The sequence below is a fragment of the Limosilactobacillus oris DSM 4864 genome (genome assembly GCF_001434465.1).
In the GTDB taxonomy this organism is placed as follows: Bacteria; Bacillota; Bacilli; order Lactobacillales; family Lactobacillaceae; genus Limosilactobacillus; species Limosilactobacillus oris.
The window spans coordinates 1-41,944 of record NZ_AZGE01000015.1 but is presented as its reverse complement, the minus strand read 5'-3'; the positions used below and the strand labels follow the sequence as shown (position 1 = coordinate 41,944).

At 49.2% G+C, this 41,944-nt stretch carries 31 protein-coding genes; 8 read left to right on the top strand and 23 right to left on the bottom strand.

Annotation, left to right across the window (positions count from 1 at the left end; all coding sequences use genetic code 11):
- Window positions 1-56: 56 nt before the first annotated feature.
- On the bottom strand, window positions 57-365 hold the full coding sequence (locus FC49_RS06320; RefSeq protein WP_056984572.1) for a winged helix-turn-helix transcriptional regulator: 309 nt from the start codon (window positions 363-365) through the stop codon (window positions 57-59).
- Between the two features lie 126 nt (window positions 366-491).
- Between FC49_RS06320 and FC49_RS06315 the strand changes: the two genes are divergently transcribed.
- The gene (locus FC49_RS06315; protein WP_003712762.1) at window positions 492-1,094 is read left to right on the top strand and encodes a nitroreductase family protein; all 603 of its coding nucleotides are present in this window, start codon (window positions 492-494) and stop codon (window positions 1,092-1,094) included.
- Window positions 1,095-1,217: 123 nt separating this feature from the next.
- Here the strand turns inward: FC49_RS06315 and FC49_RS09935 are convergent, their stop codons facing one another.
- The gene (locus tag FC49_RS09935; RefSeq protein ID WP_156402472.1) at window positions 1,218-2,138 is read right to left on the bottom strand and encodes a helix-turn-helix domain-containing protein; all 921 of its coding nucleotides are present in this window, start codon (window positions 2,136-2,138) and stop codon (window positions 1,218-1,220) included.
- 212 nt (window positions 2,139-2,350) lie between these two features.
- Here FC49_RS09935 and FC49_RS06305 point away from each other — a divergent pair, with 212 nt between their 5' ends.
- Window positions 2,351-4,405, top strand: a complete 2,055-nt coding sequence (locus FC49_RS06305) for a glycoside hydrolase family 31 protein (protein WP_056984571.1) — start codon at window positions 2,351-2,353, stop codon at window positions 4,403-4,405.
- A 12-nt stretch (window positions 4,406-4,417) separates the two neighbouring features.
- On the top strand, window positions 4,418-5,776 hold the full coding sequence (locus FC49_RS06300; protein WP_056984570.1) for an SLC45 family MFS transporter: 1,359 nt from the start codon (window positions 4,418-4,420) through the stop codon (window positions 5,774-5,776).
- A gap of 148 nt (window positions 5,777-5,924) precedes the next feature.
- On the opposite strand, the gene FC49_RS06295 is transcribed toward FC49_RS06300, so the two are convergent.
- The 4 genes from FC49_RS06295 to FC49_RS06280 are packed head-to-tail and all read right to left on the bottom strand — an operon-like array spanning window position 5,925 to window position 12,647.
- The gene (locus tag FC49_RS06295) at window positions 5,925-8,132 is read right to left on the bottom strand and encodes a glycoside hydrolase family 3 C-terminal domain-containing protein (RefSeq protein WP_056984569.1); all 2,208 of its coding nucleotides are present in this window, start codon (window positions 8,130-8,132) and stop codon (window positions 5,925-5,927) included.
- 31 nt (window positions 8,133-8,163) lie between these two features.
- On the bottom strand, window positions 8,164-9,330 hold the full coding sequence (locus tag FC49_RS06290) for a glycoside hydrolase family 5 protein (protein ID WP_056984568.1): 1,167 nt from the start codon (window positions 9,328-9,330) through the stop codon (window positions 8,164-8,166).
- 16 nt (window positions 9,331-9,346) lie between these two features.
- Window positions 9,347-10,600, bottom strand: a complete 1,254-nt coding sequence (locus FC49_RS06285) for an MFS transporter (RefSeq protein ID WP_003716061.1) — start codon at window positions 10,598-10,600, stop codon at window positions 9,347-9,349.
- 43 nt (window positions 10,601-10,643) lie between these two features.
- On the bottom strand, window positions 10,644-12,647 hold the full coding sequence (locus FC49_RS06280; RefSeq protein WP_056984567.1) for a beta-galactosidase: 2,004 nt from the start codon (window positions 12,645-12,647) through the stop codon (window positions 10,644-10,646).
- Window positions 12,648-12,777: 130 nt separating this feature from the next.
- Between FC49_RS06280 and FC49_RS06275 the strand changes: the two genes are divergently transcribed.
- On the top strand, window positions 12,778-13,671 hold the full coding sequence (locus FC49_RS06275) for a helix-turn-helix domain-containing protein (protein ID WP_056984566.1): 894 nt from the start codon (window positions 12,778-12,780) through the stop codon (window positions 13,669-13,671).
- On the opposite strand, the gene FC49_RS06270 is transcribed toward FC49_RS06275, so the two are convergent.
- On the bottom strand, window positions 13,668-15,317 hold the full coding sequence (locus FC49_RS06270; RefSeq protein ID WP_056984565.1) for a glycoside hydrolase family 43 protein: 1,650 nt from the start codon (window positions 15,315-15,317) through the stop codon (window positions 13,668-13,670). The two genes, FC49_RS06275 and FC49_RS06270, sit on opposite strands and share 4 nt — an antisense overlap.
- Window positions 15,318-15,492: 175 nt before the next feature.
- Between FC49_RS06270 and FC49_RS06265 the strand changes: the two genes are divergently transcribed.
- On the top strand, window positions 15,493-16,329 hold the full coding sequence (locus FC49_RS06265) for an AraC family transcriptional regulator (protein WP_056984564.1): 837 nt from the start codon (window positions 15,493-15,495) through the stop codon (window positions 16,327-16,329).
- Between the two features lie 174 nt (window positions 16,330-16,503).
- Window positions 16,504-17,001: a DUF1440 domain-containing protein gene (locus FC49_RS06260; protein WP_056984563.1), complete on the top strand. Its 498-nt coding sequence runs from the start codon at window positions 16,504-16,506 to the stop codon at window positions 16,999-17,001.
- 76 nt (window positions 17,002-17,077) lie between these two features.
- On the opposite strand, the gene xylB is transcribed toward FC49_RS06260, so the two are convergent.
- The 11 genes from xylB to FC49_RS06200 form a co-directional block, all read right to left on the bottom strand.
- Window positions 17,078-18,586, bottom strand: coding sequence for a xylulokinase (xylB, locus tag FC49_RS06255; RefSeq protein ID WP_056984562.1), 1,509 nt, complete (start codon window positions 18,584-18,586; stop codon window positions 17,078-17,080).
- A gap of 159 nt (window positions 18,587-18,745) precedes the next feature.
- Window positions 18,746-20,095 carry a xylose isomerase gene (xylA, locus tag FC49_RS06250; protein WP_056984561.1) on the bottom strand — a complete coding sequence of 450 codons (1,350 nt, stop codon included), beginning with the start codon at window positions 20,093-20,095 and terminating at the stop codon, window positions 18,746-18,748.
- A gap of 459 nt (window positions 20,096-20,554) precedes the next feature.
- Window positions 20,555-20,698 (bottom strand): hypothetical protein, encoded by a 144-nt coding sequence (locus tag FC49_RS09930; RefSeq protein WP_156402471.1) that lies wholly within the window; start codon window positions 20,696-20,698, stop codon window positions 20,555-20,557.
- A gap of 153 nt (window positions 20,699-20,851) precedes the next feature.
- On the bottom strand, window positions 20,852-21,262 hold the full coding sequence (locus tag FC49_RS06240) for a hypothetical protein (RefSeq protein WP_056984559.1): 411 nt from the start codon (window positions 21,260-21,262) through the stop codon (window positions 20,852-20,854).
- 435 nt (window positions 21,263-21,697) lie between these two features.
- A complete protein-coding gene (locus tag FC49_RS06230) occupies window positions 21,698-22,150 on the bottom strand; it encodes a hypothetical protein (RefSeq protein WP_056984557.1) in 453 nt (150 codons plus the stop codon).
- Between the two features lie 10 nt (window positions 22,151-22,160).
- A complete protein-coding gene (locus FC49_RS06225; RefSeq protein WP_056984556.1) occupies window positions 22,161-22,850 on the bottom strand; it encodes a hypothetical protein in 690 nt (229 codons plus the stop codon).
- A 47-nt stretch (window positions 22,851-22,897) separates the two neighbouring features.
- The gene (locus FC49_RS06220) at window positions 22,898-23,386 is read right to left on the bottom strand and encodes a tetratricopeptide repeat protein (protein WP_056984555.1); all 489 of its coding nucleotides are present in this window, start codon (window positions 23,384-23,386) and stop codon (window positions 22,898-22,900) included.
- 226 nt (window positions 23,387-23,612) lie between these two features.
- The gene (locus FC49_RS06215; RefSeq protein WP_056984554.1) at window positions 23,613-24,326 is read right to left on the bottom strand and encodes an N-6 DNA methylase; all 714 of its coding nucleotides are present in this window, start codon (window positions 24,324-24,326) and stop codon (window positions 23,613-23,615) included.
- Window positions 24,327-24,338: 12 nt separating this feature from the next.
- The gene (locus FC49_RS06210; protein ID WP_056984553.1) at window positions 24,339-28,760 is read right to left on the bottom strand and encodes an Eco57I restriction-modification methylase domain-containing protein; all 4,422 of its coding nucleotides are present in this window, start codon (window positions 28,758-28,760) and stop codon (window positions 24,339-24,341) included.
- Window positions 28,761-28,967: 207 nt separating this feature from the next.
- A complete protein-coding gene (gene yicI, locus FC49_RS06205; RefSeq protein WP_056984552.1) occupies window positions 28,968-31,259 on the bottom strand; it encodes an alpha-xylosidase in 2,292 nt (763 codons plus the stop codon).
- Between the two features lie 15 nt (window positions 31,260-31,274).
- Entirely contained in the window at window positions 31,275-32,666 is a 1,392-nt protein-coding gene (locus tag FC49_RS06200; RefSeq protein ID WP_235804885.1) for a glycoside-pentoside-hexuronide (GPH):cation symporter, read from the bottom strand.
- A gap of 217 nt (window positions 32,667-32,883) precedes the next feature.
- Between FC49_RS06200 and FC49_RS06195 the strand changes: the two genes are divergently transcribed.
- Entirely contained in the window at window positions 32,884-34,047 is a 1,164-nt protein-coding gene (locus tag FC49_RS06195; protein ID WP_056984551.1) for an ROK family transcriptional regulator, read from the top strand.
- Window positions 34,048-34,156: 109 nt separating this feature from the next.
- On the opposite strand, the gene FC49_RS06190 is transcribed toward FC49_RS06195, so the two are convergent.
- From FC49_RS06190 to FC49_RS06180, 3 genes are all read right to left on the bottom strand, one after another.
- Window positions 34,157-36,199, bottom strand: a complete 2,043-nt coding sequence (locus tag FC49_RS06190) for a right-handed parallel beta-helix repeat-containing protein (protein WP_056984550.1) — start codon at window positions 36,197-36,199, stop codon at window positions 34,157-34,159.
- Window positions 36,200-36,218: 19 nt separating this feature from the next.
- On the bottom strand, window positions 36,219-37,685 hold the full coding sequence (locus FC49_RS06185) for an MFS transporter (protein ID WP_056984549.1): 1,467 nt from the start codon (window positions 37,683-37,685) through the stop codon (window positions 36,219-36,221).
- Between the two features lie 165 nt (window positions 37,686-37,850).
- Complete coding sequence (locus FC49_RS06180) at window positions 37,851-38,762, bottom strand: AraC family transcriptional regulator (protein ID WP_056984548.1); 912 nt, start codon at window positions 38,760-38,762, stop codon at window positions 37,851-37,853.
- 230 nt (window positions 38,763-38,992) lie between these two features.
- Here FC49_RS06180 and FC49_RS06175 point away from each other — a divergent pair, with 230 nt between their 5' ends.
- On the top strand, window positions 38,993-40,363 hold the full coding sequence (locus FC49_RS06175) for a sugar porter family MFS transporter (protein WP_003712779.1): 1,371 nt from the start codon (window positions 38,993-38,995) through the stop codon (window positions 40,361-40,363).
- An 84-nt stretch (window positions 40,364-40,447) separates the two neighbouring features.
- Here the strand turns inward: FC49_RS06175 and FC49_RS06170 are convergent, their stop codons facing one another.
- The gene (locus FC49_RS06170; RefSeq protein ID WP_056984547.1) at window positions 40,448-41,629 is read right to left on the bottom strand and encodes an ROK family transcriptional regulator; all 1,182 of its coding nucleotides are present in this window, start codon (window positions 41,627-41,629) and stop codon (window positions 40,448-40,450) included.
- Window positions 41,630-41,681: 52 nt separating this feature from the next.
- On the bottom strand, window positions 41,682-41,944 hold a 263-nt coding region (locus FC49_RS06165; RefSeq protein WP_235804884.1), incomplete at its 5' end, for a hypothetical protein.

Genomic DNA, 41,944 nt, shown 5'->3' with positions numbered 1-41,944 from the left:
ATTGAGCTATAAAATAGTTAAGAGGTTGAGTTAATTCCCAGTTAAAACTAGTGCGGCTAACCTTGCTGTCCCCACTCCTGCATTCCCTCAATAACGGGACGCAACTGTTGACCCCGGGGCGTCAGCGAGTAGCTGGTTTGGACCGGCACGGTAGCCGTTACCTTCTTTGCAATAATCCCCGCTGTAACGAGCTCCCTCAGTTGCAAGGCCAGCATCCGCCGGGAACAAGCTGGCAACAATTTTTCTAATTCGTTAAAACGACAATTCGGGTGTTCCAGCAGCATCATGATGATTGGTCCCTTCCACTTGCCAGCAATCTGCTGCAGAGTATGATCAATCGGGCAGTTATCAATTGCTTTGGCCACTTGTTTTTCCCCCTTTTGACATTAATTTTAGCACACACTAGCTAGTGAAAAATAATTCACGCCTTGTCTATCTATGATTTTAGGTTACTATTAGTAAGTAATAACCCTAAAGGAGGATGACTACTCATGAAATCAGAATTCAATCAACTGGCTGCCCAGCGGCGATCAATTTACGCTTTAGGAAAGAACGTCACAGCAACACCTGAGGAAATCTACGAACTGGTAACTACGGCAGTCCGCAATTCCCCAAGTGCCTTTAATAGCCAGACCGTGCGCGCCGTGGTCTTATTTAACCAGGCTAGTGATCAGGTTTGGGATATCGTCGAGGAAACATTGGCAAAAATCGTCACTGACCCAGCAGCTTTTGAAAAGACCAAGCAAAAAATTGCCAGCTTCCGGGCTGGTATTGGTACCGTACTCTACCTAACAGACACCAGCAGCGTGCACAAACTTGAAGAGCAGTTTCCCGCCTACGCTGCCAACTTTGCTCCATGGGCAGAGCAGGCAATTGGCGGGAGCCAGCAGGCGGTGTGGACAGCACTTGCTGAGCAGGGAATCGGCGCTAGTTTGCAGCACTATAACCCCCTGATTGACGACGCAATTCACCACGCCTTTGACCTCCCTGCCGAGTGGCAGCTCAGAGCGGAAATGCCGTTCGGTTCAATCGAAGCTCCCGCTGGTAATAAAGATTATTTAGATGAACAACAGGTATTTAAGCTCATTAAATAGGCACCGTGCAGTGAAGCTAGCCTGCTAGTAGCATTATCCAGCCGAATTACTCCCCTTGCCTCAAAGGCCCCCGCAAGTGACAGTTCAGTCCTTGCGGGGGCCTTTTTTATAGTAGGTTTGTGCCTACCGCCTTGCCTCACGGGTCCTAGTATCATTCAGGAGAAAGTCGTCCATGTACTGCTGCCGATACTGGGTCGGCGTTTGACCCAGCTGCTTTTTAAAACAACGCAAAAAATACTTTTCATCATTGAAGTACGCCTGATCCGCAATTAGCTTGAGGGGCAGGTTTGACTTCAAAAGGAGCCCGCAGGCAATGTCCAGCTTTTTCTGCAAAATCAGACGGGAAGCCGTCATCCCGGTCTCCTTTTTAATCAGACGGCTGACGTACCGATAGTTCATTTCAAAATGGTCGGCCAATCCCCGAACCGTCAAATCGGCATCCAGGTGACTGCTCAGCCAGTCAATAATCTCTGTCGCCTTAGGGTTGGCCCGTGTTAAATGGTGCAGCCCCGTAATAAAGTCATTGGTAATTTCAAGCATCAGCTCAGTAATCGCATACGACGGCAGCGCTTCCGTATAGTAGTTCCCGCGAATCAGCAGGAGGGTCTGCAAACACATCGTATTGATCCGGTTAAATTCCCGAATTTGATAGTACTGGGGCAAAATCACGTTATTTGCCAACCGTCCCAAATCGTAACGGTCACGGATTGCATCCGCAACGTGCTGGTAGGCAACCCGTTCTTCACTATCCTTAGGGAAAAACTGAATCCAATAACAGGTAACTGGGGACTCACCCCCCGCTAGCTCCAGCCGGGTATGGGGCGCCACTAGCAGACAGCTGCCCCGCTTGAGCACCTGCCTTTGCTGCCCCCAGCTCACCCGGCATTGACCACCAGCACAGATTAGCAATTCATAGGCGTCACCCAGTTCAAAGAGTTTGGACGCCTCTTCCCTGGCGAGGACTAGTTGGCCCGAAGCATAATGATGGAATGGCCGGTCACTATTAAAGAGGTATACGTCATGGTTACTTTTGTCCACTTTCACGGATATCCACCCTCACATTCATCTACTTTTTGGCGCTATTGGTTAGCTAAATCGACACTTATGTCCAAATTATAATTCATTTTACCACCTTTTCGTCCATTAAAACGGTTACATTTTCAGCTGTAAAAAGGTTTAATTATTCTTGTAAGTTGATTTAACCAATTAACTTGTCAGCGATTATTATAGCAGATTGACCGAAAGGAAGTTTTTTTATGGCAGTAATGAAAAAAATGGCGAACGGCCTGTATTGGGAGCACGCTGCCGAACAGGTTCTCATCCAGCCGTGGGGTAAGGACAGCCTACGTTTCCGGGTAACTAAAAACAGTCACTTTACACCCGACCAAGACTGGGCACTAGCCTACTCTAAGGAACACACTGGCAGCTACGACCAAATCAAACTCGACGAAGAAGCCAACAGCTGTGCGATCAGCAACGGCAGCATCACCGCCAGCATCAACCGCTTTGGCTGGTTAACCATCACCAACCAGGATGGCAAAGTCCTCTTGGAAGAACGCTGGCAGGTCAAACCGGGTGGTAAGAAAACCAGCCCCCTCGGCATCCCCGGCCGGGAACTTAAACCGATTATCGGTGGGGACTACCAGGCGACCCTGCGCTTTGAGGCCTTTGACGACGAAAAGATCTACGGGATGGGGCAGCGGCAGGAAAAGCAGCTCAACTACAAGGGCTGCATCCTCGAACTTGCCCAGCGGAATACCCAGGCAACCGTTCCCTTTGTCCTCTCTAACCGGGGTTACGGCTTTCTGTGGAACAATCCCGCAATCGGTCAAGTCACCTTTGCCAATAACGAAACTAAGTGGGAAGCCCGGGACACCGACCAACTCGACTTCTGGGTAACGGCCGCGGACTCGCCAGCCCAAATTGTCGAAAACTACACGGCCGCCACCGGGAAGGTCCCGATGATGCCAAAATTTGCCAGCGGCTTTTGGCAATGCAAGCTCCGTTACAAGACCCAGGAAGAGTTGCTGAAGGTGGCCCACGAGTACAAGGACAAGGGCCTGCCCATCAACGTGATCGTCATTGACTTCTTCCACTGGCCAAATCAGGGTGAATGGAAGTTTGACCCCAAGTACTGGCCGGATCCAAAGGGGATGGTCGACGAGCTAAAGCAGATGGGGATCAAGCTGATGGTTTCCATCTGGCCGACCGTCGACGTCAACAGTGAAAACTATGACGAGATGAACGACAAGGGCTACCTCGTCCGGTCCGAACGGATGTACCAGGATTCTTACCACTTCATGGGCAACGAAACCTTCTTCGACGCCACTAATCCGGGTGCCCGGAAGTACGTCTGGGACAAGGCTAAGCAAAACTACTACGACAATGGCGTGCGGATGTTCTGGCTCGACGAAGCGGAACCGGAGTACGGCTTCATGTACGACTTCGACCACTTCCGCTACTACCTGGGTCCCGCCCTCAAGCTCAGCAATGTCTACCCGCTTGACTATGCCAAGGCCTTTTACGAAGGTCAGAAGGCCGCCGGGCAAAAGGACATCGTTAACCTCGTCCGCTGTGTCTGGGCCGGCAGCCAAAAGTACGGGGTCGTCCTCTGGTCTGGTGACGTCCACTCAACCTTTGAGTCGCTGCAAAAGCAGGTGGTCGCTGGACTAAACGCAGGCCTCTCTGGTATTTCCTGGTGGACCACCGATATCGGTGGCTTTACCGGTGGCAACGTCCATGACCCGCAATTCCATGAACTGCTGACCCGCTGGTTCCAATTCGGGACCTTCTGCCCGGTCATGCGCTTGCATGGTTTCCGGGAGCCCGCAGAACAGACGATTGAACACGCCGACCGGATGTTCAACCAGCCATTTGGTAGCGGGGCCTTTAACGAAATCTATAAATACCCGCGGCCAACTTACGAAATCCTGCGCAAGTACCTCTTCATGCGGGAGGCCATTCGCCCGTACGTCATGGAGCAGATGAAGAAGGCCCACACAGACGGCACACCGGTCATGCGGCCCCTCTTCTATGACTTCGCTAAGGACGGCCAGACCTGGGATATTTCGGACGAGTACATGTTCGGCCCGGACGTTTTGGTTTCCCCAATTCTTCACGCTGGTCAGACCAAGCGGGACGTTTACCTGCCAGCGGGTGAGGACTGGATTGATGTCAACACTAAGCAGACCTACCAGGGCGGCCAGACCGTCACCGTTGATTGCCCAATTGACACCCTGCCCCTCTTTACCCGTGCTAGTCATCCCCTCGACAGTTTGCTCAACTTCACCGTTCCTGCTGAAAAGGACTAGGGGGTGGCAGTCATGAATAAGCAAAAGACAAAACAAGTCAACCTCGACGCCGGCCTGCCCGACCTCTCAAAATGGGTTATCTTTTCCATTACCTTTGGCTTTCTCGGGATCAACATGGGTTTCTCACTCCAAAGCTCTCAAATGAGCCGGATTTTCCAGTCAATCGGGGCCAACCCGAATAGCCTCGGCTTCTTCTTCATCTTTCCCGGCCTAATGGGAATGATCGTCCAGCCATTAATTGGGAAGTACTCTGACCGGACTTGGAACCGCTTTGGCCGGCGGATGCCCTACCTCCTATTTGGGGCACCTATCGCGGCCCTGGTCCTGCTAATGCTGCCGTTCTCTGGCTCCCTCGGCTTCGGCTACGGTTCGATGGCCGCAATGGTCTTTGCTGCCTTTGCCGTCTGCTTCATGGACCTCTTCAACAACATTTGTATGCAGCCCTTCCGGATGATCGTCGGTGACATGGTGAACAACAAGCAGAAGAACTTCGCCTGGTCCCTCCAGCAAATCTTCTTCAACGGTGGGGGCATCCTGGCCTCCCTGCTGCCCTTTATCTTCACTGCTTGTGGAATGCATAATACGGCGAAGCGGGGAGTAGTGCCGAATACCGTCATCTACGCTTACGTGGTCGCGGCGGCCGTCCTGCTGATTACCAGTATGTGGACCGTCTTCAACGTTAAGGAATACGATCCCCAGACCTACGCTAAGTACCACGGGATCAATCCTCAGGACAACCAAAAGTCCGTCAGCCTCTGGCACCTCACGAAGGTTGCTCCCCGGGCCTTTTGGGAACTCTGTCTGATACAGTTTTTCAGCTGGGTCGGCATCATGTATGTTTGGACTTACGCAACCGGCACCCTCGCGAAAAACGTCTGGCACACGACTGACCCCACCAGTGCCGGCTTTCAAGCGGCAGGCAACTGGTACGGAGTCCTCACCGCCATCCTTAGTATCGCCGGAATCTGCTGGGGCTTCCTCTACTCCCACGCCAAGACGACGACACGGAAAAAGTGGTACGCCACCGGCCTCGTACTCGGTGGAATTGGCCTGGTAATGGTCTCCCTGGTTCACAGCCAGTGGCTGACCGTGCTTGCCTTCATTCTCTTTGGAATCTGCTACTTTACGATCCACACCCTGCCGTTTACCCTCCTGACCTCTTCGCTCAACGGTGAGAACGAGGGCGCCTACATTGGGCTCTTTAACATCGGCATTTGCCTCCCGCAAATCGTGGCGTCCCTGCTCAGTTTCGTCATCTTCCCGTTAGTTGGTCACAGCCAGCCGATGATGATGCTGATTGCCGGCCTCTCGCTCTTTTGTGCCGCCATCGCGGTCCGGGGAGTTCACGAGGGGGTCGCTGTCAAAGGTTAAATCGAAAAAATCAAATCGATTGAAATAACAAAATCGCCTACTGCGGTCAAAGCCACAGCAGACGATTTTAATTTTTAAAGTTGGAAAGTCAATATTCGGAAGACAGCCCGGCTGCTATTAATCGTGCTATCCTGCTACCGAGCCGTTTTTACCGCAATGCCTGGAAGAACTTTTCGCGGACCTCTTCGGAAATCCCCGTCGCGGCTAATGACCGTAACGGCATATTCGCGGAAATCGCGACCCAATCCTTATCCGCCATCATCGGCTTCAAGACCTCATACAAGCCGGAGGACTTTAACGCGGCCTGTACCTTTGGATCCGTGTCATTCCAAAGGTCGCCGAGGTAGGTATCTTCCGTCACCGTCCCCAGCGGGTTAACACCAATCGTCAGCTTAAACTGGGCAGTGAGGCGGATGTCACGGGAAGAGCTGCCGACCATGATCTCGTACTCGCCATTGTCGGCTTCCCACTGCTCTTGAGCAACGTTGTAGTAACTAAAGGCCCGGCGCGGCAAGGTCAACGTAACCGTCTGGCTCTCACCCGGCGCCAGTGCTAGCTTCGTGAAGTCCCGCAACTCCTTAACCGGCATTTCAACCCGGCTGACGTGGTTGGCAACATAAACCTGGGCGACTTCCTTGCCGGCTACTTGGCCGCTATTGGTAACCGTAAACCGCACCTTCACATCATTGCTCTCTTCACTCACCGTCAGGTCACTGTAAGTAAAGTTCGTATAGCTTAGGCCGTGCCCAAATGGGAAGCGAACCGGCATCTCATGCAGGTCATAGTAACGGTAGCCGACAAAGATACCCTCATGGTAATCCTCTTCATCATGATCCTTGGCAAAGGTTCCATAGGTCGGGTTATCCTGCACGCGGAGCGGAAAGCTCTCGGAAAGTTTTCCTGACGGGTTGACCTTCCCCGTCAGGATGTCCCAGGTGGCCTCCCCGACCGCTTCTCCGGCCAGGTAGGTTTCCACGATTGCTGGTACCCGGTCCGCCCACGGCATTTCCACTACGGACCCGTTTTGCAAAACTACGGTGATGTTGGGGTTGGCCTCAATGATTTGCGTCAGGAGCTCATTTTGGTTGGCTGGCAGGGCGATGGAATCCTTGTCAAAGCCTTCCGTTTCCATGCTCTCTGGGAAGCCGGCAAAGAAGATTACCCGGTCACTCTGCTTAGCCAGTTGGACAGCCTCCGTGGTCAGTTCCTGGTCCGGCGCCGTCTCGGCAAGGCGGTAGCCAGCAGCATACTTTGCACCAGCAGGAGCCGCAGCCAGCGGAGTAACTACGTGATGGGCATTAACGTGAGAACTCCCACCGCCCTCAAAACGTGGTTTAACGGCTAGCTCCCCAATTACCGCCAGCGACTCGCCAGTCTGCAGCGGTAATTGCTGGTCAGTATTCTTCAACAGGACAATACTATCGTCAGCCACCTGCCGGGCAAACTCGTGCTGTTCTTCCTTATCGTACTCAGCTGGATGGGCAACATCCTTGCCCCAGCGTTCAACCATCTTGAGGACCCGGAGAACGGACCGATTCAGCGTTGATTCCTGCAAGCGGCCCTCCTTGACTGCTTGCACGATCTCGTCGACCGATGCCTGGCCCTTGCCCGGCATCTCCAGGTCCAGGCCGGCCTTGATTGCCGCCACGTGGTCCGCCACGGCTCCCCAGTCAGACATGACTAGCCCCTGGAATCCCCACTCGTTCCGGAGAATTTCCGTCAGGAGCCGCTGGTTCTGTGAATTGAGAGTCCCGTTGAGCCGGTTGTAAGAACACATCAAAGTTGCCGGCTGGGCCTCCTTGACGATCCGCTCAAACTGGGCAAGGTAGATTTCCCGCAACGCCCGTTCATCAATGTTGGACGAGGAGGTAAAGCGCTGGTTTTCCCGGTTATTCGCCGCAAAGTGCTTGACGCTGACACCGACGTCCTCCTCTTGAACGCCCTTGACGTAAGCAACGCCCATCCGCCCCGCCAGCAGCGGGTCTTCAGAGAAGTATTCGAAGTTGCGACCTGCCAGTGGACTCCGCTTGATATTAACACCGGGGCCCAACAAAACTCCTAAACGTTCCGCATTGGCTGCAATTCCCAACTGGTGACCTAAGCGGTAAAGCAGCTGGTCATCGAAGGAACTGGCCGTCAGGGCTGACGACGGGAAACAGACCGCGTCAACGGAGTTATTAATATCTGTCGGGTCCACATCAATGTCCTGTTTCCGCAAGCCAGACGGCCCGTCCGACATCATCATTCGGTTAATCCCCGGCACCTTGGCGGTAAACCAGAAGTCCTTACCGGAAACCAGGGCCGCCCGTTCCTCTAAAGTCAGTCCCTGGACAAACTGCAAATCAACTTTTACCATTCCTGTCACCGATCCTTTCTGTTTCCTCTACCTAAATATCTTGCGGAGCTAACCACTTTTTGTCAACTACCCGCTGGAGAGCCCAGCAGTCCCACCCGTACCAGGCCGGTTCGTTGATGGTGTCGATATTTAGCTTATAGGTCCAGTAGATGTAGCCAATCCCCTGGTTCCAGGCGTCCACCTGGGTCTTCCAAAGGGTTTGGTAGGCATGTTGCAATTCTTCCTTGCTCAAGTGCGTGGCCCCGGCAAATTCCTGTTGGGTCGGGTTAATCCCGCCATTCGTGTCGACCCCAGCGGTATAGGAATTAAATAGTGACCATTCACCGGTCACAACTGGCACAACCTTATTCACCGCGGCAATCTTCTTGCCAAAGTCCGTCATCGTTTTTTCGTAAGCCGTCAGCGAAAGATCGTGGTTTTTCATTTCCGCCATCATCAGGTACTGGTGGGTGTCCAAAACGACGTTCTCAAAATCATTTTGCTTGAAAAAGTCTTCCCACTTGTCAATGTCAAAGCCGTCGTGAAACATAATCACCTTGTCAGCCGGCAGGAGTGGCCGCAATAAGTCATAGCAGTCCCGGTAGTACTGGTACAGGAAGTCAAAGGTAATTGGTGCACTGCCAGCTGCCTTTGCCGGGTCCCGCGGTGGAAAGCGCCGTTGCATATCATTAAACATCGCCGCCGTTGCAGGTTCATTAAGGACTTCAATCCCGTATAAGCCCGGCCGCTTGCCATAGCGTTCCGCGAACCGCTTGACGACGCTTTTTTCAAACTCAACCTCGGTCGGCTCACTCGCCCACTTGCAGACCCCGGAAATTCCACCGTTGTCAAAGCCATTTTGGCTATCCGGCGCGGTATGCAAATCCAGCAGGATCTTAATTCCGTACGCTTCTGCCCAGTTAAAGGCGCGGTCGACCTCGGCAATTGCCCCGATAAACGGTGCCCGGTCGCCAAAAACAAAGTACGGAACTGGCAGACGAACCAGGTTAAAGCCAAGACTGGCAATCCGTAAAAAGTCTTCTTCCGTAATAAAGTTCGCCCGGTGCTGGCTGATTCGGGCCTGGTAGACAGCGGCCGGCAGGTCTTGGGCCAGGTAATACTCGTCGTCGGCTGCCGTTCCATCAAACAGGTGCGGTGACATCCACTTTTCTAGGACAAGCCAGCCGCCTAAGTTAACTCCTTTAATCTTTTCGTTCATTTTCTGTTCACCCCGATTACTTAGTGCAACGAATCATCTGAATAAATACACAGGCAATAATGGCAAAGGCGATCGCTACTGGGAAGACCAGTTGGTAACCAGCCGCAGCCACCAGCGCGCTGGTTACGATTGGCCCCGCTGTCTGGCCCAAAGTCGTCGCCATGTTGATAATCCCGAGGTCTTTTCCGGCTTCCTTCTTTGATGGCAGGACGTCCACGTTGAGCGCCTGGTCGACGGCACCGTAAACGGCGTAACCTAACCCGGCAAATCCGGCGAACAGCATCATCGAACTTGGCGACTTCATGACCCATGGCAAGAAGTAACCGAGGGCCAGCAGGAAGGACGCAACGATTACCGGCACTTTCCGCCGACCAATCTTATCGGAAATGGCACCGGAAGCCAATGAACCAACCAGACCCACGATCATTGTAATCACTGACATTACCGAAATTGTTGCCGCGGCGGCTTTCTTTCCTTGGCCAATGTACATTTCCAAAATATAGAGCTGGTAGTTCAAAATCATGTAGTAGCTAAAGATCAACAGGGTCCGGCCAACGAAAGCTAGCCAGAAGTCCCGGGCACCCTTCATCGGCGGCCGGAACGAGAGCATGAATTCCTTCAAACCACCCTTGACCGGCGCCATGTCCTTAGATGACTGTTCACTCGGCCAAACGATTACCGTAGCAAGGCCGGCAATTCCCATCAGAACTCCCGCCGAAATAAAGCCGGGGATCTGAATAGTGATAAAGTAGGCACCGACCAGCGTACCGATGGACGTCCCCACGGTCGTTCCCGCGGAGTAAAAGGCCGACATCGTTGCCCGCAGGTCATCTGGAACCCGGTCAGACAGGGTTGCAATCACCGGTGCGATAATCGCGTTCAGGCCGAACATACAAATGCAGTACATCAGCCCCATCAGCCAAACATTGTCAAATACCCCCGTCAAGAACAGGGTTACACCACCAACGATTCCCCCGCCAACAATCCAGGGTGTCCGGCGACCATACCGGGACCGGGTCCGGTCGGAAAGGTTACCGAAAAGCAGGTTTGAAACCAGCGACGCAATCGCGGTAACCGCATTAATAATTCCAAAGATAGTCGTAGCCTGAGCACCACCGACAACATCCTTCAGGTGCTGTGGCAGCAGGACTGCCGAAACAATCCCCAAACCACTCATCCACAGTAATGAACAAACAAAGAATGATAGTGAGAAGCGGACTCGCTCAGCTTTAGAAATGTCCGCTTGTGCTTTTTGATGTGCGTTTTGCATAATTTTCCTCCTATTAAGCGTTTTCAATTCCATTCAAAAAAATTTATTGTTCTTCAATGATTTTGACCGCCCACGGCTGGAGCGTCATTTGTTCACCCGCTGCCACGGTCTTCCCGCCGAGCAGTTCCGTTCCCTTTACCGGTACGGTCACCTGCTCCTCATCAGCGGAATAGTTAAAGATAAAGTCAATTTGCCGTTGTTCTTCGTTGATGCCAGATTTAACAATTACCGGGAAATGAGCATCGTAGTTCGGTACGAGTCCTACCTGCTGGCAAACGTGTTCGACCAGCTTAGCAATGACAGCCGGGTTGGCCCAGCAGCCGAGGTACCAGGTCATCCCCTGACCATACTGGTTTTCCGTAATGGCGGCATATTCCTTCCAATGGTTGTCATAGCCAGCGAGGACCTTCGCCCCATCAGAAATCAGCAGTTCAGCCCACTGGTCAATCGTCGGGTCAACGTCTTGAAAGATTCCAGAACGGTCTGCAAGCTGCTCGCCATTCGGGTCAACAAACATTTCGTAGTGGGCACCGACAGCCTCACTGATAATCCCCGGCTGCTGGCAGGTGCGGACCTTGACGTGCTCATCCGTCACCCCGTCCTTGAAGGTGTACAGCACGTGTCCCCCCTGGCGAACGTAATCGTTCAGCCGTTCTAAGAACTGGTCATCAGTGACGTACAGCATTGGCACAACGACCAGGTCATACTTCGACAGGTCAATAGTCGCCGGATTCAGGATATCCGTCCGAATGTTTTGCCGGTAAAAGGCGTCGTACAATCGCCGGAAGACGTCATTGTACTTGTCCTTGCCAATTCCAAACTCCATCCAGTTGCCGCTCGTTGCTGTCAGGCTCTCGTTGTCGACCACAAAGGCCACCCGGGAGTTGATCTTGAGGTTCACCAGCTTAGGTGACAGGCGTTGGAAGTCGCGACCAACCTTCTTGGCCTCGTTGTAAACCGGGTTCGGTGCAAAATCATGGCTCAGCAAGCCCTTCCAGTAAGTTTCAAAGGAGTTATGAATGGAGTGCCAGTGCCAATATTCAACCATGTTAGCCCCGCTCGCCACGTGACTAAAGGCGAGTTGGTAGAGCTGGCCCGGGTAGGGCGTCCAGGTCTTAAAAGCCTGGGCCTGGGTTTCCAATACCAGGTAGTTTTGCATTTTAATGCTCCGGGCCTCATCCCCAGCAAACGATAATTCTGCCCCAGTCAGCTGTCGTTGGGACGGGTGGTAAACATCAATCCCAATCACGTCCAAGCAGTTTGCTGCCGCGAAGTGGTTGACGTCCGGCTGGATACCAAAGGAGTAGCCCCGCCATTCAAAGTCAAAGTTATGGGTAATGAATTGTCCCTCATGCTTATACTCATTGACGATCCGGGCCTGCCAGGCGAGGTAGTCCGTGACCAGCTGCCGTTGGTACTTAGCAAACTCACCGGCCAGACTGCCATTGATTGCCCCGTTCACCGACGGAAAGTCCTCCCAGGCGTTAATCCGGTTCGACCAATAGTCAAGTCCAAAGTCGTGGTTAAACCGGTCTAAGTCGCCGTCATACTTTTTCTTGATAGCCTCCACAAAGCCCCGCTGAACATTCTTGCTAGAAGTTCCGTAATGCTTCGTTTCGTTATCGATCTGGTAACCAATCACGTTGTCATACTTAGCCGTCACCGCCAGCATGTGCCGAATCACCCGCTCGGCATAGTAGCGGTACACCGGACTGGTGATGTCCATGATCTGGCGGGCGCCGTAGGGTTTCCGCTGGCCGTTATTTTCCACCAGGACCTCGGGGTACTTTTTAGCTAGCCAGGTTGGAAAGGCATAGGTGGGGGTTCCCACAATCACGTTCATCCCCGCCGCCTTCATTTTGTCCAAAACATAGGTGAGCTTAGTAAAATCAAACAAACCGTCCTGGGGCTCATAAGTACTCCAGGTACTTTCACCGATCCGAACGACATTGATCCCCGCATCCTGCATCATTGAAATATCCTTGTCGATCCGGTCATAGGGCAGGTACTCAAAGTAGTAAGCCACCCCATACAAAAGCTGTTTCATCTCAAGTAGTCCTTTCTGTCTGTCCATTTTGAAATCGATTTCATTTGCGACGCTTTTATTATCGTGTTAATGTAAGCATATTCACAGCGTCTTATTTGGGCAAAATTGTCCCTTTTCGAGGTAATTACTAATGGAACCATATCATTCGCAAACATTGAAAAACGCTCTGCGCCTTCCCGCCCTCAGCTGGCGGCTAACCTTCTTTGGCGGCCACTCCCAGCAGGTAAAGGCGGGGTGGCATATCGGAACCGAGCGTCACCTGGCCTTTGAACTGATACAGATTCTCGCCGGGTCCGAACGAGTTCACCTGGCCCAGGACGCCTTTGTCCTAACTACCGGGGATATCCTAATCATTCCCCCGAACCTTGACCATGACATCACCTGTCTTCAAGACATGTCCTACTTTAATTTTCACTTCGGCCTCGACGACCAGGAACTCAGTACCCGGCTGATTGAGCGCGGGTTGATTTACTATCCCCGCTCGACCCAGCAAAATAAGGAGCTGGTGCCCAGTTTGACGGAACTCTGGCGGCTGATCCGCCCCGATATGCAGTACGACTTTGACACGAAGCTCAAGGTGCAAAAGTTTTTCACCGACTTTTTAATCACCCTCAACCGGCAAACCACGATTCGGGAACAGGCAACGAGTCTGACCAAGCTCAAATACGCCGGAATGATTGCCAGCGGTCTCCAGCAACAGCTGAAAAAGCAAATCTTTGACTTCAACCACCACGGCATTGACCCCCGGCTGACTGCCGCTTTAACCGTTAAAAAGGTTATTTCAGAAGCGCAGATCAGCCTCAGTTATGGTTCGGAGGTTTTTAAAGACGTTTACGGCGTCTCACCCCGTGCCTACCTTTCCGAACTAAAGCTCGTGGAAGCTAAACACCTCCTGCTGATTCCTGATTACAGCATTCTGGCAATCAGTACCGCGCTCGGCTACAACGAACAGTCACACTTTGCCAGGCAGTTTAAACGCTGGACTGGGATGACGCCCAACCAGTACCGCAACCGCAATCGTTAGTCCCGGTTGTGAACGCTGTAATAGGCGAATTTCCCGACAGACTGGTGCTGGTACGCGTCGACCGCTCCAATAAAGTTAAACAGCCCCGTAAAGCCGCCAATTTCTCCGGGCTCGCCGTTGACCCCCTCATCGGAGAGGTAGGCCAAATCGTAGCGACCGCCTAACTGCTGCCATTCATCCTGGGAAGTAAAGCGGTAAGCGACTACCACTTGGCCCTCGTTATAACGGAGCCGCACCTCCACGCTCTCGTCAGGGACCGGAACCTCGTCAAGGTAATAATCAATCCGCTGGCCCTGTTTAGCCTGGAGGACACGCAAGACCGTTTCCCGTTCATTATCTGCTTGCACTAGACGGACATAGAACCAGTTATTAGCGTCATAGTACAGACCAACGCCCGCTGTTTCTGAGTAATGATCGGGGTGAAAGGTCACCTTTGTCTGCAGGTTATAGTGCAATGAAGTTGCCCGGGTTCCCATAATCGAAGGCGCCACCTGGGAGAAGAGGGAATTCCGACCGCTGATCAGCAGGTGCCCGTTTTGAACCGTCACCCAGTCACTGCTTTGCCCGTGGTAAGGGGTCATAAAGCGGTGGTCATAGTGGTCGGTAGCAAAGTGGTCCTCGACGTCAAAGGCTTGCCGATCCTGCTTGACCGTTCCCGGAACCGTCACCGTTTCTTTCGCCAGGTTGCTGCCATCGGCCAGTTCCAGCCAGCCCTCCTGGGTCCAACGCATCTCTTGCAAGGCGGTTTCCCGTCCCAGAGGGTTAAGTTTTTGGCCTGGTAACGGTCGTGAAGTTAAGTGGGCCATGTACCAACGACCATCAGGAGTTTCTACCAGCGAACCGTGACCGGATTTTTGCAGCTTAGAGTGTGGGTTATACATCTCAAAATGCCCCGCATCTGGATCACCCAGCGAGAAAAGGTGGTGGGGTGACGAAGTGATGATTGGTTCACCAGTCGGACCTGGTTCGTATGGTCCAAAGATCTCCTTTGACCGGCCGATTTCCACCCCGTGAGCGTAGCCGGTCCCGCCGGAAGCCAACAGCAAATAATAATAGCCATCGTGGCGGTAAATCTGCGGTGCTTCGACACATCCCCGGGTAGTAAAGCCCGTGGCCACGCGGTGCCATTCATGAACCCGGCCGCTCGGCAAATCAACTTCCGCGATCACGATGTGGCCTGGGGCCTGGTAGCCTTCCCGTGTTTCCCATTCCAACACGGCCGCATAGTGCTTGCCATCTTCGTCATGGAAGAGCGAGGGGTCAAAGCCAATCGAGGTCAGGTATGCCGGCTTGGTCCAGGGCCCCGTGATCTGGTCCGCGGACATGATGTAGCTCTCGGCATTAAACTCGCGATCAGCCATGTTTTGAATGTGGCAGAAAGCCAGCCAGTATTTTCCGGTCTGCTTGTCGTATGACAGGTGTGGCGCCCAGATTCCCGCCGGGGTATTAGTCCCTTGGAGGTCGACCTCCTCATCGTCTAAAGCGTAGGTAAGCAGCTGCCAGTTAGCGAGGTCGCGCGAATGAAAAATTTGAATCGCCGGCTTCCAGTGAAAAGTCGAGGTGGCAATGTAATAATCTTCACCTACTCTTAAAATTGACGGATCCGGGGCCATCCCGGGAATAATTGGATTTTTAATTACGCTCATTGTTTACTTCCTTCCTTTTAGCAAATAAACACTGCTATAATAGTCTTTGTAAGTTAGTGTGTTCAATAAATTAACTGTAACGATAGTATATTGTATCCGCTTTCAGGTCAATATAATTAGGCGCTTTAGTTCACTTGTGAATCCTCTTAGGTAAGAATTGTAAGGTTGGTGATTGATGATGGATAACCTGCACCACGAAAACGTGGTCGTTAACACCAGTATCGGGATCCGCTTTTGGCGGTCGGAGGTCAGTACCCGGGGATACGTCCCCTTCCACTGGCACAGCAGCATTGAGCTTAATTATGTTCCAAAAGGGCGGCTCGATTATACGATCAATGGTCAGACCGTTACCGTTACTAAAAACCAATTCATTGTAATCCCCTCGGGCGTGGTTCATGCCGTAGCCAACCAGCCCAACATCGGCTATGTCTTTCAGATTCCGTTACGGGTCATTGAGCCCTACATTGATCACCCCGAGCGGGTTAGCTTCATCAATAACCAGGTTGCCAGTCCGGCCTATGCAACGGCCTTAACCCTCATCAAACGTCTCGGCACCCTATTGATTAAGCAGCCGCCCGCCTTTCGTTTCGACAGCCAGGTCGCCTTCGTATCGCTTTTAAAGGTGCTTTTTACCGAGCTTCGTGATCCCGATAGGCAGGTCGCCAATAGTGACAGCGTTAAACAGCTGCTGATTTTCATCAATGATCACAGCACCGAACCGCTTTCCGTCGCCGCACTTGCCCGTGAATTCGGTTATAATCCTAACTACCTCTCCCGCCGCTTTAAGCAGCAAGTCGGCATTTCCCTGATCCACTATATTTACCTGGTCAAGCTCAACCACCTTTACAACGACCTCGTCAACACGGATACTGACATCAGACAGTTATTCCAAAAGAACGGTCTGACCAATCCCCGGACCGCCCGTAAATTTTTCCGGGAAATGTTTGGCAGGCTCCCCAGTGAAGTTCGCCAGCAGAAAAACAGCACGCGGCCGACCGAAAAGCAACCCTAGTACCGACTGCCGGGGCTGACACTTCCGCCGTAATTTACAACCTTATCCAGAATAAATAAGCGCCCTCCCAAGCTCGGTTCTACCGTACTCGGGAAGGCACTCCTTGATTTTGGTTTCAATAATAGGACTTATAGCACAGCCCCTGCTATAATTAACCTTAAAGGATGTGATCTAATGGCAAAGTTGAATTATAAACACGTTTTACTCGCAGGCGTGAGCGCGGGGGTTATTTCCGGCCTAGTCAAGTTGGGCTGGGAAAATATTCTCCCGCCCCGGACACCAGAGCGCAATAAAGTTAACCCGCCGCAAAAGCTCTTGCAGCAGCTCGGCGTTCCCGCGGCGCTTACCCAGGCAACTTACTGCTATTCAGGTGAAGACCTGCCATGGGTCAGCTACCTGGTGCACTTTGGCTTTTCAATTAGTTTTGCGACTGCCTACGCCGCCCTGCTGGATGAAAAGGTTCGGAGTTTAACCCTTGGAGAGGGGATTCCCTTTGGCCTCGCGGTTTGGGTCGCCTTCCACCTGGTGATTATGCCCGCCATGAAGACCGTTCCCAGCGTCCACGACCAGCCGTGGGAAGAACACCTTTCCGAAGCGCTGGGCCATGCCGTTTGGATGTGGACCAACCATGAGATTGCCGACGAAGTTCTTCGCCAGTTAAAGCAAAAGTAATCAAATTCCCACAAAAACAGCAACAGGCCGTCAACGCCCGGTTTTACCGAGCATTGACAGCCTGTTTATTTTTATCCTAATCCCAGCTATTCCGCAGGGTCATCAACTGGTGGCTGAGGCCCTTGGTCTGGTCATATACCTGGTGGTAAACCTTGTACAGGTCATTGTACTTGGCGACCTGATCGGCTTGTGGCTGGTAGGTCTTGCCGAAGTGAACGAACTTCTTCGCGCAATCTTGCAAGGAATCATACCAGCCAAGTCCTACAGCAACCAGCATGGCGGCCCCCAAGCCAGGGCCTTGTTCGTTGGTCAGGGCCACCACCTTCTTGTTGAAGATGTTCGCCTGGAGCTGGAGCCAGAAGTCACTCTTGGCACCTCCACCGATGGCGACCACGGTATCGAAGTCCTGCCCATGCTGGTCGTAGATATTCAAAATATCCCGGAAGCTAAAGGTAATCCCCTCAATTACGGCCCGGACAAAGTCATACTTATTCTGCATACTGTCCACGCCGATGAAACTCCCCCGGATATCGGCATCGGCGTACGGGGTCCGCTCACCAACCACGTACGGGGTAAAGAGCAATCCGTTGGCCCCCAATGGTCGTTGGGAAGCCCGGTTGACCATTTCCGTAAAGTCCTCGTCCGCCGCGAAGGTGTGCTTAAACCAGTTCAGCGAGTGACCAGCCGCCAGGGTAACCCCCATTGAGTAGTAAGTGTCGGGAATAGCGTGACACTCGTACTGGAGGGCCCCGTGGTAGTTGACGTTAGCGTCCGGCTCGTATTTGAGTACCACCCCAGAGGTCCCGATACTGGACATCACCATGTTGGGCTGGAGGATGCCGGCACCAACCGCCCCGCAGGCGTTGTCACCGCCACCGCCAAAGACCTTGGTTGATGTTTTCAGGCCGGAGAACATGGAATAGTTGTCCGTTACTGTCCCCGCCTCGTCAATCGACCGGATCAGTGGTGGGCACATCGACATTGGAATATCAAAGGCGTCGCAAATTTCCTTGCTCCAGGTCCCCTTCTTGATGTCGTAGAGAACCGTTCCCGTGGCATCAGAGTAGTCAATGGCCTGTTTGCCGGTCATCATGAAGCGAACGTAGTCTTTTGGCAAGAGGAAGCTCTTTGCCTTCGCCCAGATGTCGGGCTGATTTTCCTTGACCCACAGCAGCTTTGGCAGGGTAAAGCCTTCCAAGGCCCGGTTACCGGTAATGTCGATAAACTTGTCGCCGAGTTTTTCCCGAATCTCTTCACACTGTTTCGTCGTCCGGGTATCGTTCCAGAGCATTGCTGGCCGCAGAACCTGGCCGTTTTCGTCAAGCAGGACGAGGCCGTGCATCTGACCGGAGAAGGAAATCCCCTTAATTTCCTCCGCCTTGAGGCCGTCCCGGAGGATGAGCCGGTCAATGGCGATGGTAGTTCCGTATAGCCAGTCACGGGGGTCCTGTTCACTGTATCCCGGGTGGGGCTGGTGGAGGTCATAGCCGTAACTTTGCTGGGCAGCAATCTGACCTTCCCTGTCCATGGCGGAAACCTTGACGGCACTGGTCCCGAGGTCAACGCCGATTACGTATTCATTCATCACATTCATTCCTTTCTGCAAAAAGGGCCGGGGCAAAGTTGATTGCCTCGGCCCTTATATTAGCTGACACTACTCATGCTGTTAATATTTTTAGTGAACATTTCTTGGATTGATAGTTAGTAATTGTTATTACATGTAATTTCGCGGTTTTGAGGTGAATTACTTAGCAAGAGTTTCAATCATGTAGTGGTTGATCGTGTCCTTGATTTCTTCCAGGTGGTCAGACTGAGTTGCGGCCCGCAGTTGTGCTTGTGGAGTATCAATAACCTTAGCTTCAAGGCTCTTGAAGTCTTCCTTGCTGTCTTCGATTTCCTTGCCCAGACCTTCGTCCCAGCTAGCGTAACGAGTCTTGAGAACGTCGTCGATGAAGCCGTCTTCCTTCATGGCAGCAGCAACCCGCAGACCTGCGGCAAAGCTGTCCATGCCGACAATGTAACCGTAGAAGAGGTCTTCTGGCTTGAAGGAAGTCCGCCGTGGCTTAGCATCGAAGTTCAGACCACCACGAGGGCCGATGCTACCGTTTTCGATAACTTCCCACATAGCAGCGGTAGTTTCGTACAGGTTGGATGGGTATTCATCAATATCCCAGCCAATCAGCTTGTCACCCTGGTTAGCATCCAGAGAACCAAGCAGGCCAGCTTCACGGGCAACCCGGATTTCGTGCTGGTAAGTGTGGCCGGCCAGGTTAGCGTGGTTACCTTCAAGGTTGAGCTTGAAGTCCTTGTCCAGGCCGTATTCACGCATGAAGTTGATAGTTGTTGCGGCATCAAAGTCGTATTGGTGCGTGGTTGGTTCCTTTGGCTTTGGTTCCAGCAGCATTTGAGCGTCGAAACCAATTTCGTTAGCGTAGTCCTTTGCCATGTGGAACATCTTGGCAATGTGTGATTGTTCACGCTTCATTTCGGTGTTCCAAAGTGATTCGTAACCTTCACGGCCGCCCCAGAAGACGTAGTTCTCTGAGCCAACCCGCTTACCAATTTCCAGACTGTGCTTCAATTGGGCACAAGCGTAAGCGTAGATTTCGGATGATGGTGCAGTACCAGCACCGGACAGGAAGCGAGGGTTCGTGAACAGGTTGGAAGTGTTCCACAGAACCTTCATGCCGGTGTCCTTTTGGTATTCCACAATCTTGTCAACAACCTTGTCCAGGTTCTTGTTGGTTTCACGCAGAGTGTCACCTTCTGGAGCCAAGTCCCGGTCGTGGAAGCAAAGGAAGTCAACGCCTAACTTCTTGTAAAATTCAAATGCGTAGTCCACCTTGGCAAGTGCTTGGTCCATCGGGTCACTGTACTTGTCATATGGACGAGTAGCAGTTCCGTCACCGAATGGGTCAACCAGCCGTTGGTCAAAGGTGTGCCAGTAAGCAACTGAGAACCGTAACCAGTCCTTCATCTTCTTACCTAAGATTACTTCGTCTGGGTTGTAGTATTGATAGAACAAGCCGGACTTCAGACTCTTGTGTGGGCCTTCATATTTAATGTCACCAATGTTTTCCCATAAATCAGCCATAATTAATAGCCTCCTGAAATGATTTAGTTTGTATAAACAACTAACTTACAAGTCTTAATATACTCCCCGATTTTTGTTTTGTAAACCCTTTCTTGGTAAAAGTTCAAAATTCGTTGTTATTTTCACAAAACGAAATTGGGTCCGCAGGCGGCTGACGTCGGTCTCTGAAATGACAAGCGGGCAAAAAACAGGAAGCATGGTTATGCTTCCTAGCAATTTAATGTGAATTAATATCTACGTTTGTTAATCCAGCGGAAGATTTCGTCGTAGATCTCCCACTTCCGGTTCATTTCGTTCAAGATCTCGTGTATCTGGAACGAGTTGACGTGACGCTATTTGTCCTTGAAGCTGATTAGGCCATCCTTCAGACCCTGGAGGTAGAGGATTGTCGGTGATCTTCTGAATATGGTCGCGGAGGAAAACATTGCAGTCGTATTAGACCGGGTAGCTGGCAATAGGTCAAAGTGGCCAGCGTATTCCGCTAGCCCGTGCGCGATAATTACATTGGCTTGCGGGGTGGCCCAGGTTGGTAATCGTGTGGAGCTGTGCGTCGGAGATATTATAGTCAATCATCGCTTCTTGTTGTTCACTATAAAAACTCATTCCAAGATCTCCATTTCTACGATCAGATTTCGAAAAAGTTTTTCACAAAAACTAATAAATACTTTTGGATAAAAACTTTTATTGAAATAAAAGGCCTGCAATCTGTTTTTCACAAAGTGCAGGCTGAGAAATTTATTAAATTTGTATGGTGGGCTAGTAAAGCTGGATGCCATCGAATACCCACAGATTAGGAATCGCCGTCACCTGCCGGATAGTGTCGGAAATATCTGCCAGGCGGGGGTTAGGAAATACGGAACCCGTAAACTCCGACTGCCCAATAGAATGGAATATCGTCAATTGCCAGGTTCCGACATCAGTAACAAAGTCTTCCCGGTCGTGGGGGTGCCGGAATTTTGCAGCCACCATTCCCAAGACAGTTTCCGCTGTATCAGCATCAATCTGCTTTTCGATATGGCGAACCTCGCCGATGCCATCTTCTGCTGAGAATACTACCCGACCATCCGCAAAAATCGTCAGTACTTGGCCAACCTCCTCGCCCCGCTTTGGTGGCGAAAAGAAAGAAAAATTTTCTGAATCGAGTTGGATTTTGGTGATGTCTTGCATAGGGGCTACCTCCTCCATCTAAACGAGAAATCATTATTGTCACTACCATCCCACCGGGGTCGACTTTGTAAAATTGCTTCAACCTGCGCTATATCAGCTAAAGGAATGAATATTTGAGCTGGTTCCTGAGATTGATTAGCAAAATCATAGCGATTAATCTGCAGGAAGCCATCATGGGTGCAGTTACGGTAGTTTGCCACAAAGCCCGCATATCGCTTGGTATCCAGTGTGGTAACCCGAACTTTAAATCCTGAAATATCAATCGGACTACGCTTGAACGTAAGTGGATAACGGTGATAGCAACGCCCGTTAAAGCGATAGAGTATCAGCTGGTTATAGTCCACGTATGTTTCAATAGTCGCAGGAAACTGGCCCCTTTGGAGGAACATCATCTGACCACAGACATCGAATAAGGACAAGTCGCTGCCCTCTTTCTCATGTTGTAAGAATGGGGCAGCCAGCTTTATACGTCACCTGAAAAATCATTCGGGTGCGGTATTTCTCATCAACGTGGGCATACTCCGGGAGTCTCTGCCAGTCCATTGAAACAACGACATCGTCATACTCTTCATTCTCGACGTATATCGCTACTTGAAGTGCCTTATCATTAATAATCCACACCGAGCCATCCTGAAATTCATCGGAACAACTATCATAATAGTTTCGTTTTGATAGCCACAAATTGGTTTTCAGCATCAGCGATTCAATCTTAAAGTGCTCAGGCAAGTGTGGTGCTAAAATAAATGATCTTTCAACGCCAAAAGAGTCATCCGTTGCATTTACTTCGCGCGTTACATCAATCACATCGAAGGTCAAGCGCCGACCATCCGCATCCAGCCAAAAGTTCCCTACCGGTGTTTTTAAAGTTACTGCAACCTCTTTTCTCATCTTGCTCACCCTAACTCAACGGCCACGGTTCTAATTTATACGCCATTTTCCTCGACCTGAACCAGCAATTAAGTTCCTTTATGGAAAAATGCCGAACATCCTCACCATCACACAAACAATAATAGCCATCCTCAAAAAATAACGAGGCCTCAAGCCACCAATTGTATTCTGGATCAGCGCCGAGATCATAACTGGTCTGCCCATAGAAAAATAGCGTCAACTTATAGCCCCAAGTTGGTTCGAAAAAAACCTTAAGGTGGTCAGGATCTTTTCTTTCTACATTAATTATGTGGGCATCATGAAAGTAGCCAGTAATCTCCAATAGGTTCTCAATCCCTGTTGCTCCCTTCACCTCTACAATCTTTTGATAGTTGTATTGCTTGTCCAAATGGATGCATTTCTCTAAAAGCTCCGGTGAAATTTGCTCTGCAAGTTGAGACGCACAGTAGCCACTTAGGAAATTTACAATCCCCTGATTTTTAGTTTGAATCCAATCATCCATCCCCGAATCAATTAATACTACCCGAGTTTGGATTTGTCGGCTTGGTCCGGTATGGTAAAGGTTTACGTTAATTAGGTGATTTTTATCCGCATCAAGCACAACATAGTGAAAATCATAGGGATCCTGCTCAGAACCGTAATAAGCAAAAATCATCCCCCGCCAAGTTTTTTTCGTTTCGTCACTTATCCACGCATACATAGTTTAGGAAGCCTCCTAGTCTAGACTTCAAGTTCTAGGACCAATTACTACAAATCCTCGCTATCTTTGTCCATTATTTCTCGCTCATAAGCCCGGCGTATTTTAAGCCCTAAATAGAAAATCCGCCGACATTGCCACTCATACTTTCTGGGGTCTGAACGAGTATACACGATAAACGCCTCCGCATCATCTTCATATGCCAGAGCTTGTAGATTATTTGGAGTTACCCCATAACCGTAAAAGTAGCAAACTGATAATCGATACAAAATATCTGCCATAATCGGGCCATCTTGTTTCTCACTACCTAAATATTTTCCCGCCAACTTGTAATATTGCAATGCTTGTCGATAATCCTGCTTAACATACTTACCTAAGAAATACGCCTCACCCATTAAAAAGCAAGCTTCTGGACTGCAACGTTTTGCCGCTTGCTTATACCACAAAAAAGCATTCTTTTGATTTCCTGCCCGGGCATACCGCTTTCCCTTCTCCAGCATCTTATTGGGATTCAAAGCTCGCATTCTTTCATAATTCATCTTGATTCCCCATGTCACGTAGCTTACACATTTCAGAAAGCCTTTTTATGGTAATTATATTAGTCTGCTGGATATGCTGACAAGTCATTTTCTGGCATTTCATACACGATAAATCTACCAAATTTATGCAAACTTGCGTGAATTTGCAGATTTGTCCTATGTCATTTGCTGAAATGGAGCAAAGTAAAAAACAGTGCCTGGTATCTTGCCAAACACTGCTTTCGTACTATTCAAGTTCCTGCTTATAAATATCCGTCCACTTGCAAAGTGCGTACTGTGGCAACGAAATATCATCTTCTTGCTTTGCATCATCAAAGTCTTCCGTCCCAGCAAATAAATCTAATTGCTGACTAGAATGCTGAACCGTTCCAGTAGGGCCACTTTGATTCAGAATTGACTCAAAGGTGTATTCCATGCGTCGTACCTTGCTAGGCTGGCCATTCACCGCTTGCCATTCACTAAACACAATTGGCGCTCCCGTGTCAGTAATTCCCTTGAGTGTGTCCCCCTGCGCCATATTGGCCCGGATAATCACTTGAGCACTCTTCAGAACATGGTCATTAACCCGTCCCTTAAAGTCATCGACAGTGATTCTTGAATAGGTCTGAGTAAACGTCATCATCATGTTCATCACGAGCATCTCAACATTGTCTTCAAGGTACTCAATTCCGTATAACGTTGATAATGCGACCAGCGCGTTTGTATTAAAGGCACTAGCAGTCTTGCTTTGCTTGGCGGCAACCTTGAGTTTCCGCTTCAAGAGTTCGGTTAAGAAGGCACCTTCACCAGCAGACGGTTCTAGAAAGGTGGCGTGCAGGTCATTAATCTTGGCCGTTATTTCTGGTTGGTCGAGCATTAGGTCGACTACCCGCTTAGGCGTAAAGACCTCACCATGGTTCTTCACCCGGTCGGCAGATTTGATTATTTTTTCATCACTCATTACTAAATTCTCTTATTGCATTGCTTGTACTTTTGTTTCAACGAAATTAATTTCATCTTGGGATAAACCATATTTTCTGTAAAGTTGTTGATCAATATCTGGAATAGACTTGGACCAGTCAATGTCAGAATTAGACGTAAATTCCTGTAAGGGAACCATTCTCCATTTAGCCACTGTATTATCCTGAGTGATTTTTATCGTACCTAACATTAACCTAACAAATTTTGTCTTTACATATTTAAGTAAATTATTGGCTTCATCTTTTGTTTTAAAATTTCCAAAGCTGATAAAGGTTTCCGTTAATCCAACACCGGGCCCTGCTATAAATGGCTCACTAATTTTTTCTCCTAATTTCCCGGTACCATTAGCCTTTGGCAGCACAAGCTTAAAGCCATTTAAGTTCGTATCATTAGTGATAAATTCCTTTTCTATAGCCATTGAAATCCGTTCATTATTTAGGCGACCTATAATAATTACTTGTTCTTTACCAGGCATCTTGTTGGGCTGAAATACTTTATTCATTTTTTCTAAAACATTAGACTTTAAGTCATATTTATGACCTTTACTCTGAACTCCTAGCAAATCTGGGTTCTTTTCATAGAGCACATCTGTGAATTTAAAGCTATTCTGCCCAAAACCGATACTGGACAAATATATGTCTGAAATCAATCTAACTTTCTTAATTATATGGTCAATTTCCTCATAAGGTGTAAATAGTCCAATTTCCCCAAACCTTTTTTTATCATCTCTAAGGGTTATTACTACACCACCCTTAATGTCAGTTCGAGGAAACACCAAATCACTTGTTTTATAATACTTAACAACTTTCAAATGTGGATCCTCCAGCATTTTTTTATTCCAAGCTTTTGGAGTTTTTCCTGCATTAAACAAAAATCTAGCAGGTGTTATTAAAGTCACTAGACCAGAGAGCTCAAATGAAAGATCCATAAATAAGTTGTAAATAGAATTATCACTAGTATTATTCGTAGATTCTTGATACGGCGGATTTCCAATCACAACATCAAACTTCATACCACCAAATACCCCTTTAATTTTCTTTGCTTCTGCGCTTACATCTTCTTTAGCATCTTTAACGATGTTTGGCACATACTCGACGTTCATATCAAAATCCTGGTAGCCAGCAAGGGTCCGTTGAGCAATCGTCTTGGCCATCGGTGTCTTAGCGATTAAAAATAAGTTTTCACGCAAAATCCGCTGCCAAATAAATAACTGGTCGTCCAAGCCAAATTTTCCAGCGGTCTTTTCATTTAGCTTCTGGAATGCTTGCCAGTACAAGGTCATCCCCGCATAGAGTGGGTACAACCCCGTCTTGGAGTTAATTTCTAAGATGTGCGTGTCGTCCTTAAATACTTGGTCCGTATATTCGGTTTGAATCCAGTGGTTCGCACTTACACCGTCCTTAGTAGTGTACTGGTAAGAATCGTCAAAGAAGGAAAGTCCCCCAATGGTCTTACCCAGGTGCATATTGACAACCCTCCATGGTGTCAGAACGGTTTCCTTATCGGGGTTCCTAAACGTCCCGAAAATTTCGGCTAATTTTTCGGCCCGTTCGATTGGATCCAACTTATCCAGATCTTTAACCTTCCGCCGGATAATTCGACCCGCTTCAATAAAGACATCCTGATCATAGTACTTGCTGAATTTACGGAAGAGCTCTTTGGTAACACCCTTCGGCATGAATTCCTTCCAGGACTCATCATCGACGTTTTCAATGAATTTATTGATGTTCACGTCATCAGACAGTTTAATGTCCATCCCGTAAATCATCATTGGAATCCGGATCGAAATGGACCGCAGAATTGAGATCATAGTCTTCCGCTGCTTTTTCAGCTCCTTCATCTTTTCGATGGCGGCTTCTTCTTCTGGCGTTCGGTCTTTCTTCCGCTTCTTTTCTTTACCGTTTAGTGCGTCATTGTACTCTTCATCAGTGAGCCCCTGGTGGTTAATATCGACTTTCACTGGCTTCTTCTCAGATGGAGTTGTCCCGACGATTGCCTTAAGATCATTGAATTCTTTCAGATCAACATCTTTCAGCATCAGCAACTCATCACTGTACAGGGAGTCATCATCAAAACCAGTCCGGACTGCTTTTTCGGCGTAAACTCGCTTAATTTGTGCCAGCATAGTGTCAACACTGTAACGTTTCATTCCGTTCCCGTTCATTCCAATGATTGGGAGGAAGTTCATCAGCTCTTTCATCTGGTCCTTCTGAGCACTACTGGTTCGCTTACCAACCCCAGTTCGCAGTTGGGTTGATTCGGCCATAACCGTCAAAGCCCGGTCAGGAGCAAAGTCGAAGATATAGCAATTGGTCTTCTTCCCGAAAGTTGGCGACGAGTACGGCGTCTGCGCACGGAAAGCCGCTTGCAGGTATTGCATGGCACTGTTGGTGTTAGACAGGAATACAACACCCGTCCACGGCTTGACCGTTACACCGGTTGTGAGCTTACGAACCGTCAAAGTAATCGTCTTGGTAGCAGCAGGGTCATCCCCGATTGCCTCATTAACCCGGTCCACATCACTTTCTGAAGTTATCCCGGTATCGTCCCCGGCAACATTCTTCACCACGTTGACAATCTGGTAGCCACTTGCCTCGCCCAGAACCGGATCCTTCTTAAGGAGCGCCTCCATCGCGCCAGCTTCCTTTACACCGGGCATAATCCAGAGTGTGTGGCGGAGATTATCCCGGAACTCCTTCGTTGAGAATGGGTAATTGGTCCGGCTATCCGGCGAAGTAATGTTTGCGAGGAATTGTTTTACCTTATCCTCATACACAAATTTCCCCTGGCTATTGACACGGAAGAATTCCTTGAAGTTAAAGGAGTGCGTACCATCCCCTATAAACTGTGGCTCATCAAAGTTCTTGTTCATTTCAAAGGTAAACATATTAACCTTAGGCAGGCTTGCATACGGGTTTGGTTCACCCGGATGGTCAATTCCCCATTGAAGTTTTGCCTGTTGCTCCTGAGTGTAATCCCAGGTGTAAACCTGATCTTCACCGTACTCATCAAGGATATTAAATGGAGTCCCCGACAGCTTGAGAAGCTTGGTATCGTCACTAGAAACAAGTTTCGTAACGTTCTGCGCTAACTCTGTCTGGGTTCCTTCATGGGCTTCATCAATAATTACCAGGTCCCAATGAGTATCAAAAAGTTCTCGGTTCTTATCACCGGCCTTCCCGCCGGCCTCTTCAGAACCACGTAAGTCCTGAAGGGAAGCAAAGTAGACAAAAGGCAGGTCAGAGTCTTCAAGCTCATTGAAGGTGGCACCCTGTTTCTTAGAACCGTACAGGTAACCAGCTTCAGGCATCCCAATCTTCTTAAAATCTTCAAACCAACCTTCATCTACGACCGGCCGGTGAGTCATGATTAGCACATGTTCAAATTTTTCATCCTTGACCAGTTGCAAGGCTGAGAGCGTTTTACCAAAGCGCATTTTGGCATTCCACAACATCTTGTTATGCTTCTTAAATGCCTTCTTTGCTTTTTCGACAGCCTCTTTTTGCTCCGGCCGGAGAACAATTTTGACTCTCGGCTGACCCTGCCGTTTCAAATCAATGGTCGACTGTTGGTTTTTAACGGCCTTGATGGCTGCTTTTGCTGTCGGAAGGTCGGTGTGAAACCACTCCTGTCCCTGTAAAATATCACTGTGCTTAACACCAGAACGTTCAAGAACCCGGTGAACGTCAGTATCCGTGAACCACATGTCGTCTGACTTCCGGTATGCCAGCTCGACCCACTCAAGATTTAGCGGAAGCCCGGATGTGGTCATATACTGCTTAATCCGTTTTTCGGCGTCCTCACGCATCTCAGGGCTGTTATCACTATTATCACGGGCCAAGTCACCAGCCTGAGCTTTCCCAATCTTGAGGTTGCCCACGTATTCTGCAAAGTGCCCATTCGAGGTATCAGCACTTTGAACGTAGATGATATTACGGTCTGATGCCGGCGGACGCACCGTCGTTGAGTACAAGAAGTCATCAAGTTTTGGCTCCTTAAAAGCCGTCACATCTACCTTCTCATCATAAAAAGTATTGACGAACCAGACCAATAAGATATAAAGATGCTTAATTGTGTCAAGCGCCTCTTCCTGACTAATCAGGGTTGCAGTTGCCAGTTCATGAGCAGCTCTGTTTCCAGGCTTCTTGATTGCGTAAAAGAGGTCAATTGCATAGGAATCAATAATATTTTTCTGCTTCAAGTCATGCAAAACATTACTAAAGGTACTGTGTGCCCCGACCTTTACAAACTTCTGGTCAGCAATATCGCGTGCCAGGTTTTCGGCGACGGTCCGCGTCAGCGTCAATACCGGATTATAAAACCCTTGCGTGTAGATAGCTTCGGCTTGCATTGCACTTTCAAAGTACTGCGCCGTTAACGGTTCATCCATTAAAAATGAGAAGTTACTTTTCATATCGTCTAATCCCCAAGTAATTTAAATAATTCTTCCGTATGTAAACGGTTAGCTACGGTATTTATTATAATCTTGCAGGCCATTAATTAACAACTGGCAAATTGGTGAGCTAATTTTGCCGTACAGGGAAGCCAGCGGTTTTATCATCTGTCATTGATGCCAAAAAAGGCATCCCCCATTTGGAAGATGCCTTCGTTTATATTAATTTTAGAGTGTGAAATCACTTGCACCGTTAGTCAGCTGTTCGTCTTGAGCCCGTCCATTTTCGTGAACCGTCAGGGTCAAGTCACCGCTCAGGCCAGTCGTCTTGACCGTGAAGTGGTTACCCTGCCGAGTTACGACAACTTCGGCCGCGTCCTCACCGTGCTTATCAACCACTTGAACCTTGGTCGTCCCCTCGTGCATATCAAAGAGCTGGATGTTAACGTCCTTCGTGTAGTCGTAATCAGCGTGTTCTGGCTTATCCCGCATTATCAGGATAGTGTTGTCACGAACCAGCACTGGCAGGTGAAGTTCATCGTAGTGCTTGTTCAACCATTGACCACCGGCAGCGACTTCATAGTGTTCGCCGTCCTGGACGATACTGGTCCACTTCCCTGCTGGCAGGTAGAAGTGCACGTTCCCTTCTGGGGTGAAGACTGGGGCAACCAGGATTTGGCTACCGAACATGTACTGGTTAGCAATCGTGTGCGTGTTGTAGTCATCACCAAATTCAAACCACATTGGCCGCATCAGTGGGTTCCCGTAGTGGGCACTGTGGGCCGCCTGGGTATACAGATATGGCATCAATGAAAGTTTGAGGTCAACGTACTTCCGCGTGTTTTCAACCGCTTCATCATCGAAGTTCCATGGAACCCGGTAAACGTCACTGCCGTGGTAGCGACTATGCGAGGATAGCAGACCAAACTGCGTCCACCGCTTGTAAAGGTCAGCAGTTGGCGTGTCTGGACCGTCTTCAAAGCCTCCAATATCGTGGCTCCAGAAGCCAAAGCCGGAGCTCAGGAATGACAGCCCACCGTGGAGGGTGTCAGACATGGACTTAAAGGTTGAAAGGCAGTCACCACCCCAGTGAACTGGGAACTTCTGTGAGCCGACCGTTGCGGACCGGGCAAAGACAACGGCTTCGTCACGGCCCTTTGCTTCAGCAATTGCATCAAAAGTGGCCTTGTTGTACTGGTAAGTGTAGTAGTTGTGTTCCCGCTTAGGGTCGGAGCCGTCGAAGTAAACCGCGTCTTCCATTGGAATCCGCTCACCGAAGTCGGTCTTAAAGCAGTCCACTCCCATTGCGAGCAACTTCTTCAGCTTACCCTGGTACCACTTAACGGCATCCGGGTTGGTAAAGTCAATGAAGCCGTTCCCTGCTTGCCAGAGGTCCCACTGCCAAACATTGCCATCAGTCCGCTTAACCAGATAGCCGTGTTCCTTACCTTCCTTGAACATCTGGCTCTTTTGGGCGATATATGGATTGATCCATACGCAGACCTTAATCCCCTTGTTGTGGATTTCTTGAATTAACTTTTCAGGGTCCGGGAATTCATCATTGTTCCAGGTCAAGTTACTCCACTCGAAGTCGCGTTGCCAGAAGCAGTCGAAGTGGAAGACGTCCAACGGAATATGGCGTTCTTCCATCCCATTGATAAACTTCATCACAGTCTGTTCACTGTAATCGGTCAGGAAGGAAGTGGTCAGCCACAGACCAAATGACCAGGAAGGCGGCAGTTGAACTTTACCAGTTAATTCGGTGTACTTGTGCAAAATTTCCTGTGGCGTTGGCCCGTAGATGACGAAGTATTCGAGTGACTGGCCTTCAATACTGAATTGAACCCGGTCAACATTCTCAGAAGCGACTTCGAAGTCCACCGGTTCCGGCTGGTTGACAAAGACACCGTAGCCGTCATCAGTGATGTAGAACGGAACGTTCTTGTAGGCCTGGTCAGAGCCAGTCCCACCATCCTTGTTAATTGTCCGGACTTCCTGACCGTTCTTTACAAAGTTGCCAAAGCGTTCACCCAAGCCGTAAACGTGGGTGTCGACGCCGAGGGACAATTGTTCCCGCATGTAGTGCTTGCCGTTGTCCCGGTTGGTAATTTCACCCTGGGCGCGGTGACGGGAGGCCGTGATTTCCTTCCCATCAGCGTTAAAGGTCATGGCGAATTCTTGCCGCAGCGGCACGTTAACTTGAAGGCGCCCACTCTGCAATGAGGCCGCCTGGTCGTCAACGTGAATATCGACATCCGGGTGCCAGTCGGTCAATTCGAAGGAGGGTTCCTTCTTGTTCTGGTCAAAGTGCGTTAGTTTGACCCCGATTACATCCTCGGCGGGTGAGCTGAGCTTAATCGTGGTCATCCCGATATTTAATTCATCCCCCCGGCCGTTAATCCGCTTGTAAGGAGCAAAAACATTCAGTTCCTTGCCTTCCTGTTCTGCCGTAAAGGCTTCTTCGGGATGATTAATTTGATATTCCTTCTTGTCTAACCAATAACCATTTGTAAACTTCATGGTAAACTTCCTTTCCTAGTCTTTGGCTGCTGAGCGTTGGCTGATTTCCTCGTTCATCTGTTCAATCTTTTCATCAGTCAAGCGGTAGAATGCAAAGACAATCATGGCCAAAATCGTAACAATAATTGGAATGATCGTCGTGGTCATCCGGATACCAAACAAGCTGTGTGCCGTTTGCTGGTGGTTAGCCACGAAACCGTAGGCCGCTAATACATAACCTGGAATAACTCCCCCAAGGGCCATCCCAAACTTGAAGAAGAAACCAACGATTGCATTGACGATCCCGTTCTCCCGCTTACCGGTCTTCCATTCACCGTAAGTAATTACCTGTGGAACTAAGGCCCACTGGAATCCAGTTGACAGGGTCACGCCGGCAGCTTCAATTGCCCGTCCGATAAAGGTCCAGGTAATGTTAGTTGCGGGGACCATGAACATAATTAGAAAACCAATGACAATTACTAAGAGGCTCCCCTGCATCAATACTTGGGTTCCCAGCTTCCGGTTCAACCATGGGGTAATCGGAACAGTCAAGAAGGCTGGCAGCGTCCCGAGCAGGTTGTACCACTGCATCAAGCCAGCATTGTGGGCATTGTAAGTCATGTAGTAAGCCCCGACGGAGTTCACAACAGACATCAGACCAAATGTAATAATGAAGAAGATTGCTAATACCCGGAGTGGCTGGTTAATCTTGAGCTGGTGGAAAAGGTCCTTCACTGAGACCGACGCTTCAGTATCGGCTGGCATGTGAATCCGTTCAGTCGACTGGCTGAAACAGAAGACCAGCACTAATGCCCCGGCGATCCCGTAAACGACCATCGTCAGGAACCAGCCCATCTTGGATGCTGCACCGGAGTAGTAACCACCAGAGAAGAGCTTAACGCAAACTGGAACACCGAAACTGACGGTCAGCGATCCCATGTTGGCAAGGAACATCCGAATTGATGACATGGAAACCAATTCCTTGTTGTTCCGGGTCATCGCCGCGTTCAATGAACCATACGGAATGTTAACAGTGGTATAAATCACCGAAAGGCCGACGTAGGTAACGTAAGCGTAAACCAGTTTCCCCATTTGACTGAAGTCCGGCACATAGAAGCAGAGCATCGCCAACACCGCGAGTGGCAAGCCCATGTAGAGCAAGTAGCCACGGTACTTACCAAAACGAGTCGTATGCTTATCGATAAAGGTACCAACAATTGGATCGTTGATTGCATCGATCAAACGAACAATTAAGAACATCGTTGCTGCATCAGCTGCCGGCAAGCCATACACGTTTGTATAGAAGAACAACAAATATGTTGAAATGGTAGTGTAGATAAGGTTTTGGGCGAAATCACCAGTGGCCCAGCCAAATTTTTGCCGCCAGGGCAGTTTAATATCCGTGGCGTTAAGTGCTTGGTTTTGCACAATAATCACATCCTCAAATGATATAAGTATTTCGTAAGTTAGTTTTGTTTCACAACAAACTAAAAATACCACCATTTTTGTCGTTTGTAAACGCTTTATTTTAAATAATTTACGACCAGGGCCCAATTTCCCCCGCCAGATTGTAGTACAATCAAATTATTACCCAGCACTTCGCCGTCCTGGCGAGTTGCCATGATGGATACTGGAGGAACATACATTGTCATCTACTAACCGTGACCTCAACCGGCTCACCAACCTGAAGCTCGTCAAACAACAACTTTTTAACCATCCCGCAATTTCCCGGGCAGCCGTTGCCCGGAATACGGGATTAACTCGGTCAACAACCTCCTCGTTGTTCGCCGAACTCGATCGGCAAGGATTCGTTCGTCACCTCGGGCGCGGGCAAGCGACGGAAAACGGCGGCCGCAAGCCGGAACTCTACACTATCAACACCCATTACGGCTACATTGCCTGCTTTAACCTGACTTACGATAGTCTTTACGTTATGTTTCTCTATGCTGACGGCCAGGAAATTAGTTTTCAGCAAATTGCCTTAACTAACCACGAGCTCTTGCAGGTAATGGAAATCATTAATCAGCAGTTAGCCACAACCGCAGCGCACAACGATACCGAGCATGGTTTACTAGGCATCAGCTTCTCCATTCATGCCGTGGTCGAAGACAATCAAATTGTTCACTCTCCTTACTACCCCCTCCACGGAATCAACCTCCAGAAGTATTATCAGGATCGTTATCACGTCCCAGTTAAAATTGGCAACGAAGCAAACCTGGCCGCAATATACGAACGGGACTATGGGAAGCAGAACAGTGCGGACAACTTTCTGGTCCTCAGTATTCACCGGGGACCAGGGATTGGCGTCATTGCCAACCGTGAACTCTTCACTGGCTACCGGGGCATGGTGGGAGAGCTCGGCAGCGTTAAGATTCCAAACCGGCAGGGGCAGGTCACAGAGCTTGGCGACGTCTTCTCCAGCGACCACTTTCTCGCCCGCCTAGGCCAAGCTACTGGCACCACCATTAACAATTTCACCGCTGCTCAGCAGGCAGTTCGACAGCATGATGACGCTACTAAAGCGGTCCTGACTGATTTTGCGACCGTTACTGGCCAGTTGATCTTCAACCTTCAAATGCTGTATGGACCAGAAAAAATCTTAATCAATTCCCCCCTCGTTGAAAATATTCCAGAGCTAGGCGCCCTAATTCAGGCGGCGACCATCCAATGCGGCTGCCAGGTGCCCGTAATTATCATCAAGGGTGCCCAATATGTGTCGCTGCTCGGCGCCGGTGCCCTCTTAATTCGTCAGGTTCTTGGCTTAGAAGACGTTGCCCTCCAGTTCCAATGGTTCCGTAAAATCGGTTAGGAAAAGTATAGTTTCGCACTATTTTCCATAGTACAGTCCGCAAAAATGGCCTTCACAGATCGGTAAAAACCGAATCTCTGAAGGCCATTACGTTCTCTTATATTATTAACTAGAAAAGTTTTTGTTCCGTTTCCACCGCACTGCCGAATGGTCCTGCAGTGACCTTCACCCCGTCACGGTGGTTGCCAAAGTAGTCACTATCAAAGGTGATTGGGGTTCCATCAGGGTTTTCGTACTTTTCTTCTGGTTCAAAGGCCATTGGAATCGTCGCCGTAGAAATCACGCCGTCGGTCTTTTCAGGAACAAAGTCGTACAGGTTGGTCTTCAAATAAAGGCCGTCATCCCGCTTTTCAAGTGCTAGTTTGACCTGGTCAGCGGTGTCGACAAACGGATTCTCCTCCTTCGCCGTGGCCTGGGCGCCATTCAAGTAGACATTCCCCGCTGACCAAACCGGCAAATGGCTGTAATAGTGGTCGCTGTTTGGCGCGTAAATCCCACAGTAGCCGTCAAACTGCTTATCCCATTCCGCAAAGGTCGGATAGTCACTAAATGGCTTAGTGCCAACTTCGAAGTTGTAGTCATCCCAGTCATCTGGCTCGTCCTTCTTCATCGCCGCCAGCTTCTGCATTTCTGGACGCAGCTGCTGTTGAACGAAGATGTTGTTGTAGAACTTATTATCACCATGCTGGATGGTCATGAAGCCCATGACCTTGGTACCATGAATTTCGTGGTAAGGCGTAAACCGGTTCGATGGCAGGTTAACTGAGTTATTGTCGGTCCCCCGACCGGTAGCGGTAAAGCTCCCGGCAATCAGGTTATGCACCATGGCAACCCCTTGCGCGGCAAAGCGGATTGAGCGCTCCGAAAGGAAGAGGTTGTTGTCAATCAGGGTTGGCCCAAAGGAGACTTCGATCCAAATGTCTTCGCCCAAGCCGCTCAGGACGTCATCGATGTTGTCCTGGTCAACCTTAAAGTCATTTGGCAGGCTGTTGTGGTCAAAAAGGTTTTGGGTGACCCGGGTTCCCTGTGCCTGCCAGTCCAGCCACAGGCCTCGCGTACAGTGGTGAATGTGGTTGTGCCGGTAAGTAACGTCGATGGCGGCGTGCATCTTGATGCCACCGATTTCGGCCCCGGCCAGGTTTTGGCGGACATTAATATCGTGGATATCATTATCTTCAATCAAGGAGCAGATACCACCGAGGTGCCCAACGATTCCGGTTTGCCCACAGTCATGGATATGGTTGCGGCGGATAATATGGGAGCCCACATGCTCCTTATCCCAGCCCTCGTAGGAAGCCTGGCAAATGGCGTCCCGCTCAGTCTGGGTACCATCCTTGTACTTCCACTTGAGCCACTTATTATCATTGTTTGGTTGGAGGTACTTGCCAAGGGAAATACCAGAACACTTGGAGTGCGAAACATCACAGTCTTCTACAATCCAGCCCTTAGACCAGTGCGGGCCAATCATCCCCTCCTGGTAAGCTGTCGGCGGGGCCCATTGGGTTGCCGCCTTAGTAACGCCGAAGCCAGCCAGCGTAATGTAACCAATTCCCTCTTGCTGAGGATAGAAGCAATTCTCACGAACATTGATTTCTACGTTCTCTTCGTTTGGGTCCGCCCCCTGGAAGTTGGCGTAAATCACCGTTTCGTTTTGTTCCACGTCCTGTTCCGTGAACCAGGTCAACAGCGTGTCTTCAGGGTACCAGGACTTCATATTCTTGACTGGTGACTTAACCTCGTCCAAGCTATTAACTTCGTAAAGGGCCTTATCGTTCAAGTACACTTCCCCCGTATGGGCAACGATCCGGGCATCAAACCAATCTCCTAGGACCCGGGTAGTATACGGATTATAGTTACCAAAAATACTATTCGGAATCCGCACTTGCCAAACATCGCCAGCCAGTGCTTCCCACGTGGCAACCCGTTCGGCTCCGGTAATTACTGCGCCCAGTGGTTCAGTTGACCGGTAAATAATCCGCTGGTCCGCGGTCCCAGCGTGCTTGGGATCAACGTTTTCCCGATAGGTTCCTGGCGCAACTAGGACCTCATCCCCCGGCATGGCAATATTGGCTGCTGACTGGATGGCCTTGAAAGGACGCTCCTGGGAACCGTCTCCGTTGATAGGCGCATTAATATCTACATAAATTTTCATCCTAATAACCTTCTTTCGTTTACTTGCTAACAGCTGTATTTCGCTGGTCCTCAATTTCGTGGTTAATCTTATCTACCTCCGGATCTGACAGTGGGTATTTGCTCATAATCCACATTGCAATCAAGGCGAGAACAATTGGTACCCAGATCATCGAAATCGAAATTCCTGTCAGGGCTGAGGCAGGCTGACTAGCCTTATTACCGTCAAAGTGACAAAAGGCGTTGATGTACCCCGGAATAATTCCACCGAGCGCTAAACCAATCTTGAAGAATAGTCCCATGATGGAGTTGATGATTCCGGCGACCCGTTTTTTAGAATGCCATTCACCATAGGAGATGACTTCTGGAACCAGCGACCACATGTAACCAGTTGCCGCCGTGATTCCCCACTGCATGATAAACCGGCCAATGTATCCCAAAGCAATGCTGTTCTTGAAGGCTGGGAATGACCAGACCCACAGAATCAATTGACCAATGATAAAGAGAATCAGGAAGAGGTAGAAGAAGCCCTTCTTCCCAATCTTACGCCGGACAATCGGCCAGAGAAAGACGAGGAAAATCCCCGGGATTGACCCAATCAGGTTAATTGAAGCCATCCATTCAGAGTGACCAATATTATACTGAACGAAGAATGGCCAAACGGTATTTCCAAAGAACATGAAAGTAAAGCCGATGAGGAAGAACCACCCCAGAATTTGTAATGGCTTATTTTGAATCAGTTCATTCCACAAATCGGAAAACTTAACCGAAGCCGTTTCTTCCTGGGTGGGCAGGACCCGTTCCTTAATTCCAAAGTAGGTACAGAGGAGCATGATGAAACCGATGACCATGTAGACTGAAATCACCTTAAAGTAGGCTCCAGCCGCCTGCGGTGAAGCATAGTTACCCAAATTTAGTTTAATGCCAAAAAAGCCAATGTCTTTAAGCTGCTTGGCAGGCGATGCCAGCTGCACAAACAGCGGCAAGAAGGTGTAAACCAAGAGGTTCCCGATATTGGCTTCTGTCATCCGGACGGTCGTTAAGGTCGATACTTCGTCATTATCACGGGTCAACGAAGCGTTCAGCGACCCGTATGGGATATTAACAAAGGAGTAGATTAACGCCGTTGCAAGGTAGGAGAAGAAAGCGTACAGGACGTTCCCCCGTACCGCAGGAATCGGCAGGAAGAGCAAAGCACAGCAAATCGTCAGCGGAATCCCAAAGTAAATTAGGAACGGACGGTACTTGCCGCCATGCTTAAAGTGGCTCTTATCGACAACAGTTCCAACCCAGGGGTCCCAAAAAACGTTGACCCACCGAACAATCAGGAAAATTGTCGCCCCAGCCGCGGCTGAAATTCCAAAAACCGTCGTCAGGTAGAAGAGCAGCATGGAACCAATTGTTCCGAAAATTAGGTTTTGTGCTAAATCACCGGCACCATAACAAATTCGCTCACGCCACGAAAGTTTAGCAAACTCATTTACTGCTTGCTTAGAAGTATTGTCCATTGAAGATTCGTCCTTTCAAATCAAAACTAAAAATAGCAATTAAAGTAAGTTAGCTGAATAAGAGCGGATAATTTTTAATCCATGATCATTGTATTCGCTTTCAATGGCGAAAAATAGGTCATAAACTGACAGTTATTTGTCAATTTATGACCTTTTATTAATTAACTATTCAAAATAACCTGTCCGGTTTTTAGAAGTAACAGACCGCTTCCGCCGGGTCTGCTTACGGTATTCGCTCGGCGTAACGCCCGACCACTTCTTAAACTGTTTACTGAAAATTGAAATATTGCCTGCCCCAACTAAGCTGGCAATTTCATCGATTGAATTGTAGGAGTTTTCCAGAAGGCGTTGCGCCTTTTGATAACGCTCCCGATTAATGTAATACAGGGGCGTAATCCCATAAACCTTCTTAAAGATCCGGTGACCGTAGCCGCTGCTAATTCCCAAGTGATAACAAATTTCCTCAAAGTTGAATGAAGGATTTTCATCGTCATTATTGACCCGATTTTCAATACTGACAACCAGGTCTCGGGCCACTTTGGCTTCTTTGTCTGAGTATGGCAGCCGGTGGTGGTCCTTGACCCGGTCAATCTCCTGGTCAACGTCCCGAAGGAAGTTAAGGAGTGTAATTTCAATTGCAACCCGGTTGGCAAAATTATTAACCTGTTCCCGGTTACTGCTGAGCTGGGCAATTGCTGCCAAAGTATCGGTACAGATTCGTGCCAGTACTGATCCGGCGGGAATCCGCTGATTGGCAACCAGCCCAATCAACCGGGACCGCACGAGCATATCCTCAAAGTCAAAATGCAGACAGCTATACGTCATGGGCGTTTGAGCACTCTGGTTGCTATTTGTATGGTAAGTTTCTGGTGCAATAATAATCGCGTCACCCGGGCCTAATTCGATGGTGGGGCCACCTTTAATTTCCGTCAATTGACACCCCTTGCTAATGGTCATCAGTTCAAATACCTGGTGTCGTTGCTCAAAAAAATGCCAGCCTCCAGCAACCGTATGGCGGTGTCCGCCAAACATATATAAGCCCGATTCAATTGTCGGAAAAGAAATAAACTGCTGCACCCTTGTCACCCCTCGATTAACAACCAATCCTAATTAGTCTTTTTATTACCAAAATTTGTCTATTTATAACTATCTTCTAAATAAAAACATTTGTAAAAACGCTTCCAATTTCGTCTTTTTATGTTATTATAATAGACGTTAGTTGGTTAATCAAACCAACACAATTATAAACAACTAACTCACTCTGTTAACTTACATTTATTCTTGTTTTTATATAAGGGGTTAAAATCATGAAACATAAACTATCTGCAGGGTGGATTTATTTCTTTGCCGCTTTGGGTGGCTTACTTTTCGGTTACGATACGGGATCCATTTCTGGTGCCATCCTATTTATTGAAAAGCAATTATCCTTGAATTCTTGGCAACAAGGTTCCGTCGTTTCCGCTGTATTGCTGGGTGCTATTCTGGGTGCCGTTACCATTGGACCTTTCTCAGACCGCTTTGGTCGGCGGAAGCTCCTGATGGTTACTTCAATTATCTTCTTCGTTGGGGCCTTAGGTTCCGGGGTTGCTCCTGAATTCTGGACACTGATTATTTCCCGGGTAATTCTGGGGCTCGGTGTTGGTTCTGCTTCAGCATTGATTCCAACCTACCTGGCCGAATTAGCACCAGTTGCTAAACGGGGAATGATGTCCGGACTCTTCCAGCTAATGGTTATGACCGGGTTGCTGTTCGCCTACCTGTTCAACTACTGGTTGCAGGGCATTTACACCGGTTGGCGGTGGATGCTTGGCTTGGCTGCCGTACCAGCTGCCGTTCTCTTTGTCGGGGCAATTATCCTGCCTGAATCGCCACGTTACCTGGTACGGAACGACAAGGAAAACGTTGCCCGTGAAGTTCTGATGGCAATGAACCAAAACGATGCCAACGTGGTTAATGATGATATTGCCAAGATTCAAAAGCAGGCCGCCATTAAATCTGGTGGTTGGAGCGAACTGTTTGGTTTGATGGTTCGGCCAGCCCTGATTGCCGCTGTCGGCCTGGCAATTTTCCAACAGGTAATGGGTTGTAACACGGTGCTCTACTACGCCCCAACCATCTTTACTGATGCAGGCTTCGGTGTGCACTTCGCACTGCTCTCCCACATTTGGATTGGGATTTTCAACGTCATCGTTACTGTGATCGGGATCTGGCTGATGAACCGGGTTAGCCGGCGGAAGATGTTAATCGTCGGTGGTTGGCTGATGGCTATTACCCTATTCATCATGTGCTGGGGACTGATGCACTCCAGCGATTCCAAGTTTGCCGCTGACGTTGCCGTAATTTCCATGGTAATCTACATCGCTTCGTTCTCTGGTACCTGGGGCCCAATCATGTGGACAATGATTGGTGAAATGTTCCCACTGAACATCCGTGGTTTAGGAAACTCCTTCTCCGCTGGTGTCAACTGGACCGCAAACATGATCGTTTCCCTGACCTTCCCACCTCTTCTGAGCTTCTTTGGTAAGGGTACTCTGTTCATCGGTTACGGTGTCTTCTGTCTGCTCGCCATCTGGTTTGTCCACGCCAAGGTCTTCGAAACCCAAGGCAAGTCCCTGGAAAGTATCGAACAATGGCTGCGTGACCAGGCTGCCAAGAAGAAAGCAGCTAAGAACGATTAATAATTAAATTAAGCGTTGACGATAACTTTCGCCAACGCTTTTTGTATACATTAAAACGTCCCGCACAATGCGAGACGTTTTGCTTTACTCTACATTTTTTACCTCGTTTGGCCAACGCAGACGAAGCTGGTAATGGTCAAGCTGGAGTGCCCGATGAATTGCTAATGAGCTGGCTCCCAACAGCGAAGTCATCCGTGAGCCCACAATCTTTTTAATCGGTGAGAAGGCTCCCATCTCCACTAATTTAGTCCGAATCTGTTCATACAGCTCTGGAATATCCTCAAAGAGGGTCGAGTTAAAGTAGACCTCCTGCGGGCCAAAGGAAACAATCGCATTATACGATGCTTCCGCGATCAATTCCGCCGCGTGGTCAAAGATCTGCAGGACCTGGCTATCATAGTGGTAGAGGCGGACCAGCTCAGCGCTGCTAATCTTGTCTATCCCCTTGACTGCTTTTACTTGACCAATAATTGCGTCCTCGGAACACAGTGATTCCATCTTCACCAGCTTTTTACTCCCGGTAGCAAAGCGGTCAATCATCAGTGTCCGGCCGATTTCCCCGGCCATCCCGCGATTTCCCCGGTAGAGCTGGCCGTTGGCAATCACACCAACCCCGATTCCCCGGTGAATACTGATAGTAATGAGGCCTCGAATATTATCAGCTACACAAAAGTCATTCTCAAACACCGCTGATAGGTTCGCCTCGTTCTCTAGGACGACCGGTACGCCAAACTCCTTCTCAAAGTACCCCTGCAGGTCAATTCCGTCGAGGTCTAAGAACGGGGAATCCAGCACCTTGTTATTGTACACAATCCCATGAATTGAAAAGGCGATTGCTAGCAGGCCGCGGTTGGTCTGGTCAAACTCCTGCATCTGTTGAATTTCTTTTTTAATCATCTGCATAATCGTCAGAATATCAAAACGCTCGATTGGCTGTCGATTATAGCGGATAATTTCCCCATTAATGTAGTTAAACATCGAAGCCATATAGGCAGTCCCAATGTTGAAGCTCGCCACGAAACCATAGTTAGGGTTCAAACGAACCAGGTTTGGCTTCCGTCCCCCACTACTCGTCGACTCGCCCTGACGCACCTCCTGAATCAAGCCGGCATCATCTAACTCAGTATAGATTGAGGAAACGGTCGACTTATTCAGCTTTAGCTGACGGGCGATTTCCGCCCGCGATGTTTCTTGGTTGTTAAATAGTTGTTGTAATACTAATTTTCGATTGTTTATTCGCGATAAATTGCGATGGTCAATTGTCATGTTATCCCTACTTCATCCATTAATATCCAATGCCCTTATTATAACACGTTTGCTAGTCATGCTTACGCAACAGCCATAATTCTAAATAGCACCATAAGATAATTAATAGGACACAGTAGGCTGTGGCAAGCCACGCAATTACTTTTACTAGGAGCCAACCGGTCAGCGCCGTAATAATTTGAAAACAGATGGTCAAAACAATCCAGGCGACTAAACGGTGCTGGACTCGCTGCTGTTGTTGATAAATTTTTTCTTTATCCATAAAAAAGAACTGGGGATTACTCTCCAGTTCCTCCTTAATCCTAGTTGTTCTTT

Bases quoted from the DNA above. Each gene is read 5' to 3' on its own strand.
- FC49_RS06315 (WP_003712762.1), top strand. From the start codon at position 492: ATGAAATCAGAATTCAATCAACTGGCTGCCCAGCGGCGATCAATTTAC.
- FC49_RS06305 (WP_056984571.1), top strand. From the start codon at position 2,351: ATGGCAGTAATGAAAAAAATGGCGAACGGCCTGTATTGGGAGCACGCT.
- FC49_RS06300 (WP_056984570.1), top strand. From the start codon at position 4,418: ATGAATAAGCAAAAGACAAAACAAGTCAACCTCGACGCCGGCCTGCCC.
- FC49_RS06295 (WP_056984569.1), bottom strand. From the start codon at position 8,132: ATGGTAAAAGTTGATTTGCAGTTTGTCCAGGGACTGACTTTAGAGGAA.
- FC49_RS06290 (WP_056984568.1), bottom strand. From the start codon at position 9,330: ATGAACGAAAAGATTAAAGGAGTTAACTTAGGCGGCTGGCTTGTCCTA.
- FC49_RS06285 (WP_003716061.1), bottom strand. From the start codon at position 10,600: ATGCAAAACGCACATCAAAAAGCACAAGCGGACATTTCTAAAGCTGAG.
- FC49_RS06280 (WP_056984567.1), bottom strand. From the start codon at position 12,647: ATGAAACAGCTTTTGTATGGGGTGGCTTACTACTTTGAGTACCTGCCC.
- FC49_RS06275 (WP_056984566.1), top strand. From the start codon at position 12,778: ATGGAACCATATCATTCGCAAACATTGAAAAACGCTCTGCGCCTTCCC.
- FC49_RS06270 (WP_056984565.1), bottom strand. From the start codon at position 15,317: ATGAGCGTAATTAAAAATCCAATTATTCCCGGGATGGCCCCGGATCCG.
- FC49_RS06265 (WP_056984564.1), top strand. From the start codon at position 15,493: ATGATGGATAACCTGCACCACGAAAACGTGGTCGTTAACACCAGTATC.
- FC49_RS06260 (WP_056984563.1), top strand. From the start codon at position 16,504: ATGGCAAAGTTGAATTATAAACACGTTTTACTCGCAGGCGTGAGCGCG.
- xylB (WP_056984562.1), bottom strand. From the start codon at position 18,586: ATGAATGAATACGTAATCGGCGTTGACCTCGGGACCAGTGCCGTCAAG.
- xylA (WP_056984561.1), bottom strand. From the start codon at position 20,095: ATGGCTGATTTATGGGAAAACATTGGTGACATTAAATATGAAGGCCCA.
- FC49_RS09930 (WP_156402471.1), bottom strand. From the start codon at position 20,698: ATGAGTTTTTATAGTGAACAACAAGAAGCGATGATTGACTATAATATC.
- FC49_RS06240 (WP_056984559.1), bottom strand. From the start codon at position 21,262: ATGCAAGACATCACCAAAATCCAACTCGATTCAGAAAATTTTTCTTTC.
- FC49_RS06230 (WP_056984557.1), bottom strand. From the start codon at position 22,150: ATGAGAAAAGAGGTTGCAGTAACTTTAAAAACACCGGTAGGGAACTTT.
- FC49_RS06225 (WP_056984556.1), bottom strand. From the start codon at position 22,850: ATGTATGCGTGGATAAGTGACGAAACGAAAAAAACTTGGCGGGGGATG.
- FC49_RS06220 (WP_056984555.1), bottom strand. From the start codon at position 23,386: ATGAATTATGAAAGAATGCGAGCTTTGAATCCCAATAAGATGCTGGAG.
- FC49_RS06215 (WP_056984554.1), bottom strand. From the start codon at position 24,326: ATGAGTGATGAAAAAATAATCAAATCTGCCGACCGGGTGAAGAACCAT.
- FC49_RS06210 (WP_056984553.1), bottom strand. From the start codon at position 28,760: ATGAAAAGTAACTTCTCATTTTTAATGGATGAACCGTTAACGGCGCAG.
- yicI (WP_056984552.1), bottom strand. From the start codon at position 31,259: ATGAAGTTTACAAATGGTTATTGGTTAGACAAGAAGGAATATCAAATT.
- FC49_RS06190 (WP_056984550.1), bottom strand. From the start codon at position 36,199: ATGAAAATTTATGTAGATATTAATGCGCCTATCAACGGAGACGGTTCC.
- FC49_RS06185 (WP_056984549.1), bottom strand. From the start codon at position 37,685: ATGGACAATACTTCTAAGCAAGCAGTAAATGAGTTTGCTAAACTTTCG.
- FC49_RS06175 (WP_003712779.1), top strand. From the start codon at position 38,993: ATGAAACATAAACTATCTGCAGGGTGGATTTATTTCTTTGCCGCTTTG.
- FC49_RS06170 (WP_056984547.1), bottom strand. From the start codon at position 41,629: ATGACAATTGACCATCGCAATTTATCGCGAATAAACAATCGAAAATTA.